This is a genomic window from Enterobacter cloacae complex sp. P16RS2 (assembly GCF_014982155.1).
GTDB lineage: Bacteria > Pseudomonadota > Gammaproteobacteria > Enterobacterales > Enterobacteriaceae > Enterobacter > Enterobacter cloacae_M.
In genome coordinates this window covers 170972-227509 of sequence record NZ_JADCKW010000010.1, presented here as the reverse complement: position 1 = coordinate 227509, position 56538 = coordinate 170972, and the positions used below count along the sequence as shown (strand labels likewise).

The following is a 56538-nucleotide window of genomic DNA, read 5'->3' as shown; positions in this document are numbered from 1 at the left end:
GACGGGCAGATCGTACTGAACATTGCGCCGCGTGCGGTGGGTAACCTGGAGCTGGCAAACGATGAAGTGCGCTTCAACGCGCGTTTCGGCGGCGTGCCGCGTCAGGTTTCCGTACCTCTGGCAGCTGTGCTGGCTATCTACGCGCGTGAAAACGGTGCGGGTACCATGTTCGAGCCGGAAGCGGCGTATGATGAAGATGTTGCCAGCCTGAATGATGACAACGCATCCGATGAGCGCGAAAGCGACACGGTGATGTCACTTATCGATGGTGATAAACCCGATCATCACGACGACAATGACCCTGATGACGATCCGCCTCCGCGCGGTGGTCGTCCGGCTCTTCGCGTCGTGAAATAAAAACAGGCCCAATCGGGCCTGTTTTTTTTACACTTCCAGGTAGTTCAGGATCCCGTCAGCCGCTTTACGGCCTTCGGCAATCGCCGTTACCACCAGGTCAGAACCGCGAACGATATCACCACCGGCGAAGATTTTCGGGTTGCTGGTCTGGAATGCGTTGTCGCTGCCTTCTGGCGCAATCACGCGGCCCTGCGAATCCAGCTCGACGCTGTGCTTCGCCAGCCATTCCATGCTGTGAGGACGGAAACCGAACGCCATCACTACGGCATCGGCCGGGATCACGTGCTCCGAACCGGCTACGATCTCGGCGCGACGACGGCCTTTCGCATCCGGTGCGCCCATCTCAGTGCGCGCCATCTTCACGCCGCTCACTTTACCGTTGGCATTCACTTCAATTCCCAGAGGCTGGATGTTGAACTGGAACTCCACGCCCTCTTCACGCGCGTTTTTCACTTCGCGTTTAGAGCCCGGCATGTTCTCTTCGTCACGACGATAGGCGCAGATCACGTGTGCCGCATTCTGACGAATGGAGGTACGCACGCAGTCCATCGCGGTATCACCGCCGCCCAGCACCACCACGCGTTTGCCTTCCATGCTGACGAACGGCTCATCAGCGGTTTCGCCGTAGCCCATGATCTGCTTGGTGTTGGCAATCAGGAACGGCAGCGCGTCGTACACGCCCGGCGCGTCTTCGTTCTCCAGACCACCGCGCATGGACTGATAGGTGCCCACGCCGAGGAACACGGCGTCGTAATCCTTCAGCAGGTCGTCGAGCTGCACGTCGCGGCCCACTTCCACGTTCAGTTTGAACTCAATGCCCATGCCGGTGAAGATTTCACGGCGACGGGTCATGACCTCTTTTTCCAGCTTGAAGGCCGGGATACCGAAGGTCAGCAGACCGCCGATTTCAGGATGACGGTCAAAGACCACCGCCTTCACGCCGTTGCGGGTCAGCACGTCCGCACAGGCCAGGCCCGCCGGGCCCGCGCCGATGATTGCCACGCGCTTGTCGGTTTGACGCACGCCGGTCATATCCGGACGCCAGCCCATCTCGAACGCTTTATCGTTGATATAGCGCTCAATGTTGCCGATGGTCACCGCGCCGAACTCGTCGTTCAGCGTACAGGAGCCTTCACACAGACGGTCCTGAGGGCACACGCGGCCGCACACTTCCGGCAGGGTGTTGGTCTGGTGAGACAGCTCGGCGGCTTCAAAAATACGCCCTTCGTTGGCCAGCTTCAGCCAGTTAGGGATGTAGTTGTGTACCGGACATTTCCATTCGCAGTAAGGGTTACCGCAGGACAGGCAGCGGTCTGCCTGTGCCTTGGCCTGGCCTTCTGAAAACGGCTCGTAGATTTCAACAAATTCAATTTTGCGGATCTTCAGCGGTTTCTTTGGCGGATCAACACGCTGCAGGTCGATAAACTGGTATACGTTCTGGCTCATCTGAATTCCTTACTGCGCCTGCACGCGCAGCTCTGCTGCGCTACGACTACGGTGACCCAACAGGGCTTTAACATCACTGGACTTCGGCTTAACCAGCGCGAATTTCGCAGAGAACGCCGGCCAGTTCGCCAGGATCTCTTCGCCGCGCGAAGAACCGGTATGCTGCACGTGCTCGGTAATCAAACCGCGCAGGTGTTCTTCGTGAATGGCCAGCGTATCAACGTCCAGCACTTCTACCAGCTCCGGGTTCACGCGTTTGCGGAACTCACCGTCTTCATCCAGGACATACGCAAAACCGCCCGTCATGCCTGCGCCGAAGTTCACGCCGGTTTTACCCAGAACGCAAACAATCCCGCCCGTCATGTACTCACAACCGTTATCGCCAATGCCTTCCACCACGGTGATAGCACCGGAGTTACGCACCGCAAAACGCTCGCCCGCCCGGCCCGCGGCAAACAGACGACCGCCGGTCGCGCCATACAGGCAGGTGTTACCGATGATGCTGGCTTCATGGCTGCGGAAAGCTGAGCCGACCGGAGGACGCACCGCCAGCAGACCGCCCGCCATGCCTTTACCGACGTAGTCGTTGGCATCGCCAGTCAGGTACAGCTCAACGCCGCCTGCGTTCCATACGCCGAAGCTCTGACCCGCGGTACCGCTGAAGTGTGCGGTAATTGGATCCGCTGCCAGCCCCTGGTCACCGTGCGTCTGCGCGATGTAGCCGGAAAGGGAGGCGCCCACGGAGCGGTCGGTGTTGCGGATATCAAACCAGAACGTTTTGCTCTGCTTGTCGTCCACGTACGGTTTCGCCTGCTGCAACAGCTGCGCGTTCAGCACGCCGTTATCGAACGGCGGGTTGTTCTCGGTGCAGTAGACCGCTTTGCCAGGGTGCGGCTGCGCGGTTTCCAGCAGCTTGCTCAGCTCCAGCTTCTGCTGCTTCGCCGTGAAGCCTTCCAGCTCTTTCAGCAGGTCGGTACGGCCAATCAGGTCCACCAGACGCTTCACGCCCAGCTGCGCCATCAGCTCGCGGGTTTCGCGGGCGATGAACTCAAAGTAGTTGGTCACTTTGAACGGCAGACCGTGATAGTGGTTCTTACGCAGCTTCTCGTCCTGGGTAGCAACGCCGGTTGCGCAGTTGTTCAGGTGGCAAATACGCAGGTATTTACAGCCGAGCGCAACCATTGGGCCGGTACCGAAGCCGAAGCTTTCCGCGCCGAGGATCGCCGCTTTGATGATGTCGAGGCCGGTTTTCAGGCCACCGTCTACCTGCAGGCGTATCTTGTGACGCAGACCGTTTGCCACCAGCGCCTGCTGGGTTTCCACCAGGCCAAGCTCCCACGGACAGCCCGCATATTTCACGGAGGAGAGCGGGCTTGCGCCGGTGCCGCCGTCATAGCCGGCGATGGTGATGAGATCCGCATAGGCTTTCGCCACGCCGGTCGCGATGGTGCCGACACCCGGTTCGGAAACCAGCTTCACGGAGATCATCGCCTTCGGGTTGACCTGCTTCAGGTCGAAAATCAGCTGCGCCAGGTCCTCGATAGAGTAGATATCGTGATGCGGCGGCGGGGAGATCAGCGTCACGCCCGGCACGGAATAGCGCAGTTTGGCGATGTACGGGGTAACTTTATCACCCGGCAGCTGGCCGCCTTCGCCCGGTTTAGCACCCTGAGCGACTTTAATCTGGATCACGTCGGCGTTGACCAGGTACGCAGGCGTCACGCCAAAGCGACCGGATGCCACCTGCTTGATACGGGACACTTTGTTGGTGCCGTAACGCGCCGGATCTTCACCACCTTCGCCGGAGTTGGAGTTGCCGCCGATGCTGTTCATGGCTTCCGCCAGCGCTTCGTGGGCTTCCGGGCTCAGCGCGCCGATGGACATCGCCGCGGTATCGAAGCGTTTGAACAGCTCGGATGCAGGCTCAACCTCGTCAACGCTGACCGCTTCATCACCCGGGTTCAGGGCAATGAGGTCGCGCAGCGTTGCCGCCGGACGGTTATTTACCAGCTCAGCGTACTGCTGGTAATCACTGTATTCGCCGCTCTGAACCGCCTGCTGCAGCGTGCGCACCACGTCCGGGTTGTAGGCATGGTACTCGCCGCCGTGAACGTATTTCAGCAGACCGCCCTGATCCAGCGGCTTACGTGCCAGCCAGGCGCGTTTGGACAGGTTCACCAGGTCCTGCTGGAAGTCTGCAAAACCGGCGCCGCCGATGCGGCTGACCACGCCCTGGAAGCAGAGGTTGGCGACCTCGTCATGCAGGCCGACCGCTTCAAACAGCTTCGAACAGCGGTAGGAGGCAATGGTCGAGATGCCCATTTTGGACATGATCTTGTACAGGCCTTTGTTGATGCCGTTACGGTAGTTCAGCATCACCGCGCGGTAATCTTTGTCGATCGCGCGGGTATCCACCAGACGGGCCAGCGTTTCGTAGGCCAGGTACGGGTAGATCGCCGTCGCGCCAAAGCCTAACAGCACGGCAAAGTGGTGTGGATCGCGGGCGCTGGCGGTTTCCACAATGATGTTGGCGTCGCAGCGCAGGCTCTTGTCGACCAGACGCGTCTGGATAGCGCCGACCGCCATCGGGGCAGGCACCGGCAGACGGTTTTTCGCAATATTGCGGTCGGACAGCACCAGCAGAACGGTACCGTTACGCACCATCTGTTCGGCTTTGTCACACAGCGCATTCACCGTCTCTTCGAGGCTCGCTTCGGTCACGTCGAAGGTAATATCGAGCGTGTCGGCGCGGTAGTGCTCCTCTTTCATGGTGGTGAGCTGTTTGAAATCGGAGTACAGCAGGATCGGTGATTTAAAGGTCAGACGGTGCGCCTGGCCTTCGGCTTCGCAGAAGACGTTCATCTCGCGACCGATGCTGGTAGCCAGGGACATCACGTGCGCTTCGCGCAGCGGGTCGATCGGCGGGTTGGTCACCTGCGCGAACTGCTGACGGAAATAGTCATAGATGATGCGCGGCTGGCTGGATAGCACGGCAAACGGGGTATCGTCCCCCATGGAGCCGACCGCTTCCTGGCCGTTTTCACCCAGTACGCGAATAACAGAGTCCAGCTCTTCCGCGCTGTAGTTAAACTGTTTCTGGAAGCTTGCAAGCGTATCGTCGTCCAGTTCGCGACGACCCACTTCTTCATCTGATAAATCTTCGAACGGCACGAGGCGACGGACGTTTTTCTCCATCCACTCTTTGTACGGATGGCGGCTTTTAAGATCGTGATCGGTTTCGGCAGAGTGCAGAATGCGACCTCCGCGGGTGTCGATCACCATCAGCTCGCCCGGACCGACGCGGCCTTTTTCGACCACTTCATCAGGCTGGTAATCCCAGATACCGACTTCAGAGGCGCAGGTGATGAGCTTGTCTTTGGTGATGACGTAGCGCGCCGGACGCAGACCGTTACGGTCCAGGTTACAGGCGGCGAAGCGGCCGTCGGACATGACGATGCCCGCCGGGCCGTCCCACGGCTCCATGTGCATGGAGTTAAAGTCGAAGAACGCGCGCAGCTCGGGGTCCATATCCGGGTTGTTCTGCCAGGCCGGTGGCACAAGCAGACGCATGGCGCGCACGATGTCCATCCCGCCCGCCAGCAGCAGTTCCAGCATGTTATCCATTGAGCTGGAGTCAGAGCCGGTTTCGTTCACGAACGGCGCGGCATCGTGCAGGTCAGGGATCAGCGGCGTCTGGAACTTATAGGTACGGGCGCGGGCCCACTGGCGGTTACCGGTGATGGTGTTGATCTCGCCGTTGTGCGCCAGGTAGCGGAACGGCTGAGCCAGCGGCCAGCGTGGAACGGTGTTGGTGGAGAAGCGCTGGTGGAACAGACAAATGGCCGATTCGAGACGCAGGTCCGCCAGGTCCAGGTAGAAGCGCGGCAGGTCAGCCGGCATACACAGACCCTTATAGATGTTCACCAGGTTAGAGAGGCTACAAACGTAGAACTCTTTATCGTCCTGGAGACGTTTTTCAATGCGGCGGCGGGCAATAAACAGACGGCGTTCCATATCACGCGGACGCCAGCCCGCAGGCGCGTTGACGAAAATCTGTTCAATACGAGGCAGCGAGGAGAGGGCGATTTCACCGAGCACCCCTTCGTTGGTTGGCACATTGCGCCAGCCGACAATCGACAGGGTTTCACGCTGAAGTTCTTCTTCGACGATGCGGCGTGAGGCGGCAGCCTTTTCAGGATCCTGGTTCAGGAACAGCATGCCGACAGCGTAGTTTTTGGCTAAACGCCAGCCGCGCTCTTCCGCCACGATGCGGAAGAAACGATCCGGTTTTTGCAGCAGCAGGCCGCAACCGTCGCCCGTTTTACCATCGGCAAGAATCGCGCCACGGTGCTGCATTCGGGCCAGTGCGTGAATAGCAGTACGCACTACCTTGTGGCTAGGTTCGCCTTCTATGTGGGCGATCAGGCCGAAACCACAGTTATCCTTCTCAAGGGATTTATCGTACAACATATCAGTGAACCTCCCCAGGCTCGTCGGGCTTCCCACTGAACTTTACCGTGGCGCACAGGCACAGAAAGAGCATGGCGACGGGGTTTGCGTTTCATACGCGGACCTCGCATTCGCCCTCTTTTTCATCCTTTCGCGCAGGTAAACAAGTTTGAGGACTTGCTTCAGAGGGAATCTCAATTACTGCATAAATATGATGAGCAGGCCGCTCATCCAGAAAGCTTCCAGCGGATTTCCAACTTATCGGGAATTGGTACACAGGTCAAATGGCAATCTTATTTATACAAAAATGTGCTAAACAAAGTTTATCTCATTGAAATTAAATGGAATTTAACTATTTTTACATTGATTGTATGCCCTGGCAGGACGCAGCGGAGTGTGATCTGACTCACTATATGAAAGCGGTATTATCAATGTAGCGTGCTGAATAGCCGTTTTATAGCAGAATAATAATCTGGCAATGGCTGCAAACCCGCATAAACCCACTGTTTTTCAGTGGTGGCGCTATAAATGAAAAAAACAATCAGAACATAAGGAAAAGTAATCACGGGTGGCGTGAATGAAATTGCAGTAATCCTGAGTATTTATTCATGTGGATAAAAGCCGTCCAGGGCGATTGATCCAGGTCATCGCCGACAGAGGCTAAAAGTGGCAGGCTTGTCCCCTTTCTCCGGGACGGTCTATCAGATTATGCAGTTACAGAAATTAGTCAATATGTTTGGTGGGGATCTTTTGCAGCGGTACGGGCAAAAGGTTCATAAGCTGACGCTGCACGGCGGGTTTAGCTGCCCGAATCGCGATGGCACAATCGGGCGCGGCGGCTGCACCTTCTGTAACGTTGCGTCCTTTGCTGACGAAGCCCAGCAGCATAAATCTATCACTGAACAGCTTGCCCATCAGGCGAGCCTGGTGAACCGCGCGAAGCAGTATCTGGCCTATTTTCAGGCCTACACCAGCACGTGGGCGGAGGTGCAGGTGCTGCGCTCTATGTATCAGCAGGCCGTCAGCCAGGCTAACATCGTTGGGCTATGCGTGGGCACGCGCCCGGACTGCGTACCGGACGCGGTGCTGGACCTGCTCAGCGAGTACAAAGAACAAGGCTACGAGATCTGGCTGGAGCTGGGCCTGCAAACCGCGCACGACAAAACCCTGCACCGTATTAACCGTGGTCATGATTTCGCCTGCTACCAGCGCACCACGCGCCTGGCCCGCGAGCGCGGGCTGAAGGTCTGCTCGCATCTGATTGTCGGCTTGCCGGGTGAAGGGCAGCAGCACGGCCTGGAGACGCTGGAAAAGGTGGTTGAGACCGGCGTGGACGGCATTAAGCTGCATCCGCTGCATATCGTTACGGGAAGCATTATGGCGAAAGCCTGGGAAGCCGGGCGGTTAAGCGGTATTGAGCTTGAGGACTATACGGTGACGGCGGGGGAGATGATTCGCCACACCCCGCCGGAAATTGTCTACCACCGCATCTCGGCCAGCGCCCGCCGTCCAACGCTTCTGGCACCGCTATGGTGTGAGAACCGCTGGACGGGGATGGTGGAAATCGACCGCTATCTGCAGGAGAACGGCGTACAGGGGGCGGCGCTTGGCCGCCCGTGGGTTCCCCGTCTACCGGCGACGGCCGCCTAACAGACTTCCCAGCATGCCGCGCACTATCTGATTGGTGACCTGTCGCGCCGCGCTTTTCGCCATGGTTTGTACCACGCCGTCGCGCTTGCCGCCGCGCGGCCCGGTGCTGCCGAACAGGATGTCTTTGAGACCCCCGAGAATACCGTCATCCACGGCGACAGACTGCCCTTTAGCGGCAGGTGCATCCTGGGATTCGGTGGTCGCCTGCACCCCTTTTTGCAGCATCTCGAACGCAGACTCGCGATCAACCTCGTCTTCGTACTTCCCGTAAACCGGAGAGTGGTTAATCAGGCCGTTACGTTCATCGTCGGTAACGGGCCCCATGCGCGAGCAGGGCGCGATTACCATGGCGCGTTCTACCACGGACGGGCTGCCCTTCGCATCCAGGAATGAGATCAGCGCTTCACCGGTGCCTAACGCCTGAATCGCCGCTTCGGTATCAAAGGCAGGATTAGCGCGCATGGTCTGCGCGGCGGCTTTCACCGCTTTCTGATCCTTCGGCGTAAAGGCGCGCAAGGCGTGCTGCACGCGGTTACCGAGCTGACCGAGCACGTTATCCGGGATATCCGACGGGTTTTGTGAAACAAACCAGACGCCAACGCCTTTGGAGCGGATCAGGCGAATGACCTGTTCAATCTTATCCAGCAATACCTGCGGCGCGTCGTTAAACAGCAAGTGCGCTTCGTCGAAGAAGAAGACCAGCTTCGGTTTTTCCAGATCGCCCGCTTCGGGTAACTGTTCGTATAGCTCAGAGAGCATCCACAGCAGGCTGGCGGCGTAGAGCTTTGGCATCTGGTAGAGCTTCTCGGAGCTCAGAATGTTGATGATGCCTTTGCCGCTGCTGTCCGTGCGCATCCAGTCTTTGATATCCAGCATCGGCTCTCCGAAGAAATGCTCGGCGCCCTGTTGCTCCAGCGCCAGTAACCCGCGCTGAATGGCTCCCACCGAGGCGCTGCTGATATTGCCGTACTGGTTCTGGAAGGATTTGGCGTTATCGCCTATGTACTGCGTAATGGCGCGCAGATCTTTGAAATCAAGCAGCAGCAGCCCCTGATCGTCAGCAATACGGAAGATAATATTCAGCACGCCGGACTGCACGTCGTTGAGGTTAAGCAGACGTGCCAGCAGCAGCGGGCCGAGATCGGAGACGGTAGCGCGCACCGGGTGGCCTTTCTCACCAAAGATATCCCACACTACCACCGGATTGTTATGCGGCGTCCAGTCCGTGATGCCAATATTCTTCAGCCGTTCAAGCAGTTTCTCAGAGGCCGTACCTTCCTGAGCCACACCGGTTAAATCGCCTTTCACGTCAGCCATAAAGACCGGTACGCCAATCTCCGAAAGCGACTCAGCCAGCTTTTGCAGGGTGACGGTTTTGCCTGTCCCGGTCGCTCCGGTGATCAGACCGTGGCGGTTCGCCATCGCGGGCAGTAAATACAGCTCTTTTTCCAGCGTCCGGGCAATTAACAATGGTGTACTCATGATGCGCTTCCTCTCTTAGTCCTGGGTGGATTATAGGCAACCTGGCCGCAATTTGGTTGAGTAAATTCCTGACTTTGCGGCGCATTATCCAGCGCGGACTATGCTTTTGCATACGGTTCACAAAAATAGTGGGAAACGATGTCCAGATTCTTCTTTAACGATCGCAAACAGCTGGTCAACGATGCCATTGAAGGCATACTGCTTTCTGCGCCACACGCAAATCTCGTCAAACTTGATATCGATCCGGCCATCAGGATCGTCGCACGTGGAGACTGGGACAAAAGCCGCGTGGCGGTGATCTCCGGCGGCGGCTCAGGCCACGAACCCGCGCACGCCGGGTTTGTCGGCAAAGGGATGCTGACGGCGGCAGTGTGTGGCGATCTGTTTGCCTCGCCGAGCGTGGATGCAGTGCTGAATGCCATTGTGGCGGTCACGGGCGATCGCGGCTGTCTGCTGATCGTCAAAAACTACACCGGCGACCGCCTGAACTTTGGCCTGGCGGCCGAAAAGGCCAAGCGTTACGGCCTGAAGGTGGAGATGGTGATTGTGGCAGACGATATCGCGCTGCCGGATAACAAGCAGCCGCGCGGTATTGCCGGTACGGCACTGGTGCACAAGATTGCGGGCTATGCGGCGGAGCAGGGGAAATCGCTGAGCGAGGTGCGGGATATTGCGCAACAGGCCTGCGATAACCTCTGGAGCTTGGGCGTTGCGATGCAAACGTGCAACCTGCCGGGCAGCGACGAGGAGGAGGGGCGCATCAAGCAGGGCCATGTCGAGCTGGGGCTGGGCATTCACGGCGAGCCCGGTGCTTCCGTCGTGGATACGCAGAACAGCAAAGCCATTATCGACACGCTGGTGACGCCGTTACGCTCGCAGGCGGGAGAAGGGCGGTTTGCGGTATTGATTAACAATCTCGGCGGCGTATCGGCGCTGGAGATGGCGCTGCTGACCAAAGAGCTGGCGCATTCGGCGCTGAAAGAGGAGATCGCGTACCTGATAGGCCCCGCGCCGCTGGTGAGCGCGCTGGACATGAAGGGCTTTTCGCTCACGCTGCTTAAGCTCAACGACTTCTTTGAAAAGGCGATTCACGCCGAGGTCGAAACGCTGGGCTGGAAGAAGCCCGTGGCGTTTGCGCCACTGCGCACCGTGGCGCATACCGCCATTCACGATCGTGTGGAATACACTCCTTCGGACAATCTGCGGGTGGCTGAATATGTTTCCTCGGTGACGAAAACGCTGCTCCAGCTGGAAAACCGACTGAACGCGCTGGATGCCAAAGTGGGCGACGGCGATACCGGCTCCACTTTTGCGCAAGGCGCGCGGGATATTGCGCAGCGTCTGGAGGATCGCAAGCTCCCGCTTGATAACGTATCGACGCTGCTGTTGCTGGTGGGCGAGCGGCTGGCGACGGTGATGGGCGGATCGAGCGGGGTGCTGATGTCGATCTTCTTTACCGCGGCCGGGCAAAAGCTTCACGATGGTCAGCCGCTGCCCGAGGCATTGCTCTGCGGGCTGGCGCAGATGAAGCAGTACGGTGGGGCAGATCTCGGCGATCGTACCCTGATCGACGCGCTGCAACCGGCGCTTGAAGCATTGAAAGGTGGCGATATTCAGGCAGCGGCGCAGGCCGCACAGCACGGTGCCGAAGCAACGGCGAAAATGGCGAAAGCCGGCGCAGGACGTTCATCGTATGTGAATAAAGAGAATCTGGATGGGGTAATGGATCCCGGTGCGGTCGCGGTGGCTGAGGTGTTTAAGGCCATGGTAGATGCAAAACGGTAACGACCGTTACCGTTTTTAGTGTGTGCGCCCTCTCCCTGTGGGAGAGGGTTGGGGTGAGGGCATCAGGCCGCACATTCCCTAGCAATATCACATCAAAAATCCGCTTTCAACACCACGCGGTAGCGGGCTTTGCCGTCACGCACGTGCTGGATCGCTTCGTTGATTTTCGACATCGGATACAGTTCGGTGGTCGGGGCCACTTTGGTGCGTCCGGCAAACTTCATCAGCTTGCGCAACTCAAACGGCGTACCGGTCGCGGAGCCTGACACGCTGCGATCCCCGCCGATCAGGGTAAACGCCGGAACCGGCAGCGGCTTCATCACAGCACCTACGGTATGGAAGTTACCGCCGTAGGCCAGTGCCTCAAAGTACGGCTGCCAGTTGAGATCCACGTTAACGGTGTTGATGATCAGGTCAAACTGCCCAGCCAGCGCGTTCAGCGCGTCAGGATCGCGGCTGTTCACCACTTTATCCGCACCCATCGCCAGCACTTCTTTCTCTTTCGCCGGGTTCGAGCTGAACGCCGTGACTTCACAGCCCATCGCATGCAGCAGCTTGATGGCGATATGCCCCAGGCCGCCAATACCAATCACGCCCACGCGGCTGGTGGCGGTGATATGGTGCATCAGCAGGGGTTTGAAGACGGTGATACCGCCGCACAGCAGCGGCCCGGCGGATTCGATATCAATGCTGTCCGGCAGCGGGATCACCCATTGCCAGTCGGCGCGCAGCTTGTCGGCAAAACCGCCCTTGTTCAGAATGGTGGGAACGGCGCCTTCGAGGCAGTTGATCTGATTCCCGCTGATACAGGCGTCACAGTGACCACAGCTGCGTGCCGTCCAGCCAATGCCCACGCGTTGGCCTACCTTCAGCCCTTTGTCCTGTGCGGCGCTACCGAGCGCCACGACGCGACCAATGACTTCGTGCCCGGCAACCAGCGGATAGCTCGAGAAGCCCCATTCGTTGTCGATCATCGAGAGATCCGAGTGGCAGATCCCGCAGTAATCAACCTGTACTTCGACGTCTTCTGCTTTTAGTTCGCCCGCATCGTACTCGTACAGCTCAAGTTCTGCACCCGCCTGCGGTGCGGCGTAGCTTTTTATCTTCGACATCGTGTTTCCCCCGTTGTGGTGTGAACTGAGAGTGTAGAGCATTCAGTTTACAGCCGCTTAACAGAAGAGGGCAGGAACGAAACTTACAGACTTTTCAGCATTCTGACTTCGCAATCAACGTGGCCGGTACAGCCCAGCGGTGCATCGATATGCTCAAAGCCCAGATGTTCATACAGGCCGATGGCCTCTTTGAGGAAAGCGGTTGTTTCAAGGTAGCAGCGGGTAAAACCCTGCTTGCGCGCGTGGTCCAGCGCCATCAGCGCCAGCTTTTTCGCCAGTCCTTGCCCGCGCGCCGTTGGCAGGAAATACATTTTCTGCAGCTCACAGATATCCGGCTCGCTGCAGCTGAGGGGCGCCACGCCGCCGCCGCCCACCACCTGGCCGTTCTGCTCGATTACCCAGTAGGCATGCCCTGGCTGGCTGTAGAGCTGGAAAAGTGCGTCCAGGTTCGGGTCAGCAACCGTGTAGCCTTTGTCAGCCGTCAGGCCATATTCGGCAGAAACGGTGCGGATAACGGCGGCGATAGCCGGGTTATCCTGCTCAGCGATCCGACGCATCGTCGTCGCGACGGGGGTAATCACGCTCATAGCATTACTCATAACAAAAATTGACACATAACTGCTGTTAATAGCACCGCAGAAAGGGGAGTGCAAGCGAGGAGTTTTCAGGAAGGGTACCCCTTACGCCCTGAAGCGTAAGGGGTAAAAGCATTACAGTGCGGCAATTACCGCCTGCTGCTCGATCAGCTTGGTCTTCGCATCGGCGAAGGCAACCAGACGCTCACGCTCTTTCGCGATGACCGCTTCCGGCGCGCGGGCGACAAAGCCTTCGTTCGCCAGCTTGCTTTCGATTTTGCCAATTTCCACGTCGACCTTCGCCACTTCTTTCGCCAGACGAGCCAGCTCGGCGTCTTTGTCGATCAGACCTGCCATCGGGATCAGCAGCTCGGCGCCGTCGATGATTTTGGTCACGGAAACCGGACCTTTGTCATCCGCAGGCAGCACGGTGATGCTTTCCAGACGCGCCATGGTCTTCAGGAAAGTGTTGTTCTCGGTGACGCGACGAACGGCAGCCTCGCTGCAGCCACGAAGCAGCAGCTCCAGCGGTTTGCCAGGGGCGATGTTCATTTCAGCGCGGATGTTACGTACCGCAACGATCGCCTGTTTCAGCCACTCGGTATCCGCGGACGCCGCTTCATCAACCTTGGCCGCATCGAATTCCGGGAACGGCTGCAGCATGATGGTATCGGCGTTGATGCCCGCAATCACCTTCACGCGCTGCCAGATGGTCTCGGTGATGAATGGAATGACCGGATGCGCCAGGCGCAGCAGACCTTCCAGAACGGTAATCAGCGTGTTGCGCGTGCCGCGCAGTTCCGCTTCTGAACCGCCGTTCATCACCGGCTTCGCCAGCTCCAGATACCAGTCGCAGAACTGGTTCCAGGTAAATTCATACAGGATGCCTGCCGCGATATCGAAGCGATAGCTGTCCAGCGCCTCGCGGAACGCTTTCACCGTCTGGTTGAATTCCGCCAGGATCCAGCGGTCTGCCAGAGACAGCGTCATCTCGCCGCCGTTGAAGCCACAATCCTGATCTTCGGTATTCATCAGCACGAAGCGGCTGGCGTTCCACAGTTTGTTACAGAAGTTACGGTAACCTTCCAGACGCTTCATGTCCCAGTTGATGTCACGACCGGTTGAGGCCAATGCCGCCAGGGTGAAGCGCAGGGCGTCAGTACCGTGAGACTCGATCCCGTTCGGGAACTGCTTCTCGGTGCGCTTGCGGATTTTCTCAGCCAGCTGCGGCTGCATCATGTTGCCGGTACGTTTTTCCAGCAGATCTTCCAGAGAGATACCGTCAACCATATCCAGCGGGTCAATCACGTTCCCCTTGGACTTGGACATCTTCTGGCCTTCATCGTCGCGGATCAGACCGGTCATGTAGACGGTATGGAACGGAACCTGCGGCTTGCCGTCTTCGTCTTTGATGAAGTGCATGGTCATCATGATCATGCGGGCAATCCAGAAGAAGATAATGTCGAAGCCGGACACCATCACGCTGGTTGGGTGGAACTGACGCAGCGCGTCGGTGTTTTCTGGCCAGCCGAGGGTAGAGAAGGTCCACAGCGCGGAGGAGAACCAGGTGTCCAGCACGTCTTCGTCCTGACGCAGCGCAACGTCCGCGCTCAGGTTGTTTTCCTGACGCACTTCGTCTTCGCTACGGCCCACGTAGACGTTGCCTTCGTTGTCGTACCAGGCCGGGATACGGTGACCCCACCACAGCTGACGGGAGATACACCAGTCCTGAATGTCGCGCATCCAGGAGAAGTACATGTTTTCGTACTGCTTCGGCACGAACTGAATGCTGCCGTTTTCAACCGCTTCCACAGCCGGTTTCGCCAGCACGTCGGCACGTACGTACCACTGGTCGGTCAGCATTGGCTCGATAACCACGCCGCCACGGTCGCCGTACGGCACGGTCAGATCGTGAGGTTTGATCTCTTCCAGCAGTCCGAGCGCGTCAACGGCTGCCACGATGGCTTTACGCGCGGCAAAACGCTCCAGCTTCTGGAACTCAGCCGGGATGTCACTGGAATAAACGTCGGATTCGTTGCCTTTGGTGTCGTACACTTCTGCGCTTTCGCGGATATCACCGTCGAAGGTCAGAATGTTGATCATCGGCAGGGCGTGACGACGGCCGACTTCATAGTCGTTGAAGTCGTGTGCAGGGGTGATTTTTACGCAGCCGGTGCCTTTTTCCATGTCGGCGTGTTCGTCGCCCACAATCGGAATACGGCGGTTTACCAGCGGCAGCACCACGAATTTGCCGATCAGATCTTTATAACGCGGATCTTCCGGGTTAACGGCCACGCCGGTATCGCCCAGCAGGGTTTCCGGACGGGTGGTCGCGACTACCAGGTAATCTTTACCGTCGGCGGTTTTTGCGCCATCGACCAGCGGATAGCGGATGTGCCACATGGAGCCTTTAGACTCGCGGTTTTCCACTTCCAGGTCAGAGATGGCGGTGCGCAGTTTTGGATCCCAGTTTACCAGGCGTTTGCCGCGGTAAATCAGGTCTTCTTTGTACAGGCGGACGAAGACTTCTTTAACGGCGTTGGACAGGCCTTCGTCCATGGTGAAGCGCTCGCGCTCCCAGTCCACGGAGTTGCCGAGACGGCGCATCTGACGGGTAATGGTGCCGCCGGATTCCGCCTTCCACTGCCAGATTTTGTCGATGAACGCGTCGCGACCGTAGTCGTGGCGGGTTTTACCTTCTTCAGCGGCAATTTTACGCTCAACCACCATCTGGGTCGCGATACCCGCGTGGTCAGTCCCCGCCTGCCACAGGGTGTTTTTACCCTGCATGCGCTGGTAGCGGATCATGGTGTCCATGATGGTCTGCTGGAAAGCATGACCCATATGCAAACTGCCGGTGACGTTCGGCGGCGGGATCATGATGCAGAAGGACTCTTTGCTTTCGTCGCCGTTAGGCTTGAAATAGCCCTGCTGTTCCCAGTGCTCGTAAAGCGGCTGTTCGATATCGCGTGGGTTGTATGTCTTTTCCATTATTTCCAGGTTGCCGTATTCAGGTTAAAACCAGCCAGGCGGTACGCTTTGTAGCGTTCGCGCGCCAGTTGTTTCAAAGATTCTTCGTAAGGGACAAAGTCTACCACTTCTGTGAAAGCGGTGGCAAAATCTGCAAAATCTATCCGCAGGCTAATCAGAATATCGCGCGCGCTGCTGTTGCGCTTTTGCGGCCAGGCAATTTCAACCGGTGCACCGCCGCGCGGGCCTTCGCCCGACAGGTTATGCGGCACAAAACTCTCCGGCGGGCGCGCCCACAGCGCTTCATCCAGGCGAATCGCCTGCTGTTCATCTTCACAGGCAATCAGAACGCGTTTACCTGCGCGCCAACGTTCTGCGGCAATTTCACACACCAGCTGTTCGACGGCGCTGAGGCCATCCTGATGGGTGTCGTTGTCCAGAAGGTAGAACGTTGCATTCTTCATATATGGGGCTTCTTGTGCTCACTTTAAATGCTTAAGCCGGGCGGCGGCTTCGCCTTACCCGGCCTACGGTTTACTGCCGTTTTGACTTACTCGTCGCCGTTAAAACCCGCACGATTGAGCAGGAACTGCGACAGCAGCGCCACTGGACGACCAGTTGCGCCTTTGGCTTTACCGGAGCGCCATGCGGTGCCCGCGATATCCAGGTGCGCCCAGTTATACTTGCGGGTGAAGCGTGCCAGGAAGCAGCCCGCGGTGATCGCCCCGCCAGGACGTCCGCCAATGTTCGCCATATCCGCAAAGTTAGACTCCAGCTGATCCTGATACTCGTCACCCAGCGGCAGACGCCATGCGCGGTCCCCGGCCTGCTCTGAAGCACCAATAAGCTCGTGCGCCAGCGGGTTATGGTTCGACATCAGGCCGGTGATGTGGTGGCCCAGCGCAATCACACAGGCTCCGGTGAGGGTAGCGACGTCAATCACCGCTTCCGGCTCGAAGCGCTCAACGTAGGTCAGCACGTCACACAGCACCAGACGGCCTTCGGCGTCGGTGTTCAGCACTTCAACGGTCTGGCCGGACATGGTGGTCAGAACGTCACCCGGACGATAGGCGCGCCCGCCAGGCATGTTTTCGCAGCCCGCCAGAACGCCGATCACGTTGATAGGCAGCTGCAGTTCCGCGACCATGCGCATCACGCCGTAAACCGCCGCCGCACCGCACATGTCGTACTTCATCTCATCCATGCCTTCGGCAGGCTTGATGGAGATACCGCCGGAGTCGAAGGTCAGGCCTTTACCGACGAGCACAATCGGGCGCGCGTCTTCGGATGGATTGCCTTTGTACTCGATGACGGACATCAGGGATTCGTTCTGCGAGCCGTTACCGACCGCCAGGTAAGAGTGCATCCCCAGCTCTTTCATCTGCTGTTCGCCGATGACGCGGGTAATGACGTTTTTGCTGTAGGCGTCGGCCAGCTGACGCGCCTGAGAGGCCAGGTACGCCGCGTTACAGATGTTAGGCGGCATGTTACCGAGATCTTTGGCCGCTTTAATGCCGGCCGCGATCGCCAGACCGTGCTGAATAGCGCGTTCGCCGCTGGTCAGCTCGCGACGGGTTGGCACGTTAAAGACCATTTTACGCAGCGGACGACGCGGCTCGCTTTTATTGGTCTTCAGCTGATCGAAGCTGTACAGGCTCTCTTTTGCCGTTTCAACCGCCTGACGCACTTTCCAGTAGGTGTTACGTCCTTTAACGTGCAGTTCTGTCAGGAAGCAGACGGCTTCCATTGAGCCGGTATCATTCAGCGTATTGATTGTTTTCTGAATCACCTGCTTATACTGACGTTCATCCAGCTCGCGTTCTTTGCCGCAGCCAATCAGCAGAATACGTTCTGACAGTACGTTCGGAACATGGTGCAGTAACAGCGTCTGCCCAGGTTTGCCTTCCAGTTCGCCACGGCGCAGCAGGGCGCTAATATAGCCGTCACTGATTTTATCGAGTTGCTCGGCGATCGGGGAGAGTCGGCGTGGTTCAAAGACGCCCACAACGATGCAGGCACTCCGCTGTTTCTCCGGGCTACCGCTTTTTACACTGAACTCCATGCACTACGCTCCTGAATCTTAAAGACAACGGCGGCAGCTACGGATAGAATTGAAACCTTTCGTAACTCATGTCCGCTGTTGTGGTGACTTCGTGTTAATCTTACGTTACTACGGTTTCGACACGTCAGAAAAAGTCCTGAAGCGTGAATCCGCCGGATGTTTTAATCTTAGCGATGATTTCGACGACTCAAGAGAATAAATGACGTTTAAGCCATGAAACAAGCGATTTTCCAGCAAAGAGACGGGTTTTTACGGGCGTATTTAAAGTGATAATCATAAGATATCTGGTGCGGGAGACGCTCAAAAGCCAACTGGCGATCCTCTTCATCCTGCTGCTGATTTTTTTCTGTCAGAAGCTGGTTAAGATCCTCGGTGCGGCCGTTGACGGCGAAATTCCAACTAATCTGGTGCTTTCCCTGCTTGGTTTAGGGATCCCGGAAATGGCGCAGCTCATCCTGCCGCTAAGTCTTTTCCTTGGCCTGCTCATGACGCTCGGGAAACTCTACACCGAGAGTGAAATCACGGTGATGCATGCCTGTGGCCTGAGCAAAGCCGTACTGGTGAAAGCGGCCATGATACTGGCGCTGTTCACGGGTATTGTCGCGGCGGTGAATGTGATGTGGGCGGGTCCCATGTCTTCCCGTCATCAGGACGAAGTGCTGGCCGAAGCGAAAGCCAACCCCGGCATGGCAGCCTTAGCTCAGGGTCAGTTCCAGCAGGCGACCGACGGCAACTCCGTGCTGTTTATTGAGAGCGTTGACGGCAGTAAATTCAACGACGTATTCCTGGCGCAGTTACGTCCTAAAGGTAACGCGCGTCCTTCCGTGGTGGTTGCAGACTCCGGTCAGCTTGCTCAGCGCAAAGATGGTTCTCAGATCGTGACGCTGAACAAAGGCACCCGTTTCGAAGGCACCGCGATGCTGCGCGACTTCCGTATTACGGATTTCCAGAACTATCAGGCCATTATCGGCCATCAGGCGGTGGCGCTCGATCCAACGGATACCGAGCAAATGGACATGCGTACCCTGTGGAATACCGATACCGACAGAGCGCGTGCTGAGTTCCACTGGCGTATTACGCTTGTATTCACCGTGTTTATGATGGCGCTGATTGTCGTTCCGCTGAGCGTGGTGAACCCGCGACAGGGACGCGTGCTCTCTATGCTGCCGGCGATGCTGCTTTACCTGATCTATTTCCTGCTGCAAACCTCGATTCGTTCTAACGGCGCGAAGGGTAAGCTGGACCCTATGGTCTGGACATGGTTCGTCAACAGCCTGTACATCTTACTGGCGCTGGGATTAAACCTGTGGGATACGGTGCCTGTGCGCCGCATACGTGCCCGATTCTCGCGTAAAGGAGCCATCTAATGCAGGCGTTTGGCGTTCTTGATCGCTATATCGGTAAAACCATTTTTACTACCATCATGATGACGTTGTTCATGCTGGTGTCGCTCTCCGGCATTATCAAATTTGTCGATCAGCTGAAAAAAGCCGGGCAGGGGAGCTATGACGCGATGGGCGCGGGGATGTATACCCTGCTCAGCGTCCCGAAAGATGTGCAGATCTTCTTCCCGATGGCGGCCCTGCTGGGCGCGCTGCTGGGGCTGGGAATGCTGGCGCAGCGCAGCGAGCTGGTCGTTATGCAGGCCTCGGGCTTTACCCGCATGCAGGTTGCGCTGTCGGTCATGAAAACCGCGATCCCACTGGTGCTGTTGACCATGGCGATTGGCGAGTGGGTCGCGCCGCAGGGCGAACAGATGGCGCGTAACTACCGTGCGCAGGCAATGTACGGCGGCTCGCTGCTCTCGACTCAACAAGGTTTATGGGCGAAAGACGGAAAAAATTTCGTCTACATCGAACGGGTGAAGGGGAATGATGAACTGGGTGGGGTGAGCATCTATGCTTTCGATGACCAGCGCCGTCTGGAGTCAGTCCGCCACGCCTCTTCGGCGAAATTTGACGCCGAACATAAACTGTGGCGTTTGTCGCAGGTCGATGAGTCTGACCTGACCGATCCGAAACAGATCGCCGGTTCTCAGACGGTAACCGGTACGTGGAAGACCAACCTGACGCCCGATAAGCTCGGTGTTGTTGCGCTGGACCCTGACGCGCTCTCCATCAGCGGTTTGCACAACTATGTGAAATACCTGAAGTCGAGCGGGCAGGATGCGGGACGTTATCAGCTCAACATGTGGAGCAAGATCTTCCAGCCGATGTCCGTGGCGGTGATGATGCTGATGGCGCTGTCGTTTATCTTCGGCCCGTTACGCAGCGTGCCGATGGGCGTGCGCGTAGTGACCGGTATCAGCTTCGGCTTTGTGTTCTACGTGCTCGATCAGATCTTCGGTCCGCTGACGCTGGTTTATGGCATTCCGCCGATAATCGGTGCGCTGCTGCCAAGCGCCAGTTTCCTCCTGATCAGCCTCTGGCTGCTGTTGAAACGCTCCTGATCGACCTCTCCTCGCTTCCGGTTAACCGGGGGCGAGGCTAATCTCCTGTTTCACCCCGCACTTTTTCTCACAACCTTCAACGCCTCGCCCTGAATTTGAGTATTATTGAGCGATAAAGTCGTGAAGGGATCCTCTATGAAGCAAATTCGAATGCTTGCCCAGTATTACGTCGACCTGATGATGAAGCTTGGGCTGGTGCGTTTCTCCATGCTGCTTGCGCTGGCGCTGGTCGTTCTGGCCATTGTCGTGCAAATGGCCGTCACCATGGTTCTGCATGGTCAGGTCGAGAGTATCGACGTTATCCGCTCCATCTTCTTTGGCTTGCTCATTACTCCCTGGGCGGTCTATTTCCTTTCCGTGGTGGTTGAACAGCTGGAAGAGTCCCGTCAGCGTCTGTCAAAACTGGTGGATAAACTGGAAGAGATGCGCGAACGCGACCTGAAGCTAAATGTCCAGCTTAAAGACAACATTGCGCAGCTGAATCAAGAGATCTCCGATCGTGAGAAGGCGGAAGCCGAGCGTCAGACCACGCTGGAGCAGCTGAAAATCGAAATGAAAGAGCGCGAGGTCACGCAGATCCAGCTTGAGCAGCAATCCTCTTTCCTGCGGTCGTTCCTCGATGCTTCGCCGGATCTGGTGTTTTACCGTAATGAAGATAAAGAGTTTTCCGGCTGTAACCGGGCGATGGAGCTGCTCACCGGGAAAAGCGAGAAGCAGCTGATTAACCTGAAGCCGCAGGACGTTTACTCTGAAGAAGCGGCGGCCAAGGTCATGGAGACGGACGAAAAAGTATTCCGCCATAACGTCTCGCTGACCTATGAACAGTGGCTGGATTACCCGGACGGACGCAAAGCCTGTTTTGAGATCCGTAAGGTGCCCTACTATGACCGCGTGGGGAAACGCCACGGCCTGATGGGCTTTGGCCGCGATATCACCGAGCGTAAGCGCTACCAGGATGCCCTGGAGCGCGCCAGCCGTGATAAGACGACCTTTATCTCCACCATCAGCCACGAGCTGCGTACGCCGCTTAATGGCATTGTCGGGCTGAGCCGTATTCTGCTGGATACCGACCTGACCGCAGAGCAGGAGAAATACCTCAAGACTATCCATGTCTCAGCGGTCACGCTGGGTAATATCTTCAACGATATTATTGATATGGATAAGATGGAGCGCCGTAAAGTTCAGCTTGATAATCAGCCTGTTGATTTCACCAGCTTCCTTGCCGACCTCGAAAACCTGTCCGGCCTGCAGGCGCAGCAGAAGGGACTGAGCTTTGTCATGGAGCCAACCCTGCCGCTGCCGCATAAAGTGGTGACTGACGGCACGCGTCTGCGCCAGATCCTGTGGAACCTTATCAGCAACGCGGTGAAATTTACCCAGATGGGGCAGGTGGCGGTGCGTATCCGCTTTGACGAAGGCGACATGCTGCACTTCGAGGTGGAGGACTCTGGGATAGGTATTCCGCAGGAGGAGCAGGACAAAATTTTCGCGATGTACTACCAGGTGAAGGACAGCAACGGCGGGAAACCGGCTACCGGAACGGGCATTGGCCTGGCGGTCTCTAAACGGCTGGCGAAGAGTATGGGTGGCGATATCACCGTTGCCAGCCAGCCGGGTAAAGGGTCAACCTTCACGCTGACGGTCCATGCGCCGGCGGTGGCGGAAGAGGTTGAAGACACCTTTGAAAACGACGACATGCCGCTGCCCGCGCTGCACGTCCTGCTGGTGGAAGATATTGAGCTGAACGTGATTGTGGCGCGATCGGTGCTGGAAAAACTGGGCAACAGCGTGGATGTCGCGATGACCGGTAAGGCCGCGCTGGAGATGTTTAAACCGGGCGAATACGATCTTGTCCTGCTGGATATTCAGCTGCCGGATATGACCGGGCTGGATATTTCGCGAGAGCTGACGCGTCAGTACGCGGCCGACGAACTGCCGCCGCTGGTGGCGCTGACGGCGAACGTGCTGAAAGATAAAAAAGAGTATCTCGATGCCGGTATGGACGATGTACTCAGCAAGCCGCTGGCGGTGCCTGCTCTGACCGCCATGATTAAGAAGTTCTGGGATACCCGTGATGAAGAGGAGAGCACCATGACGTCTGTTGATAGCGCAAAAGCCCAAACGATACTCGATACCGCGATGCTGGAGCAGTACATCGATCTGGTCGGCCCGAAACTGATTACCGATGGTCTGGCGGTGTTCGAAAAAATGATGCCGGGCTATCTGAGCGTGCTGGAATCAAACCTGACCGCCCGGGACCAGAAGGGCATCGTCGAAGAAGGACATAAAATTAAAGGTGCGGCCGGCTCGGTCGGCTTACGCCATCTGCAGCAGCTGGGTCAACAGATTCAGTCGCCTGATTTACCTGCATGGGAAGATAACGTGGGTGATTGGGTTGAAGAGATGAAACAAGAGTGGCAAAACGATGTGGCGGTGCTTAAAGCCTGGGTCGTCGCCAGAAAAAAATGACCCCGGCTTAACCGGGGTGCGCGAATACTGCGCCAACACCAGGGAAATCGTGGCTGCGCCTGTTTTATAAAGTTATTTTCGAAAGGGCGCTGCCTGAAAAATTTAGGCCGCACGCAGATAAGATAGCAAATCTTAAATGGTTTGTTACATGAATCAGTGAAATGTGTGAAGCATAGCGTTTTAATCAAAATTATTAATGTGCTTCAGCAAGTTGCAGAAAAGGATTGTCATGATGAAAAAGATTGGTGTCGTGCTGAGCGGATGCGGTGTTTACGATGGTTCTGAAATACATGAAGCCGTAATCACGCTGCTGGCCCTGGCTAAGCAGGGAGCAGAGGTTATTTGCTTTGCGCCAGACAAAAATCAGGCGGATGTGATTAATCATCTGACCGGCGAGCCGATGGCGGAAACCCGTAATGTACTGATTGAAGCCGCGCGTATTGCGCGAGGTGATATCCATCCTCTTATTCAGGCAGACCCTACAGAGCTTGATGCGCTCATTGTGCCGGGTGGGTTTGGCGCGGCCAAAAATCTCAGTACCTTTGCTGTGCAGGGGGCGGAGTGTCAGATCGACCCTCATCTTAAAGCGCTGTCGCAGGCCATGCACGCGGCAGGAAAACCGCAGGGCTTTATCTGCATCGCGCCGGCAATGCTGCCCAGGATTTTTGATTTCCCGCTGCGCCTGACTATCGGGACGGATATTGATACCGCAGAGATCGTCGAGGAAATGGGGGGCGAGCACGTTCCGTGCCCGGTTGATGACATTGTGGTTGATGAAGATAACAAAATTGTCACCACGCCAGCGTATATGCTGGCGAATAATATCGCTGAGGCGGCCTCAGGTATTGAAAAGCTGGTGGCCCGCGTGCTGGTGCTGACTGAATGAGGCGTAAATTTGCCGCAGGCGCAGGGGTGAAACGTTTTCTCTTGCGCATCTTACTTGTGCTGGCGGTATTCTGGGGAGGCGGGCTGGCTTTATTCAGCATTATGCCGGTTCCGTTCTCTGCCGTTATGGTTGAGCGCCAGCTTAGCGCGTGGTTCAGCGGCGATTTCGGCTACGTTGCCCACTCTGACTGGGTGAGCATGGACGAGATCTCCCCGTTCATGGGGCTGGCGGTCATCGCGGCGGAGGACCAGAAATTCCCGGAGCACTGGGGGTTCGACGTGGCGGCCATTGAGAAGGCGCTAGCCCATAACGAACGCCATGAAAACCGCGTGCGCGGTGCGTCAACCTTGTCGCAGCAGACGGCCAAAAATCTGTTTCTGTGGGATGGTCGAAGCTGGGTGCGAAAAGGGCTGGAAGCGGGGTTGACCCTGGGAATGGAAACGGTCTGGAGCAAAAAACGCATTCTGACCGTCTATCTGAACGTCGCTGAGTTTGGCGACGGCATATTTGGCGTGGAAGCTGCCGCACAGCGGTATTTCAATAAGCCAGCTAGCCGTCTGAGCATGTCAGAAGCGGCGCTACTGGCCGCTGTGTTACCGAACCCTATCCGCTTTAAGGCCGGCGCCCCATCAGGGTACGTGCGAAGCCGTCAGGCGTGGATTATGCGCCAGATGAATCAGCTGGGTGGAGAGGGGTTTATGCAGCGTAATAATCTTATGTAGAGCGGGTAAGCGCAGCGCTACCCGCCTGAATAGCAGACCTTAATCTTCGTCGAACCCTGCGTTAAACAGGGCAATCACCGCCGCCAGCGCTTCCTCTTCCTGAGGACCGGTGGCTTCAACCTCAATCTGGCGCCCTTTGGCGGAATCCAGCATCAGCAGCGCAATCACGCTGTTCGCTTCCGCTTCGGTACCTTCGTCATTCCGCAGCAGAACCTCGGCATCGAAACCCTGCATCAGCTCGAACAGCTTCATCGCCGGGCGTGCATGCATACCCAGCTTATTGGTGATCTCAACGGTTTGTTTTACGGTCATGTTTTACGTTTTTCCAGCGTGCGATGACGGGACTGAACGTTCTTCCCGCGCGAGCGGAAATAGTCGGCCAGCTGTTCGGCGATATAAACCGAACGATGTTTACCGCCGGTACAGCCAATCGCCACCGTCAGGTAGCTACGATTGTTTGTCTCCAGCATAGGTAACCATAGCTCAAGGTAGCTTCGCGTCTGGTAGATAAAATTGTGTACTTCTGTGTGCCGGTCGAGGAACGCCGCCACCGGCTTATCCAGACCGGTCATTGGACGCAGCTTCGGATCCCAGTGCGGGTTCGGCAGGAAGCGCACGTCGAAAACGTAATCCGCATCGATTGGAATACCGTGCTTAAAGCCGAAGGATTCGAACACCATCGTCAGTTCGCGCTCGCGTTTACCCAACAGCCGGGTACGCAGCATTTCCGCCAGCTCGTGAACGGACATCTCAGAGGTGTCGACAATCAGGTCGGCACGAGAACGCAGCGGTTCCAGCAGGTCGCTCTCTTCATCGATAGCGCTCTCCAGAGAGAGGTTCTTGCTGGATAGCGGGTGCAAGCGACGGGTATCGCTGTAGCGGCGGATCAGCGTATTGCGGTCTGCATCAAGGAACAGCAGCTGAGGCGAGAACGCGTCAGGCAGGTTGCTCATGGCCTGTTCGAAGATCTCTGGCGATTCAGGCATGTTGCGAACGTCGATACTGACGGCGGCAGAGGTTTGTCTCTCCGCCAGCGTGCGGGCCAGGTCGGGCAATAACACGACCGGCAGGTTATCGACGCAGTAAAAACCCATGTCTTCCAGCGCGCGCAGAGCAACGGATTTCCCCGACCCTGAACGGCCACTGACAATCATCAGCACCATGTTCCGTTTCTCCTCAGGACAACAGATGTGAAGGCCATCTCCTGGTTATGCATCATCCTGATTGCCTTCTGCTTCAGTGATAATTTGATAGAGCTCTTCATCACTTTGGGCCGAGCGCAGTCGACGGCAAATGGTTTTATCGGCCAGACGTTTTGCGACCAGCGACAGCGTATGCAGATGGGTTTTCGTCTGGTCGGCAGGCACCAGCAGCGCGAAGAGGAGATCGACGGGCTGGTTATCAATGGCATCGAAAGCGATGGGTGTTTCAAGCTGCACAAAGACACCAACGGCACGCAGGGTATCCTCTTCCAGTTTGCCGTGCGGGATCGCGATGCCGTTGCCGATACCGGTACTGCCCATTTTTTCACGGGTCAGAATCGCTTCGAACACCACCTGCGGCGGCAGGCCCAGCTGTTTGGCAGCCAGTTCACTGATGATCTCCAGCGCACGTTTTTTGCTCTGGCAGTGAACAGCACTGCGGGTACATTCCTGGTTAAGGACATTGCTCAGTTGAAGAGCGGAATCGTTGTTCATCATAATTTCACCTAAGCGCTAACTGTACAAATGGCCTGTTGTGTTTCACAACAGGCCGTCCTGCACCCGTTAACTGCCCGGACAATTAGTGTTGTTTCAGTTTATCTTTATGTTTATTGAGCTGTCGTGCAAGCTTATCAATCAAGCCGTCGATAGCAGCGTACATGTCTTGCCCTTCCGCACTGGCATGCAGTTCACCCCCGTTAACATGCAGGGTGGCATCCGAGATGTGAGTCACTTTCTCCACTTTCAACACAATATAGACCTGATTGATCCTTTCGAAATACTGCTCGAGTTTTGCAAACTTCGCGTTCACGAAGTCGCGTAAAGCCTCAGTAATTTCGACGTTTTGTCCAGTGATGTTGAGCTGCATAGTGTCTTCCTTATCGGTTGTGTCAGACCAGCTGTTTACGCTGGTTAGACGGCGGAATGGATAAAGACTCTCGATACTTCGCAACAGTACGACGTGCCACCATAATACCCTGATCGGACAGCATGGTGGTTAACTTACTGTCGCTTAGTGGCTTCGCGGGGTTCTCCGCGGCGATCAACTTCTTCACCAGGGCACGAATGGCCGTTGACGACGCTTCGCCGCCGCCCTCGGTATTCACATGGCTGGAGAAGAAATACTTAAGCTCAAATATACCGCGTGGACTGTGCAGATACTTCTGCGTGGTGACACGGGAAATGGTTGATTCATGCATCTCGACGGCCTGGGCGATATCCGCCAGTACCATCGGTTTCATATACTCTTCGCCCTGCTCAAAGAACGCCTGCTGCTGTTCGACAATACAGCGGCTGACGCGTAGCAGCGTATCATTTCGGCTCTCCAGACTTTTGATCAGCCATCGCGCTTCCTGAAGATTGCTGCGAATATATTGATTGTCCGAGTCGTTACGCGCGCTGGTGCACATGGAGGCATACTGCTGGTTGATTTGCAGGCGAGGGATGCTGTCTGAATTCAGTTCAACGACCCAGCGGTCATTGTGTTTTCTGACCAGCACGTCCGGGATGACGTACTCGGGCTCGCTGGTCTGGATCGACTGTCCCGGGCGCGGATCGAGCGACTGGATCAGATTCACCGCTTCTTTCAGCACCTCTTCCTTCAGCCGCGTGACGCGCATCAGGCTGCGGAAATCGTGGTTGGCCAACAGATCCAGATGATCGCTGATGATTAAGCGCGCCTCGTCGATCCATGGCGTCTCTTTGCTGAACTGAGAAAGCTGGATCAGCAGACAGTCACGCAGATCTTTTGCGGCCACGCCTACCGGATCGAAACGCTGGATGCGCTTCAGAACGGCTTCGACTTCCTCAAGCTCAATCTCGTCGTCGCCCATGCTTTCCAGAATATCGTCCAGCGTGACGGTCAAATAGCCGGTGTCGTCAACGGCATCGACAATGGACGTGGCAATCGCGCGGTCGGTATCGGAGAAGGGGGTGAGTTCCACCTGCCACATCAGGTAATCCTGCAGTGACTGGGTGGTTTCGCCCTGATATACCGGTAGCTCATCATCCTGGTAGTCTGCACGCGTACCGGAAGGGGTTCCAGCGGTGTAGATTTCATCCCAGCTGGCATCCAGCGGTAGCTCGTCGGGCATCTCTTTTTGTTCGAGTGCATCCGCGGTGTCGAGCGCTTCTGTATCCTGTGACTGCTGAGTATCTACCTCGTCATGAAGATCGGTTTGTTCCAGCAGGGGGTTGCTGTCCAGCGCCTGCTGGAGCTCCTGCTGAAGTTCTAACGTGGACAGCTGCAACAGGCGAATTGCCTGCTGTAGCTGCGGCGTCATCGCCAGTTGTTGGCTGAGCCTTAATTGCAAACCTTGCTTCATGTTCAGAGCATTTTTCTCCGGTTCGGCGTTACGTTATCTCTACCCTATCAGAGTCTGAAGTCTTCCCCAAGATAGACGCGCTTAACATGATCGTCTTCGAGGATCTGCTGCGGCGTACCGTGGGCGATCAGATTGCCCTGGCTCACAATATACGCGCGTTCACACACGGCCAGCGTTTCACGGACGTTGTGGTCGGTGATCAGTACGCCAAGCCCGCTGTCACGCAGGTGTTCAATGATGCGTTTTATGTCGATAACCGAGATCGGGTCAACGCCAGCAAACGGTTCATCCAGAAGGATAAATTTCGGGTTTGCGGCCAGCGCACGCGCAATCTCAACGCGACGGCGTTCACCCCCGGAGAGTGCCTGACCGAGGCTGTCGCGCAGATGCTCAATGTGGAACTCTTCCATCAGCTCGTTGGCACGATCCTGACGCTGCTCGCTGGTCAGATCGTTACGAATTTGCAGGACCGCCATCAGGTTATCGTAAACGCTAAGACGACGGAAAATGGAGGCTTCCTGCGGCAGGTAGCCGATCCCGCGACGCGCGCGCGCGTGCAGCGGCAGAAGGCTGATGTCTTCATCGTCAATGATAATGTTGCCGGCATCGCGCGGCACAATGCCAACGACCATGTAGAAGGTGGTGGTTTTACCCGCACCGTTAGGGCCGAGCAGCCCTACAATTTCGCCGGAGTTGACGGTCAGACTGACATCTTCTACGACACGGCGGCCCTTGTAGGCCTTCGCGAGATTTTTTGCAGTTAATGTTGCCATAACGAATTAGTTACTCTTCTTCTGTGCCGGGGCCTGGCCTTTGCCTTTGTCCTGCAGCTGCGACGGAACCAGTACGGTCGTGACGCGTTTGCCTTTCTCGCTGGAAGCCTGCATTTTTTGCTCTTTCACCAGATAGGTTATCTGGTCGCCGGTAATGTTGCTGTCCAGCTGTTCCAGATACGCGTTTCCGGTCAGGATGACCAGGTCCTTCGCCAGCTCATAGTGCATATGCGAGGCGTGACCTTTCACCGGCTTGCCGTTGTCCTGCATCTGGTAGAAGGTTGCCGGGTTGCCGTAACCATCAATGATCTCTTTGCCCTGCTCGCCACCCGGACGGGTCACGACCACTTTGTCGGCGTTAATTTTGATGGTGCCCTGAGTCATGACGACGTTACCCGTGAAGGTGACGACGTTGCCCTGCATATCGAGAGACTGGGTATCAGACTCAATATGGATCGGTTGGTCGGTATCGCCCGTTACAGCAAGCGCGGGGAGACTGGTCGCCAGCATCGCGCTGGCGATAATTACTTTAAGGCTGAGTTTGTTTGTTTTGAATTTCATAGGAGGTTCTAACCTTTTCAATCAGCTCGGCGTTCTTGCTGCGTAAGTTCCCGCGCATTCTCAAACCGCTGGAATTAAATGTTGTGCCATACAGTGTGACCAGATCCTGCGAGGTCACGTCCTGGGTTACCAGGTTAATCTGGGCATTATCCGTCGTAATTTTTCTCAGTTGCGAGTCAGCGGTCAGGGCGTTGACTTCAACGTGACCATACAGATAAAGCATACGGTCATTTGTCAGTTTTGCCCGATCTGACTTAATTGACCACGTCGGCACTTTGTCCTTATCAAATGTGGTCATGACAGGCTGGGTAAACCACGAAATACCGTCATCTGAAAAATATTCAACATGCTGGGCAATCAGGCGATAGTTCAGCGCGCCTTCCGGGCTGTAGACCACGGTGTCGCTGTGATCGCTTTTATAGGTTGGATCGTTATTGTTGACCACTTCCGTTTGCGTATCGTCGCGATCGGCAAGGTTCACGCCAATCAATACCAGTGCGACAAGCGAAAGCAAAATGATAATCCAGCGTCTGGTTTTACTCATATCGATTGCCCTTTGGCCTCATCAAGCTTGCCCTGCGCCAGCAAAAGCAGATCGCAGACTTCACGTACGGCACCATGGCCCCCGTTGATGTGGGTAACATAATCAGCGCGCGGGATCAGCAGCGGATGCGCATCGGCAACGGCGATGCTCAGCCCGACTTCAGCCATCACGGGCCAGTCAATCAGATCGTCCCCGACGTAGGCCACGTTTTCCGGTGCGATAGCCAGTTTACCCAGTAAATCCTTAAACGCCGCCATCTTATCGGATTGACCCTGATACAGATGGGTAATTCCTAAGGTTTCACAGCGGTCTTCTACCAGTTTAGCTTTTCGCCCGGTGATGATAGCCACCTCAATACCCGAGGTGAGCGCACAGCGGATACCGTAGCCGTCGCGAACGTTAAACGCTTTCAGCTCTTCACCATTATTGCCCATGTAAATCAGGCCATCGGAAAGTACGCCATCCACGTCCAGGATGAGCAGACGAATGTTTTCCGCCTTCGCCATCATCTGGGTGCTGACCGGTCCATAACAGGTTGCAAGGGATGCACCCGCATTACTCATTGTCTTATCCTTCATTACACTACGCCTGCGCGCAGCAGATCATGCATATGTACCACACCCAGCAACTGGTCGCCATCGGCAACCATCACTGAGGTAATGTGACGGGACTGCATCAGGTTCAGCACATCCACCGCCAGCGTACCCGGACGGACGCGGATACCGCCCGGCGTCATCACGTCGGCAATGCCGAGCGTGCGGACATCTACACCCATGTCGAACACGCGACGCAGGTCGCCATCGGTGAAGATCCCCTGAATTTTCATCAGATCGTCGCACACGACCGTCATACCCAGATTCTTACGGGTGATTTCCAGCAGCGCATCACGCAGGGAGGCTTCTTTACTGACGTGAGGGATCTCATCCCCGGTGTGCATAATATCGTTTACCCGAAGCAGAAGCTTGCGCCCCAGCGCGCCGCCGGGGTGGGAAAGTGCGAAATCCTCCGGCGTAAAACCGCGGGCTTCGAGCAGCGCGACGGCAAGCGCATCACCCATGACCAGCGCGGCCGTGGTGCTGGACGTCGGCGCCAGGCCGAGCGGACAGGCCTCCTTGGGCACTTTCACGCACAGGTGAATATCCGCCGCCCGCGCCATGCTGCTTTCCGGACGGCTGGTCATGCAAATAAGCGGCACCTGCAGTCGCTTCAGTACCGGGATCAGCGCCAGAATTTCATTGGACTCCCCGGAGTTGGACAGCGCGATGACGATATCCTGCGGCGTGACCATACCCAGGTCACCGTGCGCGGCTTCCCCCGGATGTACAAAGAAGGAAGAGGTTCCGGTGCTGGCAAACGTTGCCGCCATTTTGCGTCCAATGTGGCCGGACTTACCCATCCCCATCACCACGACTTTGCCGGCACAGTAGAACATCTTCTCACATGCCAGACTAAAATCCTGATTAATGTACTGATCTAACTGCGCCAGACCTTCACGTTCAATCTCCAGAACCTCTTTGCCTGCTTTCTGAAAGTCAAAACCCGGCTGCAATTCTATTTGCGACATAATGCGTTTCCGTTTACCCAGAGAGAAGAGGCGAGAGCCAGTACAGCATCGCCATCCATACGATAAATCCACCCGTCAGCAGCGCGCCTGCGCCTTTGCCGATCTGTCGTTGCCGCCGCCAGCAGAGCAGGGCAAATATCACGCTGACCAATAACATCACACCGTAGTCGCGTGATAACGCCAGGGGATTAAAGGGCCCTGGCGTTATCAGGGCCGGGAGGCCCATCACAATGGCGATATTAAATATGTTGGAACCGATGATATTACCAATGGCAATGTCATCCTCACCTTTCCGTGCCCCCGCAATGGCCGTGGCCAGCTCCGGCAGGCTGGTGCCGATGGCAATCACCGTCAGGCCAATGGTCAGTTCACTGATGGCGAAATAGTTCGCCAGCACGGTCGCGTTATCCACGACCATGCGCGTTGCCATCGGCATGATGATCAGCGCAACGCCAAGCCAGAGCAGGGCAACAGGCAGCGTGCCTTCTCGCGGCAGTTCGGCGACCTGCTCCCGCGTGAGGCTATCCAGACCCTGCTTCTCAGCCAGACGGGCGATTTTAACACTATACAGCAGCCAGATGACGGCCAGCGCCAGCAGGAAAATGCCGTCGCTGTAGCTCAGTACACCATCGTAAAATACGCAGCCTGCCAGCAGGCTTACGATTAACATTAGCGGCAATTCACGGCGCAGAACATCAGAATGCACGCGAAATGGATGGAGCAGTGCGGCCAGGCCCAAAATCAAGAGTATATTGACGATGTTGGAGCCAATCGCGGTACCTACTGCCAGGTCTAACTGACCATGCAGCGATGCCGAGACAGAGACGATGATTTCAGGAAGCGACGTTCCCACACTAACCACGGTCATCCCGATGACGACAGGCGGTACGCCCGTCAGGCGACACAGGATAGATGCAGCAAACACTAAACGGTCAGCACTGTAGACCACCAAAAGTAAACCAATTATTAACAGTGCTGTTGCTAAAAGCATCAAAAGTCCTTTCTTCAGGTATACTCGTCGGTCCATCGCACGGGAATGGCTGGACTGCATACAGTCTGAGACGTAACGAATTCCTAATTTTGACTTTATGCGCCGGAAAAGTAAAACAAATGCCAGCTTTCGCTAACCTCAACGGCTATTATTCTGTAAAAATGCGGAGTTGAGGGCTGATTCAGGCGGCATGCCTTAACGTGAGCAGGGTAATAAAGGAACCATAAATGAGCCAAACGATGGCGAATTTAGTCGATGTTCGCGGCGTGAGTTTTTCTCGCGCCAACAGATTGATATTTGATGATATTTCATTGACCGTACCGCGTGGCAAGATCACTGCCATCATGGGGCCGTCCGGGATCGGTAAAACGACCCTGCTGCGCCTCATTGGTGGGCAAATCCCACCCGATCGCGGTGAAATTCTCTTCGATGGCGAAAACATCCCGGAGATGTCACGCTCGCGTCTGTATACTGTCCGCAAACGCATGAGCATGCTCTTTCAGTCGGGAGCCTTGTTCACCGACATGAATGTCTTTGATAACGTGGCCTATCCGCTGCGCGAGCATACCAGCCTGCCGCCTGAACTGCTGAAAAGCACGGTGATGATGAAGCTCGAAGCCGTCGGTTTGCGGGGCGCCGCGAAGCTGATGCCTTCGGAGCTGTCCGGCGGGATGGCGCGCCGCGCCGCGCTGGCGCGAGCCATTGCATTAGAACCTGATTTAATCATGTTCGACGAACCGTTTGTTGGACAGGACCCCATCACGATGGGTGTGCTTGTTAAGCTCATCTCTGAACTGAACAGCGCGCTTGGCGTCACCTGCATTGTGGTATCTCACGACGTACCTGAAGTATTGAGCATTGCCGATTACGCCTATATCGTGGCGGACAAAAAGATCGTCGCACACGGCAGCGCTCAGGCGCTGCAGGAAAATTGCGATCCACGCGTGCGGCAGTTCCTCGACGGTATTGCCGATGGCCCCGTGCCGTTCCGCTACCCGGCGGGCGACTATCGTGACGATTTACTGGGAATAGGGAGTTAAGCCACTCATGCTGTTAAATGCGTTGGCCGCTCTCGGACACCGTGGCATAAAAACCATCAGGACGTTCGGGCGTGCCGGATTGATGTTATTCAACGCGCTGGTCGGCAAGCCGGAATTCCGCAAGCACGCACCGCTGCTGGTGCGGCAGCTTTATAATGTCGGCGTGCTGTCGATGCTCATCATCATTGTCTCCGGTCTGTTTATCGGTATGGTGCTTGGGCTACAGGGCTATCTTGTTCTGACAACCTACAGTGCGGAAACCAGCCTTGGGATGCTGGTGGCGCTCTCGCTGCTGCGCGAGCTGGGGCCGGTTGTGGCGGCGCTGCTGTTCGCCGGGCGCGCGGGGTCGGCATTAACGGCTGAAATTGGCCTGATGCGTGCGACCGAGCAGCTCTCCAGCATGGAGATGATGGCGGTCGATCCGCTGCGTCGCGTGATCTCGCCGCGTTTCTGGGCTGGGGTGATCTCTTTACCGTTACTGACTATTCTGTTTGTCGCCGTGGGTATCTGGGGCGGTTCGCTGGTTGGCGTGCACTGGAAAGGCATTGATGCCGGTTTCTTCTGGTCCGCGATGCAGGACGCCATCGACCTGCGGATGGATCTGGTTAACTGCCTGATTAAAAGCGTGGTATTTGCCATTACGGTCACCTGGATTGCATTGTTCAATGGATACGATGCCATCCCGACGTCGGCGGGCATTAGCCGCGCAACTACACGTACAGTCGTACATTCGTCGCTGGCCGTACTGGGTCTGGATTTTGTGCTCACCGCACTGATGTTTGGGAATTGAGTTCATGCAAACGAGAAAAAATGAAATTTGGGTCGGTGTATTCCTGTTGCTGGCGCTGCTGGCCGCGCTGTTTATCTGCCTGAGAGCGGCGGATATCACGTCTGTGCGCACCGAGCCGACGTATCGCATCTATGCCACCTTCGATAACATCGGCGGGCTGAAGGCGCGTTCACCGGTTCGCATCGGCGGCGTGGTGATCGGACGCGTATCTGACATTACGCTGGATGAGAAAACCTACCTGCCACGCGTCGCGATGGATATCGAAGAGCGTTACAACCATATCCCGGACACCAGCTCCCTTTCTATTCGTACTTCCGGTCTGCTGGGCGAACAATATCTGGCGCTTAACGTCGGCTTTGAAGATCCCGAGCTGGGAACGACTATCCTTAAAGACGGTAGCGTCATTCAGGATACGAAATCCGCGATGGTTCTGGAGGATATGATTGGTCAGTTCCTTTACAACAGTAAAGGGGATGAGAAAAAGTCTGACAATGTCCCTGCGCAGAGTGAAGACCATACCAATGCCGCGCCGACCCCAGGTGCTGCGAATTAATATCAGGAGAAGTCATTCATGTTTAAACGACTGTTAATGGTTGCCATGCTGGTCATCGCCCCTCTAACCGCCGCCCACGCTGCGGATCAGAGTAACCCGTACAAACTGATGGACGAAGCGGCGAAGAAGACCTTCGACCGTCTTAAAAACGAACAGCCTAAAATTCGTGCTAATCCTGATTATCTGCGCGACGTCGTTGACCAGGAACTGCTGCCGTACGTGCAGATTAAATATGCGGGGGCGCTGGTGCTGGGACGTTATTACAAAGACGCGACCCCTGCGCAGCGTGATGCCTACTTTGCCGCGTTCCGTGAATACCTGAAACAGGCTTATGGCCAGGCGCTGGCAATGTACCACGGCCAGACCTATCAGATTGCGCCTGAGCAGCCGCTGGGCGATGCGACCATCGTCCCTATCCGTGTGACGATCATCGATCCTAACGGTCGTCCGCCGGTTCGTCTGGATTTCCAGTGGCGTAAAAACAGCCAGACCGGTCACTGGCAGGCGTATGACATGATTGCCGAAGGGGTAAGCATGATCACCACCAAACAGAACGAGTGGAGCGACCTGCTGCGCACCAAAGGCATTGATGGTCTGACCGCTCAGCTGCAGTCTATCTCTCGCCAGAAAATTACCCTGGACGAGAAGAAGTAATGTCACAGCAACTCAGCTGGTCGCGTGAAGGCGAAACATTAAAGCTGTCCGGTGAACTGGATCAGGATCTGCTGAACCCACTGTGGGACAACCGCCACGAAGCGATGCAGGGCGTGACGCTTATCGATTTGACAGACGTCACGCGGGTAGATACGGCAGGTGTTGCGCTGCTTGCCCATCTGATTTCCGTGGGGAAAAAGCAGGGGACAAGCGTCACGCTTCACGGCGCGAGCGATAATGTCGTGACCCTTGCGCAGCTCTACAATCTCCCTCAGGACGTACTGCCTCGTTAATATTTTCAGTGCGTTACTTCCGAAAGCCCTGACTGTTTCATCGTCGGGGCTTTTTGCTTGTTTAAGACAACGCCACTTTGCTCTAAGATGTTGGGCTTGTTTTCACTATCAGATGATTAAGAGCCCATGGAAAATCATGAAATCCAGACAGTGCTGATGAATGCACTCTCCCTTCAGGAAGCCCACGTCACTGGCGATGGCAGTCACTTCCAGGTTATTGCTGTGGGTGAGATGTTCGACGGTATGAGCCGCGTGAAGAAACAGCAGGCTGTGTACGCGCCGCTGATGGAATATATTGCGGATAACCGCATCCACGCCCTGTCGATTAAAGCGTTCACCCCGCAAGAGTGGGCACGCGATCGCAAACTAAACGGTTTTTGAGCTGAGGGCGACAGGCCCGCAGCACGGTTGAATTTATAAGAGAGCACACAATGGATAAATTTCGTGTACAGGGGCCAACGCGTCTCCAGGGCGAAGTCACAATTTCTGGCGCTAAAAACGCCGCGCTGCCAATCCTCTTTGCTGCGCTGCTGGCTGAAGAGCCGGTAGAAATTCAGAACGTACCGAAGCTGAAAGATATCGACACCACCATGAAGCTGCTCACCCAGCTGGGCACGAAAGTTGAGCGTAACGGTTCCGTCTGGATCGACGCCAGCAAGGTGAACAACTTTTCAGCCCCTTACGATCTGGTGAAAACCATGCGTGCATCCATCTGGGCGCTTGGCCCGCTGGTAGCGCGTTTTGGTCAGGGTCAGGTCTCTCTGCCGGGCGGCTGCGCTATCGGTGCGCGTCCGGTTGACCTGCACATCTTTGGTCTGGAAAAACTGGGCGCCGAGATCAAGCTGGAAGAAGGTTACGTTAAAGCGTCCGTTAATGGTCGTCTGAAAGGCGCGCACATCGTCATGGACAAAGTGAGCGTGGGCGCAACTGTCACCATTATGTCTGCGGCGACGCTGGCAGAAGGTACTACCATCATCGAAAACGCCGCGCGCGAACCGGAGATCGTGGATACCGCCAACTTCCTCGTGGCGCTGGGGGCGAAGATTTCCGGTCAGGGTACCGACCGTATCACCATCGAAGGCGTTGAGCGTCTGGGCGGCGGTGTCTATCGCGTTCTGCCGGACCGTATCGAAACTGGTACCTTCCTGGTCGCTGCGGCGATTTCTGGCGGGAAGATTGTTTGTCGCAACGCGCAGCCAGATACCCTGGATGCGGTGCTGGCGAAACTGCGCGATGCGGGTGCGGATATCGAAATCGGCGAAGACTGGATCAGTCTTGATATGCACGGGCAGCGTCCAAAAGCGGTCAACGTGCGTACGGCGCCGCATCCGGCGTTCCCTACGGACATGCAGGCACAGTTCACCCTGTTGAACCTGGTTGCCGAAGGCACTGGCTTCATCACAGAAACCATTTTCGAGAACCGCTTTATGCACGTACCGGAGCTGATCCGTATGGGCGCGCATGCTGAGATCGAAAGTAATACCGTGATCTGCCACGGCGTTGAGAAACTGTCAGGTGCTCAGGTGATGGCAACCGATCTGCGTGCGTCTGCAAGCCTGGTGCTGGCGGGTTGTATCGCGGAAGGTACAACCATCGTGGACCGTATCTATCACATCGATCGTGGTTATGAGCGTATCGAAGATAAACTGCGCGCGCTGGGTGCCAACATCGAGCGTGTGAAGGGCGAGTAATCGTTCCGGCAGCCCCCTGCCAGCAATGACCGGGGGGTTGCTGTTCCTGTCAAAAACGCGTTATTCCTGCGGTTCTCTTTTTACCTTTCTCTGGCGAATCATGCGCGATCTGTCGATAAATTCATGGGTAATGGGATCGTGGTAGCGCGAAGGCCAAATTACCCACGGATGCGTATCCAGCGCCGTCGCGATAATTAATTCTCCCTTGGGCCAGGGGCGGGTGAGGGCGTTTGCCAGAGTTGAAGAACTCAGTCCATGGCGGCGGGACTCTGCTGCCAGTGAAGTGCCTCTTTTGCGCAGTGCGGCAATAATATCAGCCGTGTGCCAGTCGATAAATTTCGTATCCATAACGCCGTCCTTAAGTTCGGATTCACCTACGCCGTTTCTTCTGAAACGACGCGGTTACTATACCCATTTCAACTTCTTGTTCTAAAAAGTTCGCGTTACTTGAAGGGATATTCAGAATAAGACACGGCTTTATTCATGCGGTCTCTAAACCGATGAATTTACATGAACACGGAATTTACAGGTGTGTACTGGAATCTCCCCGCTATCGCTGCGGGGAGAAACAAGGGGATTAACGGTCGCGCTGAACGGCGATGTGAGCAAGACCAATCAGTGCATCGCGCCATGGGCTGTCTGGAATGACCTGAAGCGCTTCGATGGCTTTGTCGGCTTCTTCTTCCGCACGCTGACGCGTCCATTCCAGCGATCCGCAGATAGCCATGGTTTCCAGTACAGGTTCCAGAAGATGGCGGCCATTTCCCTGCTCAATCGCTTCACGGATCATTTTCGCCTGGTCGGCTGTTCCATTGCGCATAGCATGAAGCAGCGGCAGAGTTGGTTTGCCTTCGTTCAGGTCATCGCCCACGTTTTTGCCGAGCGTCTCGCCGTCCGCACTGTAGTCCAGCAAATCATCAATCAGCTGGAATGCCGTACCCAGATAGCGGCCATAGTCCTGCAGGCCTTTTTCCTGTGCTTCGGTACAGTCAGCCAGAATGCCGGAACACTGGGCAGCCGCTTCAAAGAGGCGCGCAGTTTTGCTGTAGATGACGCGCATGTAGTTTTCTTCGGTAATGTCAGGGTCGTTGACGTTCATCAGCTGCAGCACTTCGCCTTCAGCAATGACGTTTACGGCTTCGGACATCACTTCCAGCACTTTCAGTGAGCCCAGGCTGGTCATCATCTGGAAGGCACGGGTATAGATAAAATCCCCCACCAGGACGCTGGCTGCGTTTCCGAAAGCGGCGTTTGCCGTGGCTTTGCCACGACGCATATCCGATTCATCCACAACATCGTCATGCAGAAGCGTCGCCGTGTGAATAAATTCGATGAGCGCTGCGATAGTGATGTGAGCATTTCCCTGATAGCCAACGGCTCTGGCAGCCAGAATAGCAATCATCGGACGAATGCGTTTACCGCCGCCGCTGACGATGTAATAGCCCAACTGATTGATCAGCTGAACGTCAGAGTTGAGTTGCTCCAGGATTGCTGCATTCACACCCGCCATATCTTGCGCGGTTAACTCGTTGATTTTTTCTAAATTCATCGCAAAAGCCGGGCTTTTTATCCTGTTGATCCCATCTTCAATGGGGTAACGAAGGGTTTCGGTTTATCAATAGTAGTGCTGATTGTACTGAAAAAACGGCACAGATAAACGTTACCGTACGTGTTGTGTTTTTTTTCTTCATGTATTGACGGTAGCACTTGTCAAAGGCTCGCGTTTTGCGTAATATTCGCGCCCTATTGTGAATATTTATAGCGCACTCTGATTCATACGAGGATGTGCGCGGAAGCGGAGTTTATATGTACGCGGTTTTCCAAAGTGGTGGTAAACAACACCGAGTAAGCGAAGGTCAGACCGTTCGCCTGGAAAAGCTGGACATCGCAACTGGCGAATCTGTTGAGTTCGCAGAAGTTCTGATGATCGCAAACGGTGAAGAAGTCAAAATCGGCGTTCCTTTCGTTGATGGCGGCGTTATCAAAGCTGAAGTTGTTGCACACGGTCGTGGCGAGAAAGTTAAAATCGTTAAGTTTCGTCGTCGTAAGCACTACCGTAAGCAGCAGGGCCACCGTCAGTGGTTCACTGATGTGAAAATTACTGGCATCAGCGCCTAAGACCTGAGGAGAGATTTAAATGGCACATAAAAAGGCTGGCGGCTCCACACGTAACGGTCGCGATTCAGAAGCTAAACGCCTTGGCGTTAAGCGTTTCGGTGGCGAATCCGTTCTGGCGGGCAGCATCATCGTTCGTCAACGTGGTACCAAATTCCACGCTGGCAACAACGTAGGTTGCGGTCGTGACCACACTCTGTTTGCTAAAGCAGACGGTAAAGTGAAATTTGAAGTTAAAGGCCCGAACAACCGTAAATACATCAGCATCGTTGCTGAGTAAGGTTTTCTCGGTCCGGTAACGGATTAAAGCCCCGCAACCTGTTGCGGGGCTTTTTACATTGGAAACCCGGTAATTTTTTCTGTAGGGAAAACGGGCATGAAGCAGCAGGCCGGCATTGGTATTCTTTTGGCGCTCACTACCGCAATGTGCTGGGGTGCGCTGCCAATTGCAATGAAGCAGGTTCTGGAAGTGATGGAGCCGCCTACGGTGGTCTTTTATCGCTTTCTGATGGCAAGCATCGGCCTCGGGGCCATTCTGGCTATCAAAGGTAAGCTTCCACCCTTGCGGCTTTTCCGCAAACCGCGCTGGCTGGTATTGCTGGCTATCGCGACGGGCGGTCTGTTCGGTAACTTCATCCTGTTCAGCTCTTCCCTGCAATATCTCAGCCCCACGGCGTCGCAGGTGATAGGTCAGCTTTCACCGGTGGGCATGATGGTCGCCAGCGTCTTTATCCTCAAGGAAAAGATGCGTGGTACGCAGATTATCGGGGCGAGCATGCTGCTGTGCGGTCTGGTGATGTTCTTCAACACCAGTCTGATAGAGATTTTCACCCGCCTGACGGATTACACATGGGGTGTAATTTTTGGTGTGGGGGCAGCAACGGTCTGGGTGAGCTATGGCGTCGCACAAAAGGTGTTATTGCGTCGTCTTGCCTCACAGCAGATCCTCTTTTTACTGTACACTTTGTGTACAATAGCATTGCTGCCATTAGCAAAGCCGGGTGTGATTTCCCAGCTTAGCGACTGGCAACTGGCGTGCCTCATTTTTTGTGGACTGAACACGCTGGTCGGTTATGGCGCGCTGGCCGAAGCGATGGCGCGCTGGCAGGCAGCACAGGTGAGCGCGTTAATTACGCTTACTCCGCTGTTTACGCTGTTATTTTCAGATTTGTTATCAATGGCCTGGCCCGATGTCTTCGTCAGACCGATGCTCAACCTGTTGGGCTATCTCGGTGCGTTTGTCGTGGTTGCGGGCGCGATGTATTCCGCCATTGGTCATCGTCTTTGGGGACGTTGGCGCAAAAATGAAGCGGTTGTAGTAGTCCCCCGCTCAGGCGAATGAGTTACGGAGAGTAAAATGAAGTTTGTTGATGAAGCGACGATCCTGGTCGTGGCTGGTGATGGCGGCAATGGTTGCGTGAGCTTCCGCCGTGAAAAGTATATCCCACGTGGCGGTCCTGACGGCGGCGACGGCGGGGATGGTGGTGACGTGTGGCTGGAGGCGGATGAGAACCTCAACACGCTGATCGACTACCGTTTCGAAAAATCCTTCCGCGCCGAGCGCGGCCAGAACGGCCAGAGCCGTGACTGTACCGGGAAACGCGGTAAAGATGTCACCATTAAAGTTCCGGTCGGTACGCGTGTGATTGACCAGGGAACCGGTGAAACCATGGGTGACATGACCAAACACGGTCAGCGCCTGATGGTGGCGAAAGGCGGCTGGCACGGTCTGGGTAACAGCCGTTTCAAATCCTCCGTTAACCGTACTCCGCGTCAGAAAACGATGGGTACGCCGGGTGATAAGCGCGATCTGCAGCTGGAGCTGATGCTTCTGGCAGACGTGGGCATGCTGGGTATGCCAAACGCCGGTAAATCGACGTTCATTCGCGCCGTTTCTGCGGCGAAACCAAAAGTGGCGGACTATCCGTTTACCACGCTGGTACCAAGCCTGGGCGTTGTCCGTATGGATAACGAGAAGAGCTTTGTGGTTGCCGATATTCCGGGCCTGATTGAAGGCGCTGCGGAAGGCGCGGGTCTGGGTATTCGCTTCCTGAAACACCTTGAGCGTTGCCGCGTGCTGCTGCACCTTATCGATATCGATCCTATCGACGGTTCCGATCCGGTTGAAAACGCCCGCATCATCGTTGGCGAGCTGGAAAAATACAGCGAAAAACTGGCGAATAAACCACGCTGGCTGGTCTTCAACAAGATTGACCTGATGGACAAAGCCGAAGCGGAAGCGAAAGCTAAAGCGATTGCTGAAGCAATGGGTTGGGAAGATAAATACTACCTGATCTCTGCGGCAAGCCAGGTTGGCGTGAAAGATCTGTGCTGGGATGTGATGACCTTCATCATTGAGAACCCAATTGTTCAGGCGGAAGAAGCGAAACAGCCTGAAAAAGTCGAATTCATGTGGGATGACTACCACCGTCAGCAGCTCGAAGAGCTGGAAGCTGAAGAAGATGATGAAGACTGGGACGATGACTGGGATGAAGACGACGAAGAAGGCGTCGAGTTCATCTACAAGCACTAATGTCTGTCCAAAGCCCCCATTATGGGGGCTTTTTTTTATTCCAGCGTTGCGGGCAGCCAGCAGCTGGCGATCAAACCACCTTCAGAGCCATTCTCAAGCGTCAACCTGCCGTGGTGGAGCTGCACGATGCGCTGCACGATACTCAGGCCCAGACCGCTGCCACCGTAGCGCTGGTCAAGACGGCGGAATGGCTCGGTAATTGACTGTCGGTGCGCTTCATCAATACCTGGCCCCTGATCGATCACGCTAATCTGCGTTCCCCCGTCGACCCCGGTTAATGTCACTGTAATCGTTGTCCCTGCCGGGCTGTAGCGCCCGGCATTCTCCAGCAGGTTGCGCAGCATCAGACGCAGGAGCACGGCATCTCCCTGAACCGTGAGCGCGCTTTTAGCGGGCCAAATCACCGTATGCTCTTTGGCTTCATGGCCCAGGCCGAGAGGTTCAATGATATTTTCCGTCCAGCTCACGGTTTCGTAGTGTCCGCTGGCCATTGCCTGTCCGGCACGGGCCAGCATCAGCAGCTGTTCGACGGTATGCATGAGCTGATCGATACGGCTAATTAACGTCGCGGCCTGTGGTGCGCCTGACTGCGCCATAAGCTCCAGATGAAGCCGGATACCGGCCAGCGGCGTTCGAAGCTCGTGTGCGGCGTCAGCGGTGAAGAGACGCTCCTGCTGAATAGTATTGTCCAGCCGGGCGAGCAGCTGGTTCAGGGAGGTTGTCACCGCGCCTATTTCTTCCATGTCGGAATACATAGGAAGCGGAGTTAAGTTATCCGCCGAACGGTTAGCCAGGCTGTCACGCAGTTTATTCAGCGGTCGGGTTATCCAGGTGACCGCCCAGAATGAAAACAGCAGCGTGAAACCGACCATCACCAGAGAAGGGACGAGAAGGGAAGCGATCGCCTCGCGGATCTCTTTTTCGACATGGTTATTGCGGGTTTTTGCCGACAGCGTTTCATTCACCAGAAAACCAATCTGCTCACGGCTTTCATGCCACAGCCAGATGACGCTTATCAGCTGGAAAAATAAGAGAATAACCGCCAGCAGCACCATCAAACGCCGACGCATGCTGTTCATTTCTGGCTCTCAAGGCGATAGCCAACGCCACGGACGGTTTTTATTCTGTCCTTGCCGAGCTTGCGACGCAGGTTATGAATGTGAACTTCAAGGGTATTTGACCCCGGGTCGTCCTGCCAGGAGTAGATATCCTGCTGGAGCGTTTCTCTGTGCACCGTTTGCCCGCTGCGCATGATCAGACGCGTAAGCAGGGCGAACTCTTTCGGCGTCACCTCTACCGCCTGATCCCGGCGCAGTACCTGCTGGGTTTGCAGATTCAGCGTAATATCGCCGTCGGTCAGTAAGTTATCACTATGGCCCAGATAACGGCGAATCAACGCTCGTACCCGAGCCTGCAGCTCCGCAAGCGCAAAAGGCTTCACCAGGTAATCATCTGCGCCTGCGTCAAGGCCGGTGATACGATCCTCAATGGCATCGCGTGCCGTCAGGATCAACACCGGGTTGGCGATACCGCGGCGTCGCCACTGGCTGAGCAGCGTGGCGCCGTCTTTATCAGGCAAGCCCAAATCGAGGATCACCAGACTGTATTCGCCGCTCTGGATCAGGGCGTCCGCCTCCGCTGCGGTGCCAGCGCAGTCGAGAGCATAGCCTTCATTGGCCAGCCCCAGCGCCAGCCCTTCCTGCAATAACAGATCGTCTTCAACTATGAGTAGTTTCATCGCTAGTTATTCTGGTAGATGTCCTTATAAAGCCTGCTTTCGAAGCGAACCAGAGGAATACGACGATTGCGCTGGTCGGCCGGTTCGACGGCATAGCCGGAAAGATACTGCACAAATGCCATGCGTTGTCCGCTGGCGGTAGTGATGAAGCCTGCAAGGTTGTAAACCCCCTGCAGCGAGCCTGTCTTAGCGGATACTTTGCCATCCACGCCGGCAGCGTGAAGCCCGGCGCGATACTGCAGCGAACCGTCATGCCCGGCCAGCGGCAGCATCGAAATAAAGTTTAGCTCAGTGTCATGCTGTGCAATGTACTGAAGCACCTGCATCATCGTGGCCGGCGAGATCAAATTATGACGCGATAATCCGGAGCCATCGACGGCGATGGTATTGCCCAGCTCGATCCCGGCCTGCTGGCGTAGGATCTGACGAACGGCGTCTGAACCCGCGCGCCAGGTGCCCGGCACGCCGAAACGCGCGTGGCCAATCATGCGGAACACGGTGTCGGCAATCATGTTGTCAGACTTTTTCAGCATGATTCGCAGTAAATCGTGCAGCGGCGGAGATTGTTTGCTGGCGATGACCGTGCCGGGCTGGTTGACCTGCGTCTGGCGAAGCAGCGTGCCGCTGTATGTAATGCCCGCTTGTTTTAGCTCATCTTTCAGAATTGCACCCGCATAGCTTGCACCATCCTGTATCGCAAAGGCCAGCGGCAGCGGATCGGCGCGCTGCGTCAGGCAGCCGGTAAGCGTGAAGCGGTTAAGATCGCCCGGCACGACGTCCAGCTCACAATATTGCGCATCCGGTGAGCCTTTCGCCAGCGTTCGGACCTGGCTAAACATTGTGACCGGGTAGTAGGACGCTATGCGGATAAACGCTAAATCGTCCGGCTTTGGCGCGCTGTAAAGCGAAACCGAGAAGCAGTTACGGTCAACAATCGCGGCGGCGGGCGGGGCGCTAAAACATTGTGTCATGTCGTTCCACGGCCAGCCTGGGGCTTTATCGTGGCTGGCAAAGATGGATGTGTCGATCAGCACATTGCCATCAATTTTCTGTACGCCAGATTTTTTCAGTACCGCAACCATATTGCGGATATCCTGGCGTTTAAAGGTCGGATCGCCGCCAAAACGGGCGATAAGATCGCCTTTCAGTGCGCCACCCTCAACGTTACCTTTGGTCTCGAGTGTGGTCGTAAAACGGAAGTCAGGCCCGAGCTGGAGCAGGGCGGCGAGGGCAGTGATCACCTTTTGGGTACTGGCAGGCAGCGCCATCTGTTGACTGTGATAGTCAATCTCGGGAGCCTGTGCGCCAACCTTCTGCACCATCAGGGCGAGGTTCGCGCCTGCTGGGAGCTGATTAATGTACTCATCAACATTCGCGGCCTGGGCAGTGAACGTTATACTGGTAGTCAATCCGATGATAAATCTGGAAAATCGCATAATCTCGCGCTAACAACCCGAAAACAAACCGTCATACTACGGTGCATGGCACTGCAAAGTAAACGATGACCCATAGTGAACTTCGCGGTAAAATGCATATCAAATTGAAAAATTGCTGCTGACCTGGGGCATTGCTCCCGGGTCGGTTTTCTTTTTGCTTCTTGCCCGCTTAGGGGGGCAGGAGCAGGGAACACTGCTCCCAACAGGAATGTTTAAGAGGTATAACAAATGCAAGCTATTCCGATGACCTTACGTGGTGCCGAAAAACTGCGCGAAGAGCTGGATTTCCTGAAATCCGTGCGTCGTCCTGAAATCATCGCCGCTATCGCGGATGCGCGCGAGCATGGCGACCTGAAAGAGAATGCTGAATACCACGCCGCGCGTGAGCAGCAGGGCTTCTGTGAAGGGCGTATTAAAGATATCGAAGCAAAACTTTCCAATGCACAGGTTATCGATATCACCAAAATGCCTAACAACGGGCGTGTGATCTTTGGTTCTACCGTTACCGTGCTGAACCTGGACAACGACGAAGAGCAGACCTATCGCATCGTGGGTGATGATGAAGCAGACTTCAAACAGAACCTGATTTCAGTGAACTCCCCGATTGCTCGCGGCCTGATTGGCAAAGAGCAGGACGATGTTGTCACCATCCGCACCCCTGGTGGTGAAGTGGAATACGAAATTATTAAGGTTGAATACCTGTAATTCGCTTCTCTACTAAGATGTTGATACATTGTAAAGAAAAGAAAAAGGCCGCATAGCGGCCTTTTATCAACTCAAGGAGCATGGCATTTTGCTCGCCTGCTGACAGAAATCCCTCGTTTCACACAGAAAATGTGTTTGATTCAGGATATCCTTAGCGTGGCAGCGAGATTTTACGCTCTTTAGATGGGCGGTAGAGCACCAGCGTTTTACCGATGACCTGTACATTACAGGCGCCGGTTTCGCGCACGATGGCTTCCACGATCAGGTTTTTAGTGTCTCTGTCTTCAGAGGCGATTTTCACCTTGATCAGCTCGTGGTGTTCCAGCGCTTGTTCAATCTCGGCAAGCACCCCTTCGGTCAAACCATTGTTGCCAAGCATCACTACAGGCTTGAGCGGATGTGCCAGACCTTTAAGGTGCTGTTTTTGTTTAGTACTCAGATTCATCGTATATTTTTGCTTACGTTGGGATTGAAAACGGTTCATTCTACCGCCATCTCCCTTATATCGCCAAATAGCTGCGTAGAAATTTACGTCACAGGCAGGTAACGATGAACCAGGACGGAAATGTTAAATGACAGGTAAAAAGCGTTCTGCCAGCTCCAGCCGCTGGCTTCAGGAACACTTTAGCGATAAATATGTTCAACAGGCACAGAAAAAGGGGTTACGTTCCCGTGCCTGGTTTAAACTTGATGAAATACAGCAAAGTGACAAACTTTTTAAGCCGGGGATGACGGTTGTTGACCTCGGTGCGGCACCTGGCGGATGGTCCCAGTATGCGGTAACGCAGATCGGCGGAACGGGCCGAATCATCGCGTGCGATCTTTTACCAATGGATCCCATCGTCGGTGTCGACTTCCTTCAGGGCGACTTTCGTGATGAATTAGTGCTGAAAGCGTTACTTGATCGTGTAGGTGATAGTAAGGTCCAGGTTGTCATGTCAGATATGGCACCAAATATGTGCGGAACACCGGCGGTGGATATCCCCCGCGCCATGTATCTGGTGGAGCTAGCGTTAGAAATGTGTCGTGATGTACTAGCGCCTGGTGGTAGTTTTGTTGTGAAGGTGTTTCAGGGCGAAGGTTTCGAGGAGTATCTTAAGGAAATTCGCTCCCTGTTTGCGAAGGTTAAAGTTCGTAAGCCGGACTCTTCCCGGGCCCGTTCCCGAGAAGTGTATATTGTAGCGACCGGGCGAAAATGATAACCGGTAGATTTCAGGCGAAAGTTTGAATGAAACTGGATATAGAGTATCCTGACGCTGTTTTTAACACAGTTGTAATATGAGGTTAATCCCTTGAGTGACATGGCGAAAAACCTAATACTCTGGCTGGTCATTGCCGTTGTGCTGATGTCAGTATTCCAGAGCTTTGGGCCCAGCGAGTCGAATGGCCGCAAGGTGGATTATTCTACCTTCCTGCAGGAGGTCAATCAGGACCAGGTTCGCGAAGCGCGTATCAACGGACGTGAGATCAACGTTACCAAGAAAGATAGTAACCGTTACACGACTTACATCCCGGTGAACGATCCTAAGCTGCTTGATAACCTTCTGACCAAAAACGTCAAGGTGGTAGGTGAGCCGCCAGAAGAACCAAGCCTGCTGGCTTCTATCTTCATTTCCTGGTTCCCGATGCTGCTTCTTATTGGCGTCTGGATCTTCTTTATGCGTCAGATGCAGGGCGGCGGTGGCAAAGGTGCCATGTCGTTCGGTAAGAGCAAGGCGCGTATGCTGACGGAAGACCAGATCAAGACTACTTTCGCTGACGTCGCCGGTTGTGACGAAGCGAAAGAAGAGGTGGGTGAACTGGTTGAATACCTGCGTGAACCGAGCCGTTTCCAGAAGCTGGGCGGTAAGATCCCGAAAGGCGTGCTGATGGTTGGCCCTCCGGGTACCGGTAAAACCCTGCTGGCGAAAGCCATCGCAGGTGAAGCGAAGGTGCCGTTCTTTACTATTTCAGGTTCTGACTTCGTCGAAATGTTCGTGGGTGTCGGTGCATCTCGTGTGCGTGACATGTTCGAGCAGGCCAAGAAGGCAGCACCGTGCATTATCTTCATCGATGAAATCGACGCCGTAGGCCGCCAGCGTGGCGCAGGCCTGGGCGGTGGTCACGATGAACGTGAACAGACACTGAACCAGATGCTGGTTGAGATGGACGGCTTCGAAGGTAACGAAGGTATCATCGTTATCGCGGCGACTAACCGTCCTGACGTACTTGACCCTGCGCTGCTGCGTCCAGGCCGTTTCGACCGTCAGGTTGTTGTGGGTCTGCCGGACGTTCGCGGCCGTGAACAGATTCTGAAAGTTCACATGCGTCGCGTACCGCTGGCGCCAGATATCGACGCGGCAATCATTGCGCGCGGTACCCCGGGCTTCTCCGGTGCTGACCTGGCGAACCTGGTCAACGAAGCAGCTCTGTTTGCCGCTCGCGGTAACAAGCGCGTCGTATCGATGGTGGAGTTCGAGAAAGCGAAAGACAAAATCATGATGGGTGCGGAACGTCGCTCCATGGTTATGACAGAAGCGCAGAAAGAGTCCACGGCATACCACGAAGCGGGTCACGCGATTATCGGTCGCCTCGTGCCGGAACACGATCCGGTGCATAAAGTGACGATTATTCCGCGCGGTCGTGCGCTGGGTGTGACTTTCTTCCTGCCTGAAGGCGACGCGATCAGCGCCAGCCGCCAGAAGCTGGAAAGCCAGATTTCGACCCTGTACGGCGGTCGTCTGGCAGAAGAGATTATCTACGGTGTGGAACATGTTTCTACCGGTGCGTCCAACGACATTAAAGTTGCGACAAACCTGGCGCGTAACATGGTGACGCAGTGGGGCTTCTCCGACAAACTCGGCCCGCTGCTGTATGCAGAGGAAGAGGGTGAAGTATTCCTGGGCCGTTCTGTGGCTAAAGCGAAACATATGTCCGATGAGACGGCTCGTATCATCGATCAGGAAGTAAAATCTCTGGTAGAACGTAACTACGCACGTGCACGCCAGATCCTGACCGACAATATGGACATCCTGCATTCGATGAAAGATGCGCTCATGAAATATGAGACTATCGATGCACCGCAGATTGACGACCTGATGGCGCGCCGTGAAGTGCGTCCGCCAGCGGGCTGGGAAGACCCAGGCGCTTCCAATAATTCTGACAACAATGGCACCCCGCGTGCGCCGCGTCCGGTTGATGAACCGCGTACGCCAAACCCGGGCAACACCATGTCAGAACAGTTGGGCGATAAGTAAGTTACTGCTGTTGAAGCATTTTTCTGTAATTCAAACCCTGGAGCTTGCTCCGGGGTTTTTCATTTCTGTTTAACGATATAGATACCAGGGATTTCGCCATGAAATTATTCGCTCAGGACTCGCATCTCGATCTTTCACATCCCCATGTGATGGGGATCCTGAATGTTACCCCTGACTCTTTCTCTGACGGCGGCACGCATAACACGCTTATCGAGGCGGTTAAGCACGCGAATTTAATGATTAATGCGGGTGCCACCATCATTGACGTTGGCGGTGAATCGACGCGTCCTGGTGCGGCGGACGTGTCTGTGGAAGAAGAGCTGGCGCGCGTGGTGCCGGTGGTTGAAGCTATCGCGCAGCGGTTTGAAGTGTGGATCTCCGTTGATACCTCTAAACCCGAGGTGATTCGTGAAGTGGCGAGAGTGGGCGCTCACATTATCAATGATATTCGCTCGCTCACTGAGCCTGGCGCACTGGAAGCCGCGGCAGAGACCGGGTTACCGGTATGCCTGATGCACATGCAGGGCCAACCGAAAACCATGCAGGAAGCACCGAAGTATGATGATGTCTTTGCCGACGTGAATAGCTTCTTTATTGAGCATATTGCGCGCTGCGAACGTGCAGGTATCCCAAAAGAGAAATTGTTGCTCGACCCGGGGTTCGGTTTCGGTAAAAATCTCTCCCACAATTATGCGTTGCTTGCGCGCTTATCGGAATTCCATCACTTTGACCTGCCGCTGCTGGTGGGGATGTCGAGAAAGTCGATGATTGGGCAGTTGCTGAACGTGGGGCCGAGCGAACGCCTGAGCGGCAGCCTGGCCTGCGCGGTGATTGCGGCGATGCAGGGCGCGCACATTATTCGTGTCCATGACGTCAAAGAAACAGTAGAAGCCATGCGTGTGGTGGAAGCCACACTGGCAGCGAAGGAAAACAAACGCTATGAGTAATCGTAAGTATTTTGGTACCGATGGTATCCGTGGGCGCGTAGGCGATGCTCCCATCACCCCTGATTTTGTCCTGAAGCTCGGCTGGGCTGCTGGCAAAGTGCTGGCGCGTCATGGTTCCCGTAAGATCATTATCGGTAAAGACACCCGTATTTCCGGCTATATGCTGGAATCAGCGCTGGAAGCGGGTCTGGCGGCGGCTGGACTGTCCGCGTCCTTTACGGGCCCAATGCCAACGCCTGCAGTCGCGTATCTGACGCGTACCTTCCGCGCGGAAGCGGGGATTGTTATCTCAGCTTCTCATAACCCGTTCTACGACAACGGCATTAAATTCTTCTCCATTGACGGCACCAAGCTCCCGGATGACGTGGAAGAAGCCATTGAAGCCGAAATGGAAAAAGAGATCACCTGCGTTGATTCCGCAGAGCTGGGTAAAGCTAACCGTATCGTTGATGCGGCGGGCCGTTATATCGAATTCTGTAAAGGCACCTTCCCGAATGAGCTGAGCCTGGCTCACCTCAAAATTGTGGTGGACTGTGCAAATGGCGCGACCTATCACATCGCCCCGAATGTTTTCCGCGAACTGGGGGCGAAAGTCATCACCATTGGCTGTGAGCCGGATGGTCTGAACATTAACGAGCAGGTGGGGGCAACTGACGTTCGTGCTCTGCAGGCGCGCGTTCTGGCAGAGAAAGCCGACCTGGGCATTGCGCTGGACGGCGACGGTGACCGCGTGATTATGGTCGACCACGAAGGTAATAAGGTCGACGGCGATCAGATCCTCTACATCATTGCCCGTGAGGGCCTGCGTCAGGGCCAGTTGCGCGGCGGTGCGGTGGGCACGCTAATGAGTAACATGGGCCTGGAACTGGCGCTGAAACAGCTCGGTATTCCGTTTGTCCGCGCGAAAGTGGGTGACCGCTATGTGCTGGAAAAACTGCAGGAGAAGGGCTGGCGCATCGGCGCAGAAAATTCGGGTCACGTGATCCTGCTCGATAAAACCACCACCGGTGACGGTATCGTGGCCGCGCTGCAGGTGGTTGCCGCGATGGCGCGCAACCATATGAGCCTGCACGATTTGTGCAGCGGGATGAAGATGTTCCCACAGATCCTGGTAAACGTACGCTTCACTGCCGGTAAAGGCGATCCGCTGGAAAATGAGAACGTTAAAGCAGTGATGGCTGACGTTGAAGCGGCCCTGGGCAATCGTGGACGCGTGCTGCTGCGTAAGTCCGGTACTGAACCGCTGATCCGCGTGATGGTGGAAGGTGAAGACGAAGCGCAGGTAACCGAATTTGCACACCGTATTGCGGATGCTGTGAAAGCTGCATAATTGTGCACGCTAAATGTATAAAAAGGCGGCTTTTGTCGCCTTTGTTTTAAGCAATTAATGGCTTTTTGCTGTTTTTTTCCGCAGTTGATACAATGCGTCAAAAATGCCCTTGCGAAGGTCATTCGCTTTGGTTAGTATTCACACCCGCTTCAGTGGGAAACAAAAATCCTGCTAATTGGTCGAAGCATTGATATGCGGCAAATCCGCAAGGAACAGGTTGATTATGTACGAAGCTCTTTTAGTTATTTTCCTTATTGTAGCCATCGCTCTCGTAGCGCTGATCATGCTGCAGCAAGGTAAAGGCGCTGATATGGGAGCCTCCTTCGGAGCAGGCGCTTCCGGTACGCTGTTCGGTTCAAGTGGTTCTGCGAACTTCATGACCCGCACAACGGCGATTCTGGCTACGCTGTTCTTCATCATCAGTCTGGTGCTTGGCAATATCAACAGCAACAAGACCAGCAAAGGAAGCGAGTGGGAAAACCTGAGCGCGCCAGCGAAAACTGAGCAGACTCAGCCAGCTGCACCGGCTAAGCCAACCAGCGATATCCCGCACTAAGTATTCTGTACCGAGGTGGTGGAATTGGTAGACACGCTACCTTGAGGTGGTAGTGCCCTAACGGGCTTGTGGGTTCGAGTCCCATCCTCGGTACCAATATTCCAGAAGAAAGACGTCGAAAGACGTCTTTTTTTTCGTCTGCATATTCTGAGGTGTGGTTTTGTCGGCCCGGAAAGCGTAGCGCCACCGGGCAAAATGGCGGGTGACGCTGCGCTTACCCGCCCTACGAAAGTCCACAAAAAAGCGCCCTGTGGGAGCCTTTTGCACGTTATATCAGCGATTACTTCTTATCGCTGTGCTCCAGGTTTTCAACCTGCGGCAGACCGTTACCGGAATTCGCGGAGAGCAGGCCATTCTCAACATAGTTGAACAGCTTCTCGCGGGTATCGGTGATGTCCAGGTTACGCATAGTCAGCTGACCGATACGATCGTCCGGCGAGAACACGGATTCACCTTTCTCCATGGTCAGACGCTCTGCTTTATAGGTCAGGTTATCAGACACGGTATTCAGGATGGAGTAGTCGTTACCGCGACGCAGTTCCAGCGTTACTTCACCGGTGATCGCGCTTGCCACCCAACGCTGCAGCGCATCACGCAGCATCAGCGCCTGTGGATCGAACCAGCGGCCCTGATAAAGCAGTTTACCCAGCTGACGGCCATGAGAGTGATACTGCTCAATGGTGTCTTCGTTGTGAATGCCGGTTAGCAGACGCTCGTAAGCGATGTGCAGCAGCGCCATTCCCGGGGCTTCATAGATGCCACGGCTTTTCGCTTCGATGATACGGTTTTCAATCTGATCGCTCATGCCCAGACCGTGACGACCGCCAATACGGTTAGCTTCCAGCATCATCTCAACATCGTCAGAGAAGGTTTTACCGTTCAGCGCAACCGGATGGCCGCGTTCGAAACGCACGGTCACTTCTTCAGCCTGGATTTTGACGTTTTCGTCCCAGAACTTCACGCCCATGATCGGGTTAACGATCTTCACGCTTGAGTTCAGGAATTCCAGGTCTTTCGCTTCGTGCGTCGCACCCAGCATGTTGGAGTCAGTGGAGTAAGCTTTCTCGACGGACATCTTATAGTCGAAACCGCAGGCGATCATAAACTCGGACATCTCATGACGGCCACCCAGCTCGTCGATGAAGTCGGTATCCAGCCACGGCTTGTAGATCTGCAGTTCGGCGTTGGTCAGCAGGCCATAACGATAGAAACGTTCAATATCGTTACCTTTATAGGTGCTACCGTCACCCCAGATGTTGACGCCGTCTTCTTTCATTGCTGCAACCAGCATGGTGCCAGTGACCGCACGACCCAGCGGGGTGGTGTTGAAATAGGTCAGGCCGCCGGTGGTGTTATGGAACGCACCGCACTGAATAGCCGCGATACCTTCAGCGACCAGTTGCTTACGGCAGTCAATCAGGCGCGCGTTCTCTGCACCATACTCTTTAGCGCGACGAGGAATGGCATCATAGTCGTCCTCATCCGGCTGACCCAGGTTCGCGGTATAGGCGTACGGAACCGCTCCCTTCTGGCGCATCCACAGTAGTGCAGCGCTGGTATCCAGGCCACCTGAGAAAGCGATGCCAATACGTTGTCCAACCGGAAGATGCTTGAGAATAGTCGTCATAGAATAAAACCCTGCTTGATTGACTGATTAGAGACCGCTTTCGCTCTCTTGTGCATTTTTATGCAAAATAAGTGAGTATTCATTTAATCATCTTTTGGCGAAGACCGGAAGAGAGTCGTGCGTTTTTTGTAAAAATTTTGGTCTAATTGATCTGGCGGAAGTTGGGTTGACAGGTGGGGTCAACTATCAATATACTAAACGCCGATTTTACGTCCCGTCTTCGGTACCAAATCCCAGCATTATTTGCAAATTCTGTCCAAAACGCGTAGAATTTGCCACGTTTCAGGCGCGGGGTGGAGCAGCCTGGTAGCTCGTCGGGCTCATAACCCGAAGGTCGTCGGTTCAAATCCGGCCCCCGCAACCACTTTCCCATAAAGTTCTTTTTCAAATATACTGTGAAGACTTAGAGCCTTCGTAGCTGGATTTGAAAAAATTCTTTCGGAAAGTGCTCCAGGCCACAGTTGTGGCTATAGGGTTCAGTTATCTAAAGCCCCGATTTATCGGGGTTTTTTGTTATCTGACTACAGAATAACTGGGCTTTACGCCCTTTTTTTATGTCTTGGGGGTGGGCTTGTCCACATTAGAGCAAAAATTAACAGAGATGATTACTGCACCGGTCGAAGCACTGGGCTACGAACTGGTCGGCATCGAATTCGTTCGCGGCCGTACATCGACGCTGCGCATCTATATTGATAGTGAAGATGGCATCAATGTTGATGATTGTGCTGATGTCAGCCACCAGGTGAGTGCGGTTCTTGATGTTGAAGACCCAATTACCGTTGCGTACAACCTGGAAGTTTCCTCACCTGGCCTCGATCGCCCGATGTTCACGGCCGAGCACTATGTGCGCTTTACCGGTGAAGAAGTGGCTCTCGTTCTGCGTATGGCCGTACAGAACCGCCGTAAATGGCAGGGAATTATCAAAGCCGTTGATGGTGAAATGATCACGGTGACAGTCGAAGGCAAAGATGAAGTGTTCGCGCTGAGTAATATCCAGAAGGCGAACCTGGTTCCCCACTTTTAACAGTCTGGATTGAGGTGAAAAGCCCGCGATGAACAAAGAAATTTTGGCTGTTGTTGAAGCCGTCTCCAACGAGAAATCACTGCCGCGTGAGAAGATTTTCGAAGCGCTGGAAAGTGCACTGGCTACAGCAACCAAGAAAAAATACGAACAAGAGATCGATGTTCGCGTAGAAATCGATCGTAAAAGCGGTGACTTCGATACATTCCGTCGTTGGGTAATCGTTGAAGAAGTGACCCAGCCGACCAAAGAGATCACGCTGGAAGCCGCCCGTTTTGAAGACGAAAGTCTGAACGTGGGTGACTACGTTGAAGATCAGATTGAATCTGTGACCTTCGACCGTATCACCACCCAGACCGCTAAACAGGTTATCGTGCAGAAAGTGCGCGAAGCCGAGCGCGCGCTGGTTGTCGATCAGTTCCGCGATCAGGAAGGCGAGATCATCACCGGTGTGGTGAAGAAAGTGAACCGCGACAACATCTCCCTCGAGATCAAATCCGAAGGGTTGCCGGGTAACGCTGAAGCCGTGATCCTGCGTGAAGATATGCTGCCGCGTGAAAACTTCCGCCCAGGCGACCGCATTCGCGGTGTTCTGTACGCCGTTCGTCCTGAAGCGCGTGGTGCACAGCTGTTCGTGACCCGTTCTAAACCAGAAATGCTGGTAGAACTGTTCCGTATCGAAGTGCCGGAAATCGGTGAAGAAGTTATCGAGATTAAAGCGGCGGCTCGCGATCCGGGCTCCCGTGCGAAAATTGCGGTGAAAACCAACGACAAGCGTATCGACCCGGTCGGTGCTTGCGTCGGTATGCGCGGTGCGCGTGTCCAGGCAGTTTCTACTGAGCTGGGCGGCGAACGTATTGATATCGTTCTGTGGGATGACAACCCGGCGCAGTTCGTGATCAACGCAATGGCTCCAGCTGATGTGGCGTCTATCGTTGTTGACGAAGACAAACACACCATGGATATCGCTGTTGAAGCGGGCAACCTGGCGCAGGCAATCGGCCGTAACGGTCAGAACGTACGCCTGGCGTCACAGCTGAGCGGCTGGGAACTCAACGTAATGACCGTTGATGACCTGCAGGCTAAGCATCAGGCTGAAGCCCATGCGGCGATCGATACCTTCACTAAATACCTGGATATTGACGAAGACTTCGCCACTGTTCTGGTTGAAGAAGGTTTCTCTACGCTGGAAGAACTGGCCTATGTGCCAATGAAAGAGCTGCTGGAAATTGACGGTCTGGATGAACCAACCGTTGAAGCCCTGCGTGAACGCGCTAAAAACGCACTGACCACCCTGGCACTGGCTCAGGAAGAAAGCCTTGGCGATAAGAAGCCGGCTGATGACCTGCTGAATCTGGAAGGTCTTGATCGTGCGATTGCGTTCAAGCTGGCTGCCCGTGGTGTTTGTACGCTGGAAGATCTCGCTGAGCAAGGCGTTGATGACCTGGCTGATATCGAAGGTTTAACCGACGAGAAAGCCGGCGAGCTCATCATGGCCGCACGTAATATTTGCTGGTTCGGCGACGAAGCGTAATAAACTGTAGCAGGAAGGAACAGCATGACTGATGTAACTGTAAAATCGCTGGCTGCTGAGATTCAGACCTCCGTGGACCGCCTGGTACAGCAATTTGCTGATGCAGGGATCCCGAAGTCCGCTGATGACTCGGTGACCGCGCAAGAAAAACAAACCTTGTTAACGCACCTGAACCGTGAACACGGTTCTACGCCTGACAAGTTAACGCTGCAGCGCAAAACGCGCAGCACGTTAAACATCCCTGGTACCGGTGGCAAAAGCAAATCGGTACAAATTGAAGTCCGCAAGACGCGCACCTTTGTAAAACGTGATCCGCAAGAGGCAGAACGCCTTGCCGCGGAAGAGCAGGCACAGCGTGAAGCGGAA

At 55.3% G+C, this 56538-nt stretch carries 54 protein-coding genes and 2 tRNA genes (2 of these 56 only partly in view); 30 read left to right on the top strand and 26 right to left on the bottom strand.

Going from position 1 to position 56538, the window contains the following annotated elements:
- Nucleotides 1–357, top strand: partial view of a ClpXP protease specificity-enhancing factor gene (sspB, locus tag INF68_RS08125; protein ID WP_024906337.1) — the 3' portion only. The gene continues 141 nt to the left of window position 1, outside the view; the window shows 357 of its 498 coding nt (coding positions 142–498); the start codon falls outside the window, past its left edge; its stop codon occupies nt 355–357.
- A gap of 27 nt (nt 358–384) precedes the next feature.
- Here the strand turns inward: sspB and gltD are convergent, their stop codons facing one another.
- Entirely contained in the window at nt 385–1803 is a 1419-nt protein-coding gene (gene gltD / locus INF68_RS08120) for a glutamate synthase subunit GltD (protein ID WP_061716409.1), read from the bottom strand.
- Nucleotides 1804–1812: 9 nt separating this feature from the next.
- The gene (gene gltB / locus INF68_RS08115) at nt 1813–6273 is read right to left on the bottom strand and encodes a glutamate synthase large subunit (protein ID WP_126785718.1); all 4461 of its coding nucleotides are present in this window, start codon (nt 6271–6273) and stop codon (nt 1813–1815) included.
- A 687-nt stretch (nt 6274–6960) separates the two neighbouring features.
- Here gltB and INF68_RS08110 point away from each other — a divergent pair.
- Nucleotides 6961–7902: a TIGR01212 family radical SAM protein gene (locus tag INF68_RS08110; RefSeq protein WP_126785719.1), complete on the top strand. Its 942-nt coding sequence runs from the start codon at nt 6961–6963 to the stop codon at nt 7900–7902.
- Here INF68_RS08110 and INF68_RS08105 read toward each other — a convergent pair.
- Nucleotides 7882–9384, bottom strand: coding sequence for a helicase HerA-like C-terminal domain-containing protein (locus INF68_RS08105; RefSeq protein WP_109846508.1), 1503 nt, complete (start codon nt 9382–9384; stop codon nt 7882–7884). The genes INF68_RS08110 and INF68_RS08105 overlap by 21 nt on opposite strands.
- 138 nt (nt 9385–9522) lie before the next feature.
- Here INF68_RS08105 and INF68_RS08100 point away from each other — a divergent pair, with 138 nt between their 5' ends.
- Nucleotides 9523–11169, top strand: coding sequence for a dihydroxyacetone kinase subunit DhaK (locus INF68_RS08100; RefSeq protein WP_126785720.1), 1647 nt, complete (start codon nt 9523–9525; stop codon nt 11167–11169).
- Between the two features lie 92 nt (nt 11170–11261).
- Here INF68_RS08100 and INF68_RS08095 read toward each other — a convergent pair whose 3' ends face one another.
- The 5 genes from INF68_RS08095 to pepA all read right to left on the bottom strand — a co-directional run bounded on the left by INF68_RS08095 (nt 11262) and on the right by pepA (nt 17888).
- Nucleotides 11262–12281, bottom strand: a complete 1020-nt coding sequence (locus INF68_RS08095; RefSeq protein WP_033146757.1) for an NAD(P)-dependent alcohol dehydrogenase — start codon at nt 12279–12281, stop codon at nt 11262–11264.
- A gap of 83 nt (nt 12282–12364) precedes the next feature.
- Entirely contained in the window at nt 12365–12868 is a 504-nt protein-coding gene (locus INF68_RS08090) for a GNAT family N-acetyltransferase (protein ID WP_008502817.1), read from the bottom strand.
- Nucleotides 12869–12991: 123 nt separating this feature from the next.
- A complete protein-coding gene (locus tag INF68_RS08085; RefSeq protein ID WP_126785721.1) occupies nt 12992–15847 on the bottom strand; it encodes a valine--tRNA ligase in 2856 nt (951 codons plus the stop codon).
- Nucleotides 15847–16290, bottom strand: a complete 444-nt coding sequence (holC, locus tag INF68_RS08080) for a DNA polymerase III subunit chi (RefSeq protein ID WP_008502815.1) — start codon at nt 16288–16290, stop codon at nt 15847–15849. Before holC ends, INF68_RS08085 begins: the two co-directional genes overlap by 1 nt.
- An 86-nt stretch (nt 16291–16376) precedes the next feature.
- The gene (gene pepA / locus INF68_RS08075; protein WP_023309366.1) at nt 16377–17888 is read right to left on the bottom strand and encodes a leucyl aminopeptidase; all 1512 of its coding nucleotides are present in this window, start codon (nt 17886–17888) and stop codon (nt 16377–16379) included.
- A gap of 266 nt (nt 17889–18154) precedes the next feature.
- On the opposite strand from pepA, the gene lptF reads away from it, so the two are divergent.
- From lptF to mtgA, 5 genes are all read left to right on the top strand, one after another.
- Complete coding sequence (gene lptF / locus INF68_RS08070; RefSeq protein WP_024906345.1) at nt 18155–19255, top strand: LPS export ABC transporter permease LptF; 1101 nt, start codon at nt 18155–18157, stop codon at nt 19253–19255.
- On the top strand, nt 19255–20337 hold the full coding sequence (gene lptG / locus INF68_RS08065; protein WP_023309364.1) for an LPS export ABC transporter permease LptG: 1083 nt from the start codon (nt 19255–19257) through the stop codon (nt 20335–20337). The genes lptF and lptG overlap by 1 nt, the downstream gene beginning before the upstream one ends.
- A 135-nt stretch (nt 20338–20472) precedes the next feature.
- Nucleotides 20473–22806: an aerobic respiration two-component sensor histidine kinase ArcB gene (gene arcB, locus INF68_RS08060; protein ID WP_126785722.1), complete on the top strand. Its 2334-nt coding sequence runs from the start codon at nt 20473–20475 to the stop codon at nt 22804–22806.
- Nucleotides 22807–23038: 232 nt separating this feature from the next.
- Nucleotides 23039–23692: an isoprenoid biosynthesis glyoxalase ElbB gene (gene elbB / locus INF68_RS08055; protein WP_126785917.1), complete on the top strand. Its 654-nt coding sequence runs from the start codon at nt 23039–23041 to the stop codon at nt 23690–23692.
- Nucleotides 23689–24414, top strand: a complete 726-nt coding sequence (mtgA, locus tag INF68_RS08050; RefSeq protein ID WP_126785723.1) for a monofunctional biosynthetic peptidoglycan transglycosylase — start codon at nt 23689–23691, stop codon at nt 24412–24414. The genes elbB and mtgA overlap by 4 nt, the downstream gene beginning before the upstream one ends.
- A gap of 39 nt (nt 24415–24453) precedes the next feature.
- On the opposite strand, the gene npr is transcribed toward mtgA, so the two are convergent.
- The 11 genes from npr to INF68_RS07995 form a co-directional block, all read right to left on the bottom strand.
- Nucleotides 24454–24726, bottom strand: a complete 273-nt coding sequence (gene npr / locus INF68_RS08045; RefSeq protein WP_003861872.1) for a PTS phosphocarrier protein NPr — start codon at nt 24724–24726, stop codon at nt 24454–24456.
- Nucleotides 24723–25577 (bottom strand): RNase adapter RapZ, encoded by an 855-nt coding sequence (gene rapZ / locus INF68_RS08040; RefSeq protein WP_014885397.1) that lies wholly within the window; start codon nt 25575–25577, stop codon nt 24723–24725. Before rapZ ends, npr begins: the two co-directional genes overlap by 4 nt.
- Before the next feature lie 45 nt (nt 25578–25622).
- Complete coding sequence (gene ptsN, locus INF68_RS08035; protein ID WP_008501443.1) at nt 25623–26114, bottom strand: PTS IIA-like nitrogen regulatory protein PtsN; 492 nt, start codon at nt 26112–26114, stop codon at nt 25623–25625.
- A gap of 82 nt (nt 26115–26196) precedes the next feature.
- Entirely contained in the window at nt 26197–26484 is a 288-nt protein-coding gene (hpf, locus tag INF68_RS08030) for a ribosome hibernation promoting factor (RefSeq protein WP_008501444.1), read from the bottom strand.
- Between the two features lie 22 nt (nt 26485–26506).
- On the bottom strand, nt 26507–27940 hold the full coding sequence (gene rpoN / locus INF68_RS08025) for an RNA polymerase factor sigma-54 (protein ID WP_023309360.1): 1434 nt from the start codon (nt 27938–27940) through the stop codon (nt 26507–26509).
- A gap of 47 nt (nt 27941–27987) precedes the next feature.
- Nucleotides 27988–28713, bottom strand: coding sequence for an LPS export ABC transporter ATP-binding protein (gene lptB / locus INF68_RS08020; RefSeq protein ID WP_023309359.1), 726 nt, complete (start codon nt 28711–28713; stop codon nt 27988–27990).
- Between the two features lie 6 nt (nt 28714–28719).
- The gene (lptA, locus tag INF68_RS08015) at nt 28720–29274 is read right to left on the bottom strand and encodes a lipopolysaccharide ABC transporter substrate-binding protein LptA (protein ID WP_023309358.1); all 555 of its coding nucleotides are present in this window, start codon (nt 29272–29274) and stop codon (nt 28720–28722) included.
- Nucleotides 29243–29818, bottom strand: a complete 576-nt coding sequence (gene lptC, locus INF68_RS08010; RefSeq protein ID WP_023309357.1) for an LPS export ABC transporter periplasmic protein LptC — start codon at nt 29816–29818, stop codon at nt 29243–29245. The genes lptA and lptC overlap by 32 nt, the downstream gene beginning before the upstream one ends.
- Nucleotides 29815–30381 (bottom strand): 3-deoxy-manno-octulosonate-8-phosphatase KdsC, encoded by a 567-nt coding sequence (kdsC, locus tag INF68_RS08005; RefSeq protein WP_126785918.1) that lies wholly within the window; start codon nt 30379–30381, stop codon nt 29815–29817. The genes lptC and kdsC overlap by 4 nt, the downstream gene beginning before the upstream one ends.
- Nucleotides 30382–30395: 14 nt before the next feature.
- Nucleotides 30396–31382 carry an arabinose-5-phosphate isomerase KdsD gene (gene kdsD / locus INF68_RS08000; protein WP_023333606.1) on the bottom strand — a complete coding sequence of 329 codons (987 nt, stop codon included), beginning with the start codon at nt 31380–31382 and terminating at the stop codon, nt 30396–30398.
- 13 nt (nt 31383–31395) lie between these two features.
- Nucleotides 31396–32373 carry a calcium/sodium antiporter gene (locus INF68_RS07995; RefSeq protein WP_126785724.1) on the bottom strand — a complete coding sequence of 326 codons (978 nt, stop codon included), beginning with the start codon at nt 32371–32373 and terminating at the stop codon, nt 31396–31398.
- Nucleotides 32374–32600: 227 nt separating this feature from the next.
- Between INF68_RS07995 and mlaF the strand changes: the two genes are divergently transcribed.
- The 7 genes from mlaF to murA all read left to right on the top strand — a co-directional run bounded on the left by mlaF (nt 32601) and on the right by murA (nt 37394).
- A complete protein-coding gene (gene mlaF / locus INF68_RS07990; RefSeq protein ID WP_023309353.1) occupies nt 32601–33413 on the top strand; it encodes a phospholipid ABC transporter ATP-binding protein MlaF in 813 nt (270 codons plus the stop codon).
- A 7-nt stretch (nt 33414–33420) separates the two neighbouring features.
- Complete coding sequence (gene mlaE / locus INF68_RS07985; RefSeq protein ID WP_010436044.1) at nt 33421–34203, top strand: lipid asymmetry maintenance ABC transporter permease subunit MlaE; 783 nt, start codon at nt 33421–33423, stop codon at nt 34201–34203.
- 4 nt (nt 34204–34207) lie between these two features.
- Entirely contained in the window at nt 34208–34756 is a 549-nt protein-coding gene (gene mlaD / locus INF68_RS07980; RefSeq protein WP_109845839.1) for an outer membrane lipid asymmetry maintenance protein MlaD, read from the top strand.
- 18 nt (nt 34757–34774) lie between these two features.
- Nucleotides 34775–35410 (top strand): phospholipid-binding protein MlaC, encoded by a 636-nt coding sequence (gene mlaC, locus INF68_RS07975; RefSeq protein WP_033146748.1) that lies wholly within the window; start codon nt 34775–34777, stop codon nt 35408–35410.
- Entirely contained in the window at nt 35410–35703 is a 294-nt protein-coding gene (mlaB, locus tag INF68_RS07970; RefSeq protein WP_109845838.1) for a lipid asymmetry maintenance protein MlaB, read from the top strand. The genes mlaC and mlaB overlap by 1 nt, the downstream gene beginning before the upstream one ends.
- A 126-nt stretch (nt 35704–35829) precedes the next feature.
- Complete coding sequence (gene ibaG, locus INF68_RS07965) at nt 35830–36084, top strand: BolA family iron metabolism protein IbaG (RefSeq protein WP_008501458.1); 255 nt, start codon at nt 35830–35832, stop codon at nt 36082–36084.
- A gap of 50 nt (nt 36085–36134) precedes the next feature.
- A complete protein-coding gene (murA, locus tag INF68_RS07960; protein ID WP_023309349.1) occupies nt 36135–37394 on the top strand; it encodes a UDP-N-acetylglucosamine 1-carboxyvinyltransferase in 1260 nt (419 codons plus the stop codon).
- Nucleotides 37395–37454: 60 nt separating this feature from the next.
- Here the strand turns inward: murA and sfsB are convergent, their stop codons facing one another.
- Both sfsB and ispB read right to left on the bottom strand, forming a co-directional pair.
- A complete protein-coding gene (gene sfsB / locus INF68_RS07955) occupies nt 37455–37742 on the bottom strand; it encodes a DNA-binding transcriptional regulator SfsB (protein WP_023309348.1) in 288 nt (95 codons plus the stop codon).
- A 229-nt stretch (nt 37743–37971) separates the two neighbouring features.
- On the bottom strand, nt 37972–38943 hold the full coding sequence (gene ispB / locus INF68_RS07950) for an octaprenyl diphosphate synthase (protein WP_045355402.1): 972 nt from the start codon (nt 38941–38943) through the stop codon (nt 37972–37974).
- Between the two features lie 257 nt (nt 38944–39200).
- On the opposite strand from ispB, the gene rplU reads away from it, so the two are divergent.
- The 4 genes from rplU (at nt 39201) to cgtA (ending at nt 42042) form a co-directional block, all read left to right on the top strand.
- Nucleotides 39201–39512 (top strand): 50S ribosomal protein L21, encoded by a 312-nt coding sequence (rplU, locus tag INF68_RS07945; protein WP_003025032.1) that lies wholly within the window; start codon nt 39201–39203, stop codon nt 39510–39512.
- 19 nt (nt 39513–39531) lie between these two features.
- Nucleotides 39532–39789: a 50S ribosomal protein L27 gene (rpmA, locus tag INF68_RS07940; protein WP_004385076.1), complete on the top strand. Its 258-nt coding sequence runs from the start codon at nt 39532–39534 to the stop codon at nt 39787–39789.
- Between the two features lie 96 nt (nt 39790–39885).
- Nucleotides 39886–40851 carry a DMT family transporter gene (locus INF68_RS07935; protein ID WP_023309346.1) on the top strand — a complete coding sequence of 322 codons (966 nt, stop codon included), beginning with the start codon at nt 39886–39888 and terminating at the stop codon, nt 40849–40851.
- A 15-nt stretch (nt 40852–40866) separates the two neighbouring features.
- Nucleotides 40867–42042, top strand: a complete 1176-nt coding sequence (gene cgtA, locus INF68_RS07930) for an Obg family GTPase CgtA (RefSeq protein ID WP_023309345.1) — start codon at nt 40867–40869, stop codon at nt 42040–42042.
- 35 nt (nt 42043–42077) lie between these two features.
- Here cgtA and pmrB read toward each other — a convergent pair whose 3' ends face one another.
- Genes pmrB through dacB form a run of 3 tightly spaced genes read right to left on the bottom strand, consistent with a single transcriptional unit; the run spans nt 42078 to nt 45216 of the window.
- On the bottom strand, nt 42078–43121 hold the full coding sequence (gene pmrB, locus INF68_RS07925) for a two-component system sensor histidine kinase PmrB (RefSeq protein ID WP_109845836.1): 1044 nt from the start codon (nt 43119–43121) through the stop codon (nt 42078–42080).
- Nucleotides 43118–43780, bottom strand: coding sequence for a two-component system response regulator PmrA (pmrA, locus tag INF68_RS07920; protein ID WP_126785725.1), 663 nt, complete (start codon nt 43778–43780; stop codon nt 43118–43120). Before pmrA ends, pmrB begins: the two co-directional genes overlap by 4 nt.
- 2 nt (nt 43781–43782) lie before the next feature.
- On the bottom strand, nt 43783–45216 hold the full coding sequence (gene dacB / locus INF68_RS07915) for a serine-type D-Ala-D-Ala carboxypeptidase (protein WP_045355406.1): 1434 nt from the start codon (nt 45214–45216) through the stop codon (nt 43783–43785).
- A 228-nt stretch (nt 45217–45444) separates the two neighbouring features.
- On the opposite strand from dacB, the gene greA reads away from it, so the two are divergent.
- Nucleotides 45445–45921, top strand: coding sequence for a transcription elongation factor GreA (gene greA, locus INF68_RS07910; RefSeq protein WP_014171793.1), 477 nt, complete (start codon nt 45445–45447; stop codon nt 45919–45921).
- A 151-nt stretch (nt 45922–46072) separates the two neighbouring features.
- Here the strand turns inward: greA and yhbY are convergent, their stop codons facing one another.
- The gene (yhbY, locus tag INF68_RS07905) at nt 46073–46366 is read right to left on the bottom strand and encodes a ribosome assembly RNA-binding protein YhbY (protein WP_003861814.1); all 294 of its coding nucleotides are present in this window, start codon (nt 46364–46366) and stop codon (nt 46073–46075) included.
- Nucleotides 46367–46493: 127 nt separating this feature from the next.
- Between yhbY and rlmE the strand changes: the two genes are divergently transcribed.
- The 6 genes from rlmE to INF68_RS07875 all read left to right on the top strand — a co-directional run bounded on the left by rlmE (nt 46494) and on the right by INF68_RS07875 (nt 52086).
- A complete protein-coding gene (gene rlmE, locus INF68_RS07900; protein WP_003861812.1) occupies nt 46494–47120 on the top strand; it encodes a 23S rRNA (uridine(2552)-2'-O)-methyltransferase RlmE in 627 nt (208 codons plus the stop codon).
- 102 nt (nt 47121–47222) lie between these two features.
- Nucleotides 47223–49157, top strand: a complete 1935-nt coding sequence (ftsH, locus tag INF68_RS07895) for an ATP-dependent zinc metalloprotease FtsH (RefSeq protein ID WP_029739626.1) — start codon at nt 47223–47225, stop codon at nt 49155–49157.
- 98 nt (nt 49158–49255) lie between these two features.
- The gene (gene folP, locus INF68_RS07890; protein WP_109845835.1) at nt 49256–50104 is read left to right on the top strand and encodes a dihydropteroate synthase; all 849 of its coding nucleotides are present in this window, start codon (nt 49256–49258) and stop codon (nt 50102–50104) included.
- The gene (gene glmM / locus INF68_RS07885; RefSeq protein ID WP_023309339.1) at nt 50097–51434 is read left to right on the top strand and encodes a phosphoglucosamine mutase; all 1338 of its coding nucleotides are present in this window, start codon (nt 50097–50099) and stop codon (nt 51432–51434) included. Before folP ends, glmM begins: the two co-directional genes overlap by 8 nt.
- 223 nt (nt 51435–51657) lie before the next feature.
- On the top strand, nt 51658–51990 hold the full coding sequence (secG, locus tag INF68_RS07880; protein ID WP_023333590.1) for a preprotein translocase subunit SecG: 333 nt from the start codon (nt 51658–51660) through the stop codon (nt 51988–51990).
- 9 nt (nt 51991–51999) lie between these two features.
- Nucleotides 52000–52086, top strand: a tRNA-Leu gene (locus tag INF68_RS07875).
- A 184-nt stretch (nt 52087–52270) separates the two neighbouring features.
- On the opposite strand, the gene argG is transcribed toward INF68_RS07875, so the two are convergent.
- The gene (gene argG, locus INF68_RS07870) at nt 52271–53617 is read right to left on the bottom strand and encodes an argininosuccinate synthase (protein WP_109845834.1); all 1347 of its coding nucleotides are present in this window, start codon (nt 53615–53617) and stop codon (nt 52271–52273) included.
- Nucleotides 53618–53904: 287 nt separating this feature from the next.
- On the opposite strand from argG, the gene INF68_RS07865 reads away from it, so the two are divergent.
- From INF68_RS07865 to infB, 4 genes are all read left to right on the top strand, one after another.
- A tRNA-Met gene (locus tag INF68_RS07865) sits at nt 53905–53981 on the top strand.
- 207 nt (nt 53982–54188) lie between these two features.
- A complete protein-coding gene (gene rimP, locus INF68_RS07860; RefSeq protein ID WP_014833432.1) occupies nt 54189–54641 on the top strand; it encodes a ribosome maturation factor RimP in 453 nt (150 codons plus the stop codon).
- Nucleotides 54642–54669: 28 nt separating this feature from the next.
- Entirely contained in the window at nt 54670–56172 is a 1503-nt protein-coding gene (gene nusA / locus INF68_RS07855; protein WP_003861798.1) for a transcription termination factor NusA, read from the top strand.
- A gap of 24 nt (nt 56173–56196) precedes the next feature.
- Nucleotides 56197–56538: the 5' end (the start) of a translation initiation factor IF-2 gene (infB, locus tag INF68_RS07850; RefSeq protein WP_023309335.1), read on the top strand. The gene runs 2346 nt beyond the window's last position; 342 of the gene's 2688 nt are visible here — the first part of the coding sequence; its start codon is at nt 56197–56199; its stop codon lies beyond the right edge, outside the window.

Bases quoted from the DNA above. Each gene is read 5' to 3' on its own strand.
- elbB (WP_126785917.1), top strand. From the start codon at position 23,039: ATGAAAAAGATTGGTGTCGTGCTGAGCGGATGCGGTGTTTACGATGGT.
- mtgA (WP_126785723.1), top strand. From the start codon at position 23,689: ATGAGGCGTAAATTTGCCGCAGGCGCAGGGGTGAAACGTTTTCTCTTG.
- ispB (WP_045355402.1), bottom strand. From the start codon at position 38,943: ATGAATTTAGAAAAAATCAACGAGTTAACCGCGCAAGATATGGCGGGT.
- INF68_RS08110 (WP_126785719.1), top strand. From the start codon at position 6,961: ATGCAGTTACAGAAATTAGTCAATATGTTTGGTGGGGATCTTTTGCAG.
- pmrA (WP_126785725.1), bottom strand. From the start codon at position 43,780: ATGAAACTACTCATAGTTGAAGACGATCTGTTATTGCAGGAAGGGCTG.
- rplU (WP_003025032.1), top strand. From the start codon at position 39,201: ATGTACGCGGTTTTCCAAAGTGGTGGTAAACAACACCGAGTAAGCGAA.
- mlaE (WP_010436044.1), top strand. From the start codon at position 33,421: ATGCTGTTAAATGCGTTGGCCGCTCTCGGACACCGTGGCATAAAAACC.
- INF68_RS08090 (WP_008502817.1), bottom strand. From the start codon at position 12,868: ATGAGCGTGATTACCCCCGTCGCGACGACGATGCGTCGGATCGCTGAG.
- ftsH (WP_029739626.1), top strand. From the start codon at position 47,223: ATGGCGAAAAACCTAATACTCTGGCTGGTCATTGCCGTTGTGCTGATG.
- gltB (WP_126785718.1), bottom strand. From the start codon at position 6,273: ATGTTGTACGATAAATCCCTTGAGAAGGATAACTGTGGTTTCGGCCTG.
- pmrB (WP_109845836.1), bottom strand. From the start codon at position 43,121: ATGAACAGCATGCGTCGGCGTTTGATGGTGCTGCTGGCGGTTATTCTC.
- INF68_RS08095 (WP_033146757.1), bottom strand. From the start codon at position 12,281: ATGTCGAAGATAAAAAGCTACGCCGCACCGCAGGCGGGTGCAGAACTT.
- mlaF (WP_023309353.1), top strand. From the start codon at position 32,601: ATGAGCCAAACGATGGCGAATTTAGTCGATGTTCGCGGCGTGAGTTTT.
- INF68_RS07995 (WP_126785724.1), bottom strand. From the start codon at position 32,373: ATGCTTTTAGCAACAGCACTGTTAATAATTGGTTTACTTTTGGTGGTC.
- INF68_RS07935 (WP_023309346.1), top strand. From the start codon at position 39,886: ATGAAGCAGCAGGCCGGCATTGGTATTCTTTTGGCGCTCACTACCGCA.
- kdsD (WP_023333606.1), bottom strand. From the start codon at position 31,382: ATGTCGCAAATAGAATTGCAGCCGGGTTTTGACTTTCAGAAAGCAGGC.
- lptC (WP_023309357.1), bottom strand. From the start codon at position 29,818: ATGAGTAAAACCAGACGCTGGATTATCATTTTGCTTTCGCTTGTCGCA.
- INF68_RS08085 (WP_126785721.1), bottom strand. From the start codon at position 15,847: ATGGAAAAGACATACAACCCACGCGATATCGAACAGCCGCTTTACGAG.
- hpf (WP_008501444.1), bottom strand. From the start codon at position 26,484: ATGCAGCTCAACATCACTGGACAAAACGTCGAAATTACTGAGGCTTTA.
- nusA (WP_003861798.1), top strand. From the start codon at position 54,670: ATGAACAAAGAAATTTTGGCTGTTGTTGAAGCCGTCTCCAACGAGAAA.
- holC (WP_008502815.1), bottom strand. From the start codon at position 16,290: ATGAAGAATGCAACGTTCTACCTTCTGGACAACGACACCCATCAGGAT.
- INF68_RS08105 (WP_109846508.1), bottom strand. From the start codon at position 9,384: ATGAGTACACCATTGTTAATTGCCCGGACGCTGGAAAAAGAGCTGTAT.
- yhbY (WP_003861814.1), bottom strand. From the start codon at position 46,366: ATGAATCTGAGTACTAAACAAAAACAGCACCTTAAAGGTCTGGCACAT.
- mlaC (WP_033146748.1), top strand. From the start codon at position 34,775: ATGTTTAAACGACTGTTAATGGTTGCCATGCTGGTCATCGCCCCTCTA.
- dacB (WP_045355406.1), bottom strand. From the start codon at position 45,216: ATGCGATTTTCCAGATTTATCATCGGATTGACTACCAGTATAACGTTC.
- cgtA (WP_023309345.1), top strand. From the start codon at position 40,867: ATGAAGTTTGTTGATGAAGCGACGATCCTGGTCGTGGCTGGTGATGGC.
- lptA (WP_023309358.1), bottom strand. From the start codon at position 29,274: ATGAAATTCAAAACAAACAAACTCAGCCTTAAAGTAATTATCGCCAGC.
- mlaD (WP_109845839.1), top strand. From the start codon at position 34,208: ATGCAAACGAGAAAAAATGAAATTTGGGTCGGTGTATTCCTGTTGCTG.
- secG (WP_023333590.1), top strand. From the start codon at position 51,658: ATGTACGAAGCTCTTTTAGTTATTTTCCTTATTGTAGCCATCGCTCTC.
- rapZ (WP_014885397.1), bottom strand. From the start codon at position 25,577: ATGGTGCTGATGATTGTCAGTGGCCGTTCAGGGTCGGGGAAATCCGTT.
- rpmA (WP_004385076.1), top strand. From the start codon at position 39,532: ATGGCACATAAAAAGGCTGGCGGCTCCACACGTAACGGTCGCGATTCA.
- INF68_RS08100 (WP_126785720.1), top strand. From the start codon at position 9,523: ATGTCCAGATTCTTCTTTAACGATCGCAAACAGCTGGTCAACGATGCC.
- folP (WP_109845835.1), top strand. From the start codon at position 49,256: ATGAAATTATTCGCTCAGGACTCGCATCTCGATCTTTCACATCCCCAT.
- lptG (WP_023309364.1), top strand. From the start codon at position 19,255: ATGCAGGCGTTTGGCGTTCTTGATCGCTATATCGGTAAAACCATTTTT.
- ptsN (WP_008501443.1), bottom strand. From the start codon at position 26,114: ATGATGAACAACGATTCCGCTCTTCAACTGAGCAATGTCCTTAACCAG.
- greA (WP_014171793.1), top strand. From the start codon at position 45,445: ATGCAAGCTATTCCGATGACCTTACGTGGTGCCGAAAAACTGCGCGAA.
- rlmE (WP_003861812.1), top strand. From the start codon at position 46,494: ATGACAGGTAAAAAGCGTTCTGCCAGCTCCAGCCGCTGGCTTCAGGAA.
- mlaB (WP_109845838.1), top strand. From the start codon at position 35,410: ATGTCACAGCAACTCAGCTGGTCGCGTGAAGGCGAAACATTAAAGCTG.
- lptB (WP_023309359.1), bottom strand. From the start codon at position 28,713: ATGGCAACATTAACTGCAAAAAATCTCGCGAAGGCCTACAAGGGCCGC.
- npr (WP_003861872.1), bottom strand. From the start codon at position 24,726: ATGACCGTAAAACAAACCGTTGAGATCACCAATAAGCTGGGTATGCAT.
- ibaG (WP_008501458.1), top strand. From the start codon at position 35,830: ATGGAAAATCATGAAATCCAGACAGTGCTGATGAATGCACTCTCCCTT.
- glmM (WP_023309339.1), top strand. From the start codon at position 50,097: ATGAGTAATCGTAAGTATTTTGGTACCGATGGTATCCGTGGGCGCGTA.
- gltD (WP_061716409.1), bottom strand. From the start codon at position 1,803: ATGAGCCAGAACGTATACCAGTTTATCGACCTGCAGCGTGTTGATCCG.
- murA (WP_023309349.1), top strand. From the start codon at position 36,135: ATGGATAAATTTCGTGTACAGGGGCCAACGCGTCTCCAGGGCGAAGTC.
- kdsC (WP_126785918.1), bottom strand. From the start codon at position 30,381: ATGAGTAATGCGGGTGCATCCCTTGCAACCTGTTATGGACCGGTCAGC.
- arcB (WP_126785722.1), top strand. From the start codon at position 20,473: ATGAAGCAAATTCGAATGCTTGCCCAGTATTACGTCGACCTGATGATG.
- argG (WP_109845834.1), bottom strand. From the start codon at position 53,617: ATGACGACTATTCTCAAGCATCTTCCGGTTGGACAACGTATTGGCATC.
- pepA (WP_023309366.1), bottom strand. From the start codon at position 17,888: ATGGAGTTCAGTGTAAAAAGCGGTAGCCCGGAGAAACAGCGGAGTGCC.
- rpoN (WP_023309360.1), bottom strand. From the start codon at position 27,940: ATGAAGCAAGGTTTGCAATTAAGGCTCAGCCAACAACTGGCGATGACG.
- sfsB (WP_023309348.1), bottom strand. From the start codon at position 37,742: ATGGATACGAAATTTATCGACTGGCACACGGCTGATATTATTGCCGCA.